Origin of the sequence: Exiguobacterium sp. UBA3491, assembly GCF_002377745.1 — a bacterium.
In the GTDB taxonomy this organism is placed as follows: Bacteria; Bacillota; Bacilli; order Exiguobacteriales; family Exiguobacteriaceae; genus Exiguobacterium_A.
Genome location: NZ_DFQK01000032.1, coordinates 308,859 through 366,529 on the forward strand (window position 1 = coordinate 308,859; position 57,671 = coordinate 366,529).

The following is a 57,671-nucleotide window of genomic DNA, read 5'->3' on the forward strand; positions in this document are numbered from 1 at the left end:
CATGCAAATAAATGGCTTCGTCATGTAACAACGTCATTGCACTAAAGGTATCCATCTCGCCGATGACTCGATTCGGTACCTCGGTCTGATCGACAATGATGACATTCTCTTGATCACTCGACCGTAGCGATATCCCGTGTGCTGGAAACGCGTCATTCATCCAATAAAAACGATCGCCTCGCTCATGCAGGACACGCTCTTCGACTAAGTACTCGAGGATGTCTTCCGTATCAAGCGTTCCAAATGATTCGCCTTTCGTAAAAGGCAGTTCAAACGCCGCACATTTGACGTGATCGACGGCAATGATCAAATTATCTGGATCAAGTCGCGCTGCTTCCGGGGATTGATTCAAGAATAACTCTGGTCGTTCCGCAACATATTGATCGAGCATACCAGATGAGGCGACAAGAATGATTAGTGCATCATCTTGCCGACGCCCCGCTCGTCCTGCTTGTTGCCAAAGTGAAGCAATCGTACCTGGATAGCCGTTCATGATACACACTTGCAGTTGACCGATGTCGACACCGAGTTCAAGAGCATTTGTCGAGACGATACCTGTGATTTCTCCTTGGCGTAACCGTCGTTCGATATCGCGACGTTCACTTGGTAAATAACCACCCCGATACCCTTCGATGGATCGAGGACCAAGCTCGTGCGGATAGATACTTCTCAGATACGTCAGTAAGACTTCGACGCGGACGCGAGACCGTGCAAAGACGATTGTCTGAAATTTGTTCTTGATGAAGCGCATCGCTAATTGTTTTGTCTCAAGTGTCGCCGAGCGTCGAATACCGAGTTGTGCGTTGACGATCGGTGGTTGATAGACGAGAAAATGTTTACGTCCTGTCGGCGCACCATTCTCATCAATTAGTCCGACTGTTTTCTCCGTTAATCGTTCGGCTAGTTCCTTTGGATTTGCAATCGTTGCACTTGTCATGATGAAGACGGGATTACTGCCATAATACCGACAAATCCGTCGTAAGCGACGAATGACATTCGCGACATGACTGCCAAAGACACCGCGATACGTATGAAGCTCATCGATAACGATATATTTTAAGTTCTCAAATAGTTCGATCCATTTTGTATGATGTGGTAAGATTCCGGAATGTAGCATATCTGGATTCGTAATGACGATGTTCCCGGCTTTTCGTACTTTTGTTCGAATCGTCGGTGACGTATCTCCGTCATATGTGAAACAACGGATTGGAGCCTCTAATTGATCGATCAGTTCGAGTAACTCACTATTTTGATCTTGTGCCAGCGCTTTTGTCGGGTACAGATACAACGCTCGTGCGTTTGGATGTTCGAGCAAGTGTGATAAGACCGGTAAATTAAAACAATAAGTCTTTCCCGAGGCGGTTGGTGTGACGATGACCGTCGACTCGCCTGCTTGTACGCGTTCATACGCCAATCCTTGGTGACGGTATAACTGAGTGATGCCACGTGTCCGGAGAGCTTGGCGCAAGCGTTCCGGTAACTGTTCTGGAAAATCGACATAGCGTCCGGCTGTCGCTTCCATCGTTTTCATATACGTAATCCGCTCCATGAATGAACGGTCCTGTTTCAATTCTTCAAGAAATGCAACGAGCGTTTGTTTCGCTTGCATGCCTTCACTTCCTTCCACTTTTCATTATACAAAAAAAGAAGCAAGACCAAAGAACGATCTACTCGTCTTTGGTCTTGTCTTTCTTTACAAGTCGTGCTTATGGTGTTGTAGAATTCGTAGCGTCGTTTCCACGACCATTATTTCCATTATCATTCGAGTTGTTTCGTTCCGTTGAACCGTTCGAATTGTTTTGTGCATTCGCACCATCATTTGAATTCGGTGTATCTGTTGACGGTTCATCCGTCGTTGGTTCGTCTGTCGTTGGCTCGTCCGTTGACGGTTCGTCCGTTGACGGTTCATCCGTCGTTGGCTCGTCCGTTGTTGTCTCGTCCGTCGTTGGCTCGTCCGTTGACGGTTCATCCGTCGTTGGCTCGTCCGTTGACGGTTCATCCGTCGTTGGTTCATCCGTCGTTGGCTCGTCCGTTGACGGTTTTTCTTCTTCAGGATCGGTGACCGTTACCGTCGTCGAGACTGGTCCCGATTTTTCTCCTGACGCTTTCGCTACGACTTGGAATATCGAGCGACCTGGCTTTAACCCACTGATACTGATTCGATTCGTCGTACTCGTTCCGACTGTCGATGATTTACCATCAGCATCTGTCATCTTCACTTCAAACGATACATTATCATACCCATTGGCACGAAGCGCAGCGTCATTGTAGTTCCAAGTCAGTTCACCGCTCTTTTCGTCTTCATCGTAAGATGCTTGTAATCCAGTCGGAGCGGGTACCGTCTTTTTTTCAACGACAGGTTCCTTCGTCCCTTTCACGTATAATTCGTTTCCGATACTGAGGACAGAACTTGGTTGTTCAAATGGCGCTGGCGTTCGATCGCGTGTTTTTGTAATGAAATCTTTCCAGATTTGCTGTGCCATCGTACTGTTATATGGACCACTGAGTCCGGATCCATTGTTGTTTCCTGATTTCGTTGTTCCTGTCCAGACACTGATCGAGACATCAGATGTATATCCTGCAAACCAGACATCTTTATAAGCATTGGTTGTCCCTGTCTTACCGGCTGCATCAAACGACAACCCAGCACTTGGGAACGTACCACCTGGTTTCAAGACATCACGAAGCATATCCGTCAACATATAAGCTGTGTAGTCTTCCATCGCCTTTTTCGATTTGATTGGTGACTTGATTTTAGATCCGTCACTGTACTCAATCGATTTAATGACGTGTGGTTTGATGTAATCGCCCCCATTACCCAGTGTTGCATAAGCTCCTGCCATCTGAGTCGTATTAAAACCATGCTTCATCCCACCAATTGCATAAGCTGGTGAAATCGACTCATCGTCTTTCATTTTCAAGCCAGACTTTTCAGCGAATGCTTCGACTGCATCCCCACCAATTTCTTGGAACGTTTGAATGGCAGGTGTGTTAGCCGAGATTTTCAACCAATGACGAATCGTATTCGTACCACGATATCCATCATAATAGTTTCCAATCTCTTTTCCGTTGACTTCTGTCGGCTTATCCGTCAATTGTTTCGCAGTCGACCATTTGTCATTTTCGATGGCCGGACCGTATGCGAAGAATGGTTTTGCGGATGATCCCGGTTGATGGGGTTCATTTGCATAGTTTCGTCGCGCTGTTCCTTTACCTGGATTTTTACCATCGACGACTGCAAGAATTTCTCCGGTTTGCGTATTAATTGCCGTAGCAGCCGTTTCAGCATATTCCGGTAATTGAACGATTTGATCTTTTTTGATCGCTTCGTTCATATAGTCATGCATCGGCTTATCAATCGACGTATAGATCTTTAACCCTTGACCATAGATATCTTTTCCTTCTAGACCAAAATCATCTTCTAACTCTTTTGATACCATGTCGAAGATGACACTATCATATGATTCATCTTTCGTTGACTTCGGCGCCGGATTGATTAATTTCGAAATTGGTTGTTTGACCGCTTTATCTCGTTGCGCTTTTGTAATGACGCCTGTCGTTTGCATCGCATTGAGGACTTGTGTCTGACGCCATTTCGTTAGCTTCGGATCTCCTTTGATGGGATCATAAGCTGTCGGACGTTGCGGTAATCCCGCGAGCATTGCAGCTTCCGCATAATTCAACTTATCAACTGATTTATTGAAATAGGCTTTTGAAGCGGTCTGGATGCCAAATGAGTTTTGACCATAGTAGTTTTTATTCAAGTACATCTCTAAAATCTGATCTTTCGTATAATCCTGCTCTAAGCGGATCGCAAGCCATTGCTCTTGGACTTTCCGTGTGATTGTTTTATCAAAGCTGAGGAATGATTGTTTGACGACCTGTTGTGTGATCGTCGAAGCGCCTTCAGAACCAAATCCATCGGTGACGTTTGCGATGATGGCACCTCCGAGACGGCGGAAATCAATCCCGTTATGCTGATAAAAGCGACGGTCCTCGATCGAGATGAATGCGTCCTTGACGACTTCTGGTACTTCATCGATCGACACATATTCTCGGCTCGTTCCGCCTTTTGTGATTTCCTCTTTATTACTTGCATAAATCTTTAACGGTAAGGCATCACGAAGCTCTGCTTCATCAAGCTCAGGTGCCGTAGCAATCGCATAAGCCGCAAATCCGCCTCCGATCAACATCATCAAGATGAATAATCCGGTAGCAATCAACAATAACTTTTTCCAGAGTGGACCTTTCCCACCGGATCCTCCACCTGATTTTTTCTTTTGGGGACGTTTCGTCCGTTTCATCTTTTTCTCAGATGACTTCGTCTCTTCACGACGTGCGACACGACTTCTTTCCATATGCTATCCTTCTCCTTCAATCAAAAAGTGTCTGAATTGAAATATAGTTCGTCCACTGCCTTTAAATAATCGATAGCAGGGTACGCGCCAGTCTCGACTTTGATACCGTCTTGTTCGATGATCGTCAGCGGAATGGATTTCCGTCCGCTTTCGAGTTGATCCCACCAGGGGAACACGTGCTCGACTGAAAGCACATATTGCACATTATACAGACTGAATCGAATGATGACAAAACAAATTCCTCCATGTTCGACACATTGACGCATGTGTGCGATTTGATGGGGGTGAAAATTTTTTATCGGGAAGGACGTTTTATTTGTCGTCTCCTTCGCTTCGAAATCAATATATTTTCCGCGGTAGACACCATTATAATCGGTCGTCGATGGTTGCTTAAAATAAGCTTCTTTGACGACAGCTGCAGACCGCTTTGGATAATCCACTTGAACGATTTGTAACGGAGTGGGTTTCTTGTGAATGATTGCCCGATTATGAGTCAGATAAAACGTATTACTTTCATTCAATAATTTTTCGAGCGTCATCCCACGATTTGAAAAGGTTGAATCGGTTGATCGTGCCTTCTTGATTCGGGTTCCGTGCGACTCGAGTGGCTTTTGAAATTTTTTCCCATTCGGGTAGTTCAAAACGATTCCCCTCCTATCGTGTTTATTGTACCATGATATGTGATTGTACCGTATCGGCCGAGAGGAGTAGTTAAAAACCAATGACAATTGAACCGTTATTACAAGAGATTGAACGTATATATCAAGAAGGACGTGCCGGAACCGAATATGACTTCAATCGAGACGTCGTACCGTTCGTCGAACGAGCAGATCAACTGATTGCGCAGTGGCAAACGAATGCCCAAGATAGTCCTTACTTACGTCCGAGCATGGTCGAAAGTGCTGTGGATCAACTGAAGCAGATTTCTGTCCAAGCCTTTCAGCCGAAGACGAGTCTGAAACGTTTCAATGAAACGATTAAATCCGTCCGCTATATCGATCGATTGATGAATGGCGAAGAATAATAATTAAAAACAGGAGTTATCTTCCTTGAGTCGAACACCTAATCTATAAGGGAATGTTTCACCGGTTTCACTTGCCAGGCTATAGCTTTTCAGTCGCCTAGCGTGTAAAGTGGCATCAAGAGCATTTCTTTCTTAAGACTGTGTAATTATCGTGCAATTGGAGGAGATTCATTTGAACAAACGGGTACAATCGAACGTCAAAGGCGTTGATGTCAAAGGATTTCCTAAGAACTCAACCCCTGCCCCGAAGAAATACATCATGTTCGTTGACGAGACGGGAACACCTAAGGGGAATACACAATTCAATCTAACAGGTGTCTTGATGGAATATAAATATGCCATCGATTCGGATGAGACGGGCGAACCGAGTCCGCTTCGTCAACGTTTGATGGACTTCAAGGCAAAAGTCTTTGAGGATCCACATATTCCGCTTCATCTCAAAGAAATTTTAAAAGCCGAACATCCATATGGAAAAGAAGACGGGATCACGATCGATATGTTGCGTCACTTCTGGATTGCCTTACCGGAATTTTTAGTCGATATCGATTGTACGATCGTCAGTGTCGAAGTCGATAAACAGAAGCTGCAAGACTTCTTCTCGACACCGAAGGATCCGTATGTCGTTGCCTTCGCTCATCTAATGAAATCGTTCTATTCCTTCCTTGATGAGACAGAAGCGACGAGTGCACGTGTTGTGCTTGAAAGTCGTGATGATTATCAGAACTTGCTGATTCAAAAGGCATTCTTCGATATCTTCAATTCAGGAACGGTCCATCTCGACGTTGAAAAAAGCCGTCAAAAAATCAAGGGCTTCATCTTTGCTGAAAAAGACAGCGACCTCTACCAATCTGGTCTTGAGATTGCGGATTTGGTCTGCTTACCTTTGTCCCGCGTCCGTCGTGGTGTCATCGAGGTAAAACCACGGTTTGTCCATTATGGGGACGAAAACCGGATTTTTAAAGCCATCAAAGATAAAATTTACATTCGCCGCGATAGCCCGGACCAAGATTTCCGAAACTGGGGTTTCAAAAAAGTACCGATCACGAAAAAGCGTCGTGAATGGTCCGATACCCCTTGGAATGGTTGATGACTCAAAAAAAGTGGATCCGATAGGGATCCACTTTTTTATGGTGTCGCTAATCCTTTTGTCCGCTTTTTACCTTCTCGACACATGTCGAGTAACGGGCAAGCTTCACAGTTCGGACGTTGTGCCTTACAGTGATAACGTCCAAAGAAGATGAATTGATGATGGAGTTTTGACCAACGTTCTCGTTTGAAACGGCGCATGAGTGTCGCTTCAACCTGTGTGACATTATCCTTCCACCGACAGATTCCGAGACGTTTCGAGACGCGCTCGACATGTGTATCAACCGCAAATGCCGGGACATCGAAGGCGACAGACAAGACGACATTTGCCGTTTTACGCCCGACACCAGGTAATGCTTCAAGTTCGGCTCGTTCCGTCGGGACTTCACCGTCGTGTTGCGCAAGGAGTTGTGCTGCCAGTGCCTTGATGTTTTTGGCTTTATTCCGGTATAATCCAAGTCGTTTGATCTTGTCCTCGATTTCCTCGACCGGTGCCGCAGCAAGTGAAGCAGGATCCGGATAAGCAGCAAATAATCCAGGTGTCACCTGATTGACGAGTACGTCGGTCGCTTGCGCACTCAGTGCGACCGCAACGACCAGTTCAAACGGATTGCGGTGAATCAACTCGCAAAATGCATCCGGAAACATCTCTTCTAACGTCGCTTCAATCCGATCGATTTCTGCTTTCCGTAACATCTACTCAGCCTCCTCGCCCGGCAAGATCCTCAAGTGTCTTGATGCCTTCGCGTTCCCATGTTCGTAAAATTTGATTGATATAAGTCATCTTGCGAACGTTATGATAGACCGCTTCTCGAAGTGCAGCGAGCACGAGCTCTTCCGAAATATTTTCGATCGTCAACCACTGAATGATTTGCTCCATCTGAAATGGGGACATCATGCCCAGTTCCCGTTCGAACTGTTGGAAGACAGACGGGTTGATTGTATCAAAGTTTGGTGCTTCCTGTTCCGGTGGTGCCATCAGTTTTTCGTAAAGTGGCACAAGCGAATAACGTTCTGATCCGTTAACATTCTCCATCGCTAGTAATCCTTTTTGCAATAGACCGAGAGTCGTCTCGATCGTTTCCGTCTCTGATAATCCAAGTCGATTACTTAACTCTTCCGGAGACGGCATCTCCATGCCTTCCGCCCGACAGGCAAACAGTTGACCAATTAACGTGAACTCGACAAAACTGATACCTAATCGTTTCGCCTCTGTGAACAATCGTTTCGGTAAGACGACCGTCCCTTCCTCGAATAATTGCACTAAATTATGATTCATCGTAATTCCTCGATTCTCTAGTCTAAACAAGAAATCGACCCGTCGAGACGATGGGTCGATGTTTTTCCTTACTCTGCTTAAGGATAGAGACGATTCAGCAGACGTGGGAACGGAATCGTTTCCCGAACGTGCTCGACGCCTGTAATCCAAGCAACTGTCCGCTCTAAACCAAGACCGAAGCCACTGTGTGGAACAGAACCGTATTGACGTGTTTCAAGATACCATTTATAGGCACCCGTCTCATCAAGACCATGTTTCTTCATCTCCGCGAGAAGTTTGTCATGATCTTCTTCACGTTGTGAACCACCGACGATTTCCCCGTATCCTTCAGGGGCAATCAAATCATCACATAAAACGAAATCTGGGTTTTCCGGATCTTCTTTCATGTAGAACGGTTTGATCGCTTTTGGCCAGTGCGTGATGAAGACAGGGCGCGCAAAGCTGTTGGCGATCGCTGTCTCGTGTGGTGCACCAAAGTCATCGCCGAATTCGATATCGTCGAATCCTTGATCCTTGAGCATGTCGATTGCTTCTGTATACTTGACGCGTGGGAACGGTGCGTTAATGTTTTCAAGGACCGTCAAATCACGACCAAGCAATTCGAGTTCAGCACGGCAGTTTTTGAGTGCCGATTGCACGAGGTGCGAGACGTAGTTTTCTTGGACTTCGAGGTTCATCTCGTGATCGTGGAATGCCATCTCCGGCTCCATCATCCAGAATTCGATCAAGTGTCGACGTGTTTTTGATTTTTCAGCACGGAACGTCGGACCGAACGAGAAGACCTTTCCAAGTGCCATCGCTGCCGCTTCCATATAAAGCTGGCCAGATTGTGAAAGATAAGCATCTTCATCGAAATATTTCGTGTGGAACAATTCTGTCGTTCCTTCTGGCGCACTACCTGTTAAGATTGGCGGATCCACTTTGATGAATCCTTCTTGGTTGAAGAATTCGTACGTCGCACGAATCAATTCATTCCGAACGACCATGACCGCATGCTGACGCTTTGAACGTAACCAGAGGTGACGGTTATCCATCAAGAAATCCGTTCCGTGTGCTTTGGGTGTAATCGGATAATCGATCGCTTCATGGATGACTTCGATTTTTGAAATTTCCATTTCATGACCGATCGCTGTCCGACCGCCATCTGATTTGATGACACCTGTCACCCAAAGTGATGATTCCTGTGTTAAGCCTTTTGCTTGTTTAAATAAGTCTTCGCCGACCACTTCTTTGACGACGACACCCTGCATGAATCCCGAGCCATCCCGAAGTTGGAGGAAGGCGATTTTACCACTCGAGCGTTTGTTTGCTAACCAACACCCAATCGTCACTTCTTCTCCTACATATTTATTTACATCCCGAATCATTGTTTTCAACAGTCAACATCCTCTCTCTATTAAACGGCTGTATGGGCCGTGATGAATCCTTCAATCCGGTCGAGTGCCTCTAAGACACGTGCCGGGTCCGTCGCATAAGATAGGCGGACATAGTCCGGTGCACCAAATCCTGAACCTGGAATCAAGGCAACCTTCGCTTCAGATAAAACAGCTGTACACCAGTCATCGACATTATCGAATCCACACATCTCAGCAGCTTGCTTTGCATGTGGGAACAAGTAGAATGCCCCTTCCGGCTTCAGACACGTTAATCCTTCAATCTCGATGAGTCGTGCATAGATTTTTTCAAGTCGTTCTTCAAAGATGACACGCATCGCTTCGACCGGTGCATCACCTTCAGCATACGCAGCAACCGATGCCGCTTGCGCAATCGATGTCGGGTTCGACGTCGAATGGCTCGCTAAGTTCGTCATCGCAGAGATGATCTCCTTCGGTCCGATTGCATACCCGATCCGCCAGCCTGTCATCGCATGGGACTTCGAGACACCATTGATGATGACCGTCCGTTCGCGCATTTCTGGTAAGGACGCGATCGAAATATGTGTCGCACCGTTATAGAGCAACTTTTCATAAATCTCGTCACTGATGACGAGTAGATCGTGCTTGATTGCAACATCTGCTACCATCTCGAGCTCTTCTTTCGAATAGACCATTCCTGTCGGATTCGATGGTGAGTTCAAGACGAGTGCTTTCGTTTTTGGGGTAATATGTTGCTCGAGCAATTCCCGTGTCACTTTGAAGCGAGACGATTCGTCCGTCTCTAAAATGACCGGTACGCCGTCACTGAGTTTAATTTGCTCTGGATAACTGACCCAGTATGGTGCTGGGACGATGACTTCATCTCCTGGGTCGAGAATCGCTTGGAACAATGTCGAGAGTGCATGCTTTGCTCCTGAAGCGACCATGACTTCTGAGCGTTCGTATGGCATCCATAAGTCACGGCGTGTCTTTTCAATGATTGCATCCTTCAAGGCAACCGTTCCGCCAGACGGCGTATACTTCGTATCGCCCGCTTCTGCTGCCTCGAATGCTGCTTGAATGATGAATTCCGGTGTATTGAAGTCGGGCTCTCCCGCACCTAAACCGATGATGTCTTGACCTTCTTCACGTAGTGCCTTAGCTTTCGCAGTGATGGCTAGAGTCGTAGATGGTGTCAATTGTCGTACGCGTTTCGATAACATGTCGCCCACTCCCTTTACTTGATTCGTAATCGTTTGATGAAAGAACCTTCTTGGTACGTATAATACGAATAATCATAGCCTGTCTTCGTCTTTGAAACGATCTCGATGACAGCCCGGTCCTCAAAACCGTACTTAGCAGACACGATATCTCCGAGTTCCGGATGATCCGCGATAACGGTCTTGATGGCAAAACCATCGGCAACCGGTCGTGTCTCAATAGCTCCTTTTTTCGGAACGAACGCCCGTACCGCCTGTCCACTCTGCTTCATCGTAAAAACGACATATTGGCGTTTCCCGTTAAAGATAGATTCGAACCGGACGTCCGTTGGCTTGAGTTCTTTTTTCAGACGTGCCTCTGCTTGCTCGGCGACGCTCTGTTCCCGGTCTTTTGCCTCAGCGATCGTCACCTGATAAACGGCTGTTCCAAGAACAGCCAAGATGATGAGTGCGCTCAGCAGACCAAGCGTGACTTTCCACTTCATGTGCGGTAGATGGTGAAGACCATCTGCTCCTTATCTTTTTCATCGAGAGCAAGACCGAACATTAAATCTTCCGTTTTCAGCGTCCGGTTCAATAAGTCGACGATTTTATACGTATCGTCATGGCGATTCACTTTGACGGTCGCAAGTGTTTCAATTTTTGAATCCATCTGTATGTCCTCCCTCATTTTTCTCTATCTATTATAATGCGATAGGGTTTATCTGAATAGACTCAATCGCCATCATTCAAGAACAATTCTAGTTCTGCCGTCAGTTCGTCGAGTGGTTTTGATAAAACAGGCACTTTCGGCAGACTCGTGACAAATCGTTTTCCATAACGCGTCGTCTCGATCCGGCGATCGAGCACGAAGACGACACCACGATCGTTCGTCGTCCGGATCAAGCGACCAAACCCTTGTTTAAAGCGAATGATTGCTTGCGGTAGGCTGTATTCGAAAAATGATGATTTTCCGAGTTTTTCAATCCGTTCCGAGCGTGCTTGGACGATTGGTTGATCCGGTGGCGCGAATGGTAGGCGGACGATGACGAGACAACTGAGATCATCTCCCGGGATATCGACCCCTTCCCAAAAACTAGCCGTCCCGAACAAGATACAGGCATCGAGTTGCTTGAACTGTTTCATCAGTCGTTGCCGTGAACCTTGCGTGACCCCTTGCGAGAGTAATGTAAACCGGTCTGGCAGCAACGGCTTCGTCGCCTCATGCGTCAGTCGTAGCAAGTCGTTCGAGGTAAATAAGACAAGCATCCGTCCCTCCGTCACCTCTGCGATTTGTAAGATGGCTTCCGCAATCGTCTCCGCGAATTCCGGCAGTGGCACATCCTGTAGAAGCGGAAGGTCCGTCGGAATCATCAGTCGAACGTTTTCGGCATATCCGAACGGTGACGGAACGACGAAACGACGTGTCTCGAACGCATCGAGCCCTAAACGGTTCTCAATGAACTGGAACTTGTTCGAGACAGTCAACGTCGCCGACGTCAGGATACACGTCCGTTTCGAAAAGACCTCGCGACGCAGTCGCTCTGAAATGTCGATTGGTTGTGTGTAGACGCGTGTTAGCTTCCGGTTCTTAACGGACGTCTCGATCCAAGATACCGTGTCATCGTGCGGAGCAAGCATCGTCTCGAAGATCGCGAGCTCTGCTTCTTCGATTTGTGCCGTGATCGCTTTTAAATCCGCGACGAGCGAACGCTCCCGATAACTCATTTGCTCCCGATGTTCATGGAACAGTTTATGAATCGCACGAATTGCTTGACGCAAACGCCGCAACACCAACTCAACCCGCTTGGCACTTTCCTGGACGGCACGCATCGAACGATCGAGTCGCTTAAAGCGAATGCTGACCATTCCTTCCCGTCGTGCTTTGCGGGAAGCCAGTTCGAGCCCATATGCTTGAACGATCATCAGTAGGCCGTCTGCTTCTTCGAGCAAAGTCGTCAGTGCTTCATCGACCGTCTCACTATGGGCTTCAACCATCTCGGCGATATCCCATTCTTCCGACAGATCAAGCAAACGGTGCAATAATTTTTTGTCAGATGAATACCCGAGTTGGCGGAACAGACGATCAAACGTATGACCATCAAAAACGAGACCAAAATGATGGCTCGCGACTTCTTCGATTTGGTGTGCCTCGTCGAGAATCAACGGGCTTCCTTTCGGTAAGACCCCTGCTTCGAACTGCAGATCACTAAACAACAACGCATGGTTCGTGACGATAATCGTCGCATCTTTCGCTTGGCGAATTGCATGCTGGAAGAAGTCCCGACTGTACCAGGGATCAAACCGTCCAAGCTGCGATTGACTATCGGATTGAATCAATTGCTTGATTCCGATATTGCCTTGCGCTGCACCACCCGGTAAGCTGACTTCCTCTAAATCTCCTGTTTCCGTCTCCGTCAACCAGACGAGAAGAATCGCTTTTGCGAGCGTGAAGTTATAGACATCCTCTTGATCATTCAAGAAAAACTCGAATTTCCGTAAATCGATATAGTTACTTCGTCCTTTAAGCAATGCAATCTGGACCGGCGTATCGAACAATTGACGCAGTAGCGGTAAATCACGCGCGAACAGTTGCTCCTGTAATTGAATCGTGTGTGTACTGACGACAATTGGCACTTCATGTTCGAGCGCGTAGTGCGCTGCCGGGACTAAGTAACCGAGCGATTTCCCGGTTCCCGTTCCCGCTTCGACAAGTAACGGCGTTTCTTGATCGAGCGATTGATAGACATGACGCATCATCTCGAGCTGCCCACGTCGCTCTTCATATCCTTCGAATAGACGAGGGAACGTCACGGCATTCAATTCATCAACGAATGGTCCGAACGGTTCAAGAACGGGTGGATGTGCCAACCGCTCCATCGTCTGGCGCTTTTTCAAAGCGATTTTACGGAAACGATCAAACTGTGAATCCTCCTCGATGCCGACTAAACGAATCGCATGGTCGATTTCCTCTTCGATGGCACTGAACAGGCGTGGTGATAAACGTCTTAAGTGCTTCAATGTCTCAAGCGGCAACGTATGTAGTCGTTTGAGTAGTTCAAGCAACAATTCAGCCGTCGCCGAAGCGTCACTCCCTGCCCGGTGCGCCTCTTGATGGGCAAGTTGTAATGACTCTGACAGATGTGACAGCGCGTGGCTTTCTGCTGTCGGAAGTAAGATTCGTGCGAGTTCGACCGTATCGATGACAGGACCTGTGTACGGCAAGTATCCTTCCTCTTCTAACGCATCGTTTAAGAAGTTTAAATCGAACTGCACATTATGTGCGACGAAGACACCACCATCGAGCAATGATAAGACACGTGGTGCAATGACATCGAATGTCTCGGCCTCTTTGACATCCTCATCCGTGATGCCCGTCAACTGGGAAATGAACGGAGGAATCGGTTGGGTCGGACGCACGAAGGCAGACAATTGTTCTGTCAACTGACCATCTTCAATGACCGCCATGCCGATCTCAATCATTTCATCGCCAGCCTTTATGGAATGACCTGTCGTTTCCAGGTCGACTACGACGTACTTTTTCTTCAACACTGATCCTCCACCTTTTATCCATCCTCTCCATGACCGGATGGCATTTCATTCTTCATCTTAACAAAAAAAGAGACCCGCTGACATGATCGGGTCTCTAAAATTTCATAAGATCGTGTGGGCGATTTCTTGAGACAACATTTGTTTGATGTCGTTCTGTTCATTTAGAACAGCCACTTTTGGAACATGTGTCGCGATTTCTTCCGTGGATAGTTGCGCGTACGCCATGATGATGACCTCATCTCCGACTTGGAAATGGCGAGCTGCCGCACCGTTCAAACAGATGACACCTGAACCACGAGCACCTTTAATCGCATACGTTTCAATCCGTGCACCGTTCTGATTGTTCGTCACTTGGACTTTTTCATTTTCAAGAATCCCGACAGCATCGAGTAAATCTTCATCGATCGTAATCGAACCAACATAGTGTAAGTTTGCCTCGGTGACCCGGGCCTTGTGTAGTTTAGCGTGCATGAATGTGCGTAACATCGTCATGCTCCTCTCGTATATAGTAAATTATCGATCAAGCGTGCCGATGCAAACTGCACGGCGACAGCTAAGAGAATCGTCGTCGTTTGTTCCGTAACGGGTCTTAGTGAGGGATAGTCGACGGCTTCGACGTAATCGATCGTCGTCCCTTCGAATTGAAGTGCTTCGCGCGTCCGATCGAGAACCGTTTCAACAGGCACCCCTTGATCGAGTGCTTGTTTCGCTTGTTGCAACGCCTGCTGGATGCCCGGTGCTTGCGTCCGCTCTGTTTCCGATAGATAGACATTGCGTGATGATTTCGCTAGACCATCCGCTTCGCGAATGATCGGACAACGGACGATCTCAACCGGAACAAAATAATCAGCGACATACGCTTCAATCAATGCGAGCTGTTGTGCATCCTTTAAACCGAAATATGCACGGGTTGGACGGACGACGTTCAATAGTTTGCTGACGACCGTCAACACACCATCAAAATGTCCTGGTCGTGATGCGCCGCATAAGACATCATCACCGGAGCGGACCGTAACACGGGCCATATCCAGCGGATACATCGTCTCGTTCGTCGGATAGAACAGATAATCGACCCCTTCTGCCTCCGCGATCTTCTGATCGCGTTCCGCGTCTCGTGGATAACGATCCAAATCTTCGTTTGGTCCGAATTGTGTCGGGTTGACGAAAATACTCAAGACGACGACATCGTTCTCTTGTCGTGCTTGTTTGAGCAAAGAGGCATGCCCTTCATGCAAGAATCCCATCGTCGGTACAAAACCGATTGAACCGGCTCCCGCTAAACGTTCGCGTAACGTCTGGACGTCCTGGATGATTTTCATTCTTTGGTCCCTCCATAAAGCGCACCAATCAGTTCTTCGTCCATCTGGAATGAGTGTGCTAGTTCAGGGAAAGCACCGGCTTTGACGTCTTTGACGTAAGCAGCGATTGCTTCCGTTCCTGAAGTATTCCAGTCCGTGTACGCTTTAACGAACTTCGGTAAACGACCGACACCATACGTCAAGATGTCATGATAAACAAGTACTTGACCGGCGACGTCTGCGCCAGCACCGATGCCGATGACCGGAATCGAGAGGAGCTCTTGAATGCGTTTCGCGAGCGGATGCGGTACACATTCGAGGACGAGCATCTTCGCTCCGGCACGCTCTGCTTCCAAACTGTCTGCAATCAGTTGTTCGGCTGCTTCTAGTGATTTCCCCTGGACTTTAAATCCTTCAAGGACACCGACGGATTGTGGTGTTAATCCGAGATGCGCGACACAAGGCATCCCAGCGTCCGTCAAACGACGAATCGTTTTTAAAATCTCCCCTGCCCCTTCCAGTTTCAAGGCATCTGCCTGCGATTCTTGGAAGATACGCGCTGCTGATTCAAGCGTGCGATCAAATGAACCGTGATAGCTTGCGAACGGCATATCGACGATCATGAACGTCTGTGGTGCGCCGCGGCGTACCGCGCGCGCATGATGAATCATGTCGTCGACCGTGACAGCAATCGTTGAGTCATAGCCGAGGATGACGTTCCCGAGGGAATCGCCGACGAGCAACATATCAACTCCTGCTGCCTCTGATAGTTTTGCTGAAGGATAATCATACGCCGTCAACATGACGAGCTTCTCTCCAGCTTGTTGTTTTTTGAGTAATGGACTCATTGTGTGCATCGTGTTCTCTCCTTACGTGTGTAGGGAGGACAAAAGGAAAACGCCTTCTTCTCCAAAATAAATGCATGCGGAAAAGAAGGCGGAATAATTGAATATCGTCCTTCTGTCCCTGTCCGTTAAGATCAAGGCAGTTGAAACAGCTAAAACTGGCACCTGTCAATTCGGTATGGTTCCGGCAAGCGGATACCATCCGTGGCTTTATTATACATGACGGGAAAAGCTCTCTGCAAACCGTCTGAATCAAACCCTCATTCTTTTTCCCAGTAAATCAGCTCTGCCGAATGGAAACGGGTCTCCCCCGTTTCCGTCTCAATCCGAATCGTGCCCGTCTCGTCAATACCAAGCAATGTTCCGGAAGCGGTCATCTGACGTGTCCGTAACGTCACTCGTTCATGTAAGCGATCTGCGAGTGTTTCCCACTCGGAGACGAAAGATCCGAACCCTAGCTCGAGCCACTGTGTGTATAGTCGTTCAAATCGATTCAAAAAAGTCGCGACGACCTCCGCACGTCGGAAAGTTCTTCCTGATTCTCGGACGAGCGAGGTAGCACGATCTTTGATCCCTTCCGGAAACTGCTCGTGATGCACATTGATCCCGATGCCAATGATGACTGAACTGATTCGGTCCGCCTCGGTCTGCATTTCCGTCAAAATGCCTGCCACCTTACGACCGTTGATCAAGATATCGTTCGGCCATTTAATCGTAACCGGAACATTGAATGTTTGGAGAGACTGGGCAAGTGCAATACCTGCTACGAGCGTTAATTGACCTGCTTGGTGCATCGGTACATCCGGTCGGACGAGTAGACTCATTGCGATGCCTTCATTTTTCGCTTCATGCCACGTTCTCCCTAGCTGTCCGCGTCCATTCGTCTGGTGATCGCATACGACGAGTGTTCCTTCCTGCGCTTGCTGTTGCGCTTGCTCATGTGCAATCCGCTGCGTCGTGTCCAGTTCTTCGAAATGAAGGATGTGGCGACCAAGACGCGCTGTCGTTAACCATTGTTCAATGGCAATCGGCGTCAGCAAATCGCCTTCATCGACTAATTGATAGCCTAGTTTTTTATTCGAGATGATCTGGTATCCTTCTTCCTTTAAGGTTTGCATATGTTTCCAAATGGCGGTACGTGAAATATTTAACGTCTCTGCTAATTCCTGTCCGGAGTACCACGTCCGCTGACGAAGTGCGATCAAGATTTGTTCTCGGACTGAGTGCGCCATCGCTCTACCTCCTTCAGTAATGTCACGCGGTCGTTTGGGCAAGCACGCGTGACGACACTGTATTCCAAATGCAAAAGTGCTTCCTTGATCTGTTGTTTTTGAAGACCGAGGCCGATCATGTCTTTTCCGTCGACAGAGAGCTCTTTACGACTGCGAATCGGTAAGTCTGATCGCTCTGGATAATCCGTTCCGGTCATTTCCTGAAGGATCATCAGTTCCTCGTCCGACAACTGATAACGATCCCAGTCTTGTAACGGTCGGTGTAACAGAGGTGTTAAACGCACAGCGAGCTGCACTTGATGTTTCGATCGTTTCCAGCGCGTCAATTGATCTTTCGCAAGACCGGCATCGAGCACGAGTGTCCAGACGGCATCTTTTGAGACACCCTGAAACGACTGCTGCGCTAGTCCTTTGACGATTTCTGAAGTCATACCGGGGAGGTAGCGTTCGATTCCTGTCCGGAGCATCGCCTGTAACGCCTGCTGTTTTCCAGGACCAAGTAAGAGTTTCTCGAACTCGATTGCGATCCGCTCAATCGCAACGGCCTCTAGATGCGGAGCGAGTTTAACGATTGCTCGTTCAGTTGCCTTGTCAAGCGAGAAATCCAGTTGGCTCATGAAGCGGAACGCCCGCATCATCCGAAGCGCATCTTCATTAAAACGTTCAGCTGGTTCGCCGACCGTCCGGATAATTCGCTCTTCGATGTCGCGCGCTCCGCCGAACAAATCCACACGTCCGGATGGTCTGAGTGCCATCGCGTTGATCGTAAAATCACGCCGGGTCAAATCCTCTTCCAAACTAACGCCAAGCGTCACCGCATCCGGTCGCCTACGATCGCTATACGTTGCTTCCGAGCGGAACGTCGTGATTTCGTACGGTATGTGGTTGAGAACGACCGTCACGGTTCCATGCTCGAGCCCAGTCGGAATGACGACAGGGAATAAGTCGATGATCTGTTCCGGTAACATCGAACTCGCTAAATCATAGTCTCCTGGTGTCCGGTCGAGTAACATGTCGCGAACGGCACCACCAACGATATAAGCCTCACCACCCGCTTGTTCGATCGTCTGAATGATATGATGCGCCCCTTCAAGCAAGTTCATGACGCGCACACACCCGTTCATAGACTTGTTCATAACGACGGACGATCTCATTCGAATCAAAACGACGACGAGTATCGCGAATACCCTCTTCTGCCATCCGTTCTCGTAACAACGGATCATCCGCAAGTTCACCGATGCGCGCCGCAGCGACCTTAACGTCGTAAGTCGGAACGATATATCCGGTGACGCCGTCCTGTATGACTTCCGGTAAGCCACCTGCTGTCGAGACGACACTCGGGACCCCAATTGCCATCGCCTCAAGGACGACGAGCCCGAACGCTTCTTTTTCTGACAACAGGACATGAATATCACTAATGGCGAGCAATTGCGCGACGTGTTCCTGTTTACCGGCAAAGATCACTTTGTCGTAAATGCCGAGTTCCTTTGCGCGACGTCTCGTTTGTCCCATCTCTGGACCATCCCCGACGAGCAACAGACGCATCTTCCGGTCTTTCGCTGCAATGGCGAACGCCGCAAGCGTATCATCGATTCGTTTGACCGGTCGGAAGTTCGAGATATGAATGACGACGACTTCGTCCGCTTCGATGCCGTAATGCCGCTTCAAGCGTTCATCCCGCATCGGATAATAGACACTCTCGTCAATCGAGTTCGCAATGACATCGATGTCGTAGTGTGCATTGAGCGTCGCATTCGTCTCAAGTGCTAGACTCTCGGAGACGGCCGTGACCGCGTCTGATCGTTCGATGCCGTATCGAATAGCCGGTTGCATCTCTAAATCTTGCCCGATGACGGTGATGTCCGTTCCGTGTAACGTCGTCACGACGGCGACGCCTTTTTTCTTAGCCATGTTTCGTCCGAGATCTGCACAGACCGCGTGCGGAACGGCGTAATGGGCATGGATGACATCAAGATCGAATAAATCAATGATTTCTGCGACTTTTGATGCTAACGTAATGTCGTATGGTGGATATTTAAAAACGGAATACTGGTTGACTTCAACCAAGTGGACCGTGATGTTTGGTCGATATTCCGTCAGGCGAAACGGCATGCTCGACGTAATGAAGTGGACGTCATGTCCACGGTCCGCAAGTTTCATACCGAGCTCCGTCGCGACGACCCCACTCCCGCCGACGGATGGATAACAAAGAATCCCAATTGCTTTTTTCATGATAAAACCACACTCTCTTTATGTCTTCTATTCGTCTCTATTCTAAGCAATATCAATCGGAATGACCATACTGATCACTTTTCGAATGATTTTCATAGGAAAAGCTAGTCTTTTTCCGACCGTGCCGTTACCCTAGAGAAAGAGTCTTGATTTGAAAGGAGCATACGGAAATGGCACCTCCATTCCAATTCCCGATTCGGATCCAGAACATCCTCTGGATTTTAGTCGGATCGTTCATCTTTGCTTTTGGTATTTATCATTTTAACGTTCAAAATGAGTTAGCAGAAGGCGGTTTCACCGGAATCACGCTGATTCTAAAAGGTCTGTTCGGATTATCACCATCGATCACGAACTTAGTATTGAATGTCCCACTTTTTTTCGTCAGTTTTAAAATTCTTGGTCGGACGACCTTCGTCTACACGTTGATCGGTACATTCAGTTTTTCCTTCTGGTATGGATTGATTGCCAAATATTCACCACTCGTCATCGACCTGCGTGACGATATGGTGCTTGCTGCGCTCTTTGCCGGTGTATTCATCGGCGTTGGTCTTGGTATCATCTTCAACAATGGTGGTACGACTGGTGGTGTCGATATCATCGCGCGTTTGACGAAACGCTACTTCGGTTGGTCGATCGGTCGAACATTCTTGATCTTCGATTTCTTTGTCATCGTCGCATCCTTGACGTATCTCGACTACAAGCAAGCGATGTATACGTTACTTGCCGTCTACGTCGGTGCCCGCGTCATCGATTGGATGCAAGAGGGCACGTATGCCGGTAAAGCAGCGATGATCATCAGTGATCACCGGACGGAGATTGCCGACGGTATTCATGCGACGATGAATCGTGGCACGACCCGTCTAATCGCAAAAGGCGGTTACTCTGGACGGGATCTCGAAGTATTGTACGTCGTCGTCGCTCGCAATGAAATCAATCGCTTGAAGACGCTCGTTAAAAGTGTCGACCAGCACGCCTTCATCACGTTGCATGATGTCTATGAAGTAACGGGAGAAGGATTCACGTTCGACGAAAATCGAGTCCCAATCAAAGAAACGTAAAAAAAACACGGATCGCTCAAACGAGCAATCCGTGTTTTTCATTTTAGTCATCACTTGACGGGTTGAAGACGAGCAGTGCGAGACGAAGAAACTCGGCGACGGCGACAAGTGTTGCTGCGACGTACGTCCAAGCGGCTGCGTTCAAGACACGGCGTGAACCACGTTCTTCTTCCGCGTCGATGATTCCGTGATCTGTCAATTGCGCCATTGCTCGGTTCGAAGCATCGAACTCGACCGGTAACGTGACGAGTTGGAAGATGACCGCTCCAAGCATCAGGACGACACCTAGCATCGCAAGACCAGTGAACCCAGCGAATAGACCAATCAACAACAGAGGGAACGATAAGTTCGACGTGATTGAGGCGACAGGTGCAATGCGGTGCCGGACACGCATCATGTTATAATCCGTCGCATCTTGGATGACGTGACCAATTTCGTGTGCCGCAATCGAAACGGCTGAGACCGTCGAACCGTAATAGACGTCTTCTGAAAGCCGGACGACTTTATTTGTCGGATCATAATGATCGGACATCGTTCCACCAATCGGCTCGAGCCGGACGTTCGTAATCCCGTTCTGCTTCATGATGAAGTCAGCGACCTGTGCTCCTGTCACCCCACTCTGAATCGGAACATCTTGATATTTTTTATAGGTGCTCCGCACCCGCATCTGAGCCCAAATCGGGACGATCATGATGATCGCGAGATAAATCAAATAGTTTGCCACGAGACATCGTTCCTTTCTTTTTTGTTTATAGGTCCATTTTATGTTCAAGCGACCTTATTGTCAATTGAATCGCGTGCGACAAACAGATATCCCATCAAAAGACATAATCCAGTCAACCAGAAAGAACCGTATCCGATCCATTTGATGTGCTCTGCAAGCGCCGGGTACCGGGGCCATTGCCCAAGGACATAATCGACGACATCGTTATGAACGACCCAAATCGCAACGAGAACAAGTTCCTTGATGCGAAATGTCATCAAAGGACTGAATAACAACGCCTGAAACGCCATCGCTCCGTGCGACACCATCAGCATCAGTGCCATCGTTGTTAAGTAGGCGTTTGATGTGCCGAGTTCGTTCAACATCAAGGCATTCATGACGACCGCCCAGACACCATATTTGATCAATGTCACGAATGCGAACGCTTCAAACAAGCGGGAACGTCGTCCGAAAATCCATAGAAAAACGATGATCGTAAAGAACAGCGATGCGGTTGGGCTATCCGGAATGAACGGATAGAAGTACCACTTCGATGTCGCGAGTTGTGGTTCATACCAGTAGTAGCCGTATAGGGTGCCTGCTAAGTTGATCAATCCGACGATCCAAAGCACGGCTTTATGACGGAGTAAAGTAAATATTCCTTGCAATCGTTTCACCTCATCATCGACAAAAGCCGGAGGATTGCTCCCCCGGCTTTTGGCTTATTTATTGTTTTCGCCGCCTTCACCGTATGAAGCGATGAATTTCGCAAGTTCTTTATGATCGGCATCTGAGCCTTTGAACTGACCAGCCGGCATCGAACCGACACCTTTGACTGCGATATCATAAATCTCTTTTTCAGTCTTTTTCGTTCCGACGAGCGCTGGAGCTGCTGCTCCACCTTCGAGATTCTTACCATGACAGTTGACACATGACTGGTTCGAATAAATTTCGTATCCTTTTGCCGATGTATCAATTTTTGGTCCTTCGTTCATCGTCAACTCACCTTGCTTGTGGATGGTATCCCAGTGTGTCGTTTGAACAGATTCCCATGTCAAGAAGACGATCGAGACGACTGCGAGGAGCATCATGCTGACGGCGACTGGCCGTTTCGCAGGACGGCGTTCAAGACCTTGGTCGAGCCATGGCGCGACGAGAAGTGCTGTGAACGCAAGACCTGGAAGGATGACTGTTCCCATCAAGATGTATGGACCTGCAGCGAATTGGTATTTCAAGAGCTGATAGAGGAATAGGAAGTACCAGTCCGGAAGTGGAATGTACGACGTATTCGTCGGATCGGCAATGTTTTGAAGTGGTGCTGCTTCTACGATTGTCAGAGTCATGAAGCCGATCAAGAAGACCGCTCCAACCATCCATTCGCGAAGTAAGAAGTTCGGCCAGAACGCTTCCGTTCGACCTGGATATTCCGAATAGTCTTTTGACTTGTTCGGCATCCGGTTATTGATCGACACCCGTGAATCGGTGACGAATTTCATTCCTTTACCACGATGCATCGTGTTCTCCCCCTTTTTTGTTGTCTAGATGATAGTCGGTTTAAAGTGGTCCAGAGATCCCTTGTTTACGGATCATCAAGAAGTGGGCCCCGAGCAAGACGAACAATGCTGCAGGAAGGAAGAAGACGTGAATCGCAAAGAATCGAGCGATTGTACTTGCGCCGACGATTTCTCCACCCGCAAGGAGGGTCTTCGCGATACCACCGATGACCGGGATACTTTCAGCAATCTGAATCGTAACTTTTGTCGCGAACAACGCTTTCATGTCCCAAGGCAATAGGTATCCTGTCAGACCGAGAGCTAAGACGACGAAGAACAAGAGAACTCCGACGACCCAGTTCAATTCACGTGGTTTTTTGTATGAACCAGTGAAGAAGACACGTAATGTATGTAGGAACAACATTACGATAACGACAGACGCACCCCAGTGGTGCATACCACGAACGATTTGTCCGTGTGCGACTTCGTTTTGTAGATAGTAGACGGACGCGTGTGCGTTGATGATGTCCGGTACATAATACATCGTCAAGAACATCCCCGAAAGAATCTGGATGACGATCGTAAAGAACGTCAATCCGCCAAAACAATAAACGAAAGCTGAAAAGTTATGTGCCGGGTTGACGTGCTCCGGTACTTCATGATCGGCGATGTCTCGCCAGAGCGGCGTAATATCAACGCGCTCATCAATCCAATCATAGATTTTTTGCATCATCGCTTACGCACCTCTTTCGACTGGTTTACCAAGGTAGAGGTAACCATCTTTCTGTTGCATTTCATACTCATCGAGTGGTTTCGTTGGAGGCGTACCAGGTACGTTCGTGCCATCCTTCGTATACCGTCCGAAGTGACATGGGCAATAGAATTGCTCCGGGTGCGTTGGATCTGCGCCGAAGCTGACTTGGCAACCTAAGTGTTTACAAATCGGTGAAAGGGCCAAAATTTCTCCCTTATCATCTTTGAACACCCAAGCCGACAACGTTTCTTCGAACTCATACCACGCATCTTGCGTTTGTTTCTTGAAGTCGACCCGTTTTGGTTCTGTCGTGATATCCGACAACTTCATTACTTTTACTTTATCGCCTGCTCCTGATTTCTTCAGGACTGGATCAACTGCGAAGTTGACCATCGGCATGACCATTGTCGCAGCCATGAAACCGCCGACGCCTGTCAATGTATACGTCAAGAATTGACGACGTGTTACGTTAGACCCGTTTTGAGCCATCTCGATCCCCCCTTGTGATGTACGCTGTGCCCCAAGACGACAGTACTTCACACAAATTTCTCACATGGTAATAGTATCTTAATAAAATCATTGCGTCAACCGCTTCATAGCGCGGTCCAACGGTTTCCTAACTGTTCGAGAACTTGTCCAACAAAATTCCCGACCATCTGACCTTGTTGGTCACGACTCATCGTCTCAAGAGCTAGACGTGGCACGTAGATAATCTCTTCTGCGGCAGTCTCCTTCCACCTTAAATCAGCGGTGATGAAGGTGATGAAACGGAATTGCCCGGAAGCAGCCGCTTGACGCCATCCTTCCAACTGTTCGATCGACGGTACATCGATGTAGGTCATGGCAGGTAAGAGCAACGCCCGTCCAGATAGCTGGCGTTCGACTTCGGACGCCACCGTCAATGTCATGTCTGCGCATTCCGCATAAGCATGCATCGCCTCATCGAAACCGATCGGAAGCAAAGGCACGATTAGCGTGTCGATATACGCTTGCTCGCTTCGTGTCCGCTGTACGTCGGATGGTTTGAAACGCAAGTCATTTCCCCCTTTCTTTCTTACTTACAATTCGTCACATTTAATGTATCATATCCACATTTCCTCCTGCTCTCTTAATGTGAACGTTTTATGAAATTCCACCCTATTTTTCTTCATATTTTGCACAAATCTTCACATACGAAAAAGACTCTATCGCCTGTTATAAGCAATAGAGTTCTTTGATTAAGGGAGTTGATTTCGAACGAGACGTAACTGTTCGGAAAGGGAGTGGAATCGATGTTGATCGCGTGCATCAAGTGCTTCATCGATCAATCGGACCAACCGTTCTTCTTCTTGTCGATTGACCGTGACAGCGATGAAATGAGTCGCTTCATCTGCTAAACGCGGTTCAACAGCGACTTCCGGACGAAATGGATTTTCTTCCAGTAAAGACAAGTATTCATCGTCCATCATCATGCCTTGGAAGTTTAGCTCGATGTAGATATCTTCCGATGTCAAACGAATGTCATGATACGCTTTTTCTGGATCTAGCGTCGTGACGTCCCCTTTTTTAAAAAGAAACGGTTCCGCATCGAATCCATATGTCGTCATGATAATGGCTTTCGGAGCGAAAGTCGCATTTTGAACGAAGTGTACCTGCTCGAGTTTTGCCTCGTTACGCAACCAGTAATCGATGATCCATTTTGCTTCCCGTCGCTTTAACGTGTAATAGGTCAAGATGCGGCGTAAGAATCGCTGCTTTCTCTCTATCATCTCAATCCTACTCCCTTCTCCCGTGAAGTCATCCATCCATTCGTTCAACATAGTCGACGAGTTCGTTATCCTCTGGTGTCAACTGTGCAGCGCGTCGTAAGAGACGTTGTCCCTCTTCACGCCGTCCTTCCTCGACGAGTGCAAAACCATACTCTTTCAAGAAAAGCGCGTCTTCCGTGAATGCGCCTTCGACTATCGCATAGTTCTCCATCGCTTGCGTGTATTCCTCTAACGCATATAAAGCGCGCGCCCGGTACCATGTCAGAATTGGAGCCGTGACATGTTCTTCAATGGCTGAGATCGTCTCAATCATTGCTTCATGATCCTCGTCTTCTGCCAGTAACGAAAGCAAACGTTCCGCTGCGACGATTGATTCCGGGTTTAAAGCGAGTGCTTCACGTAACGCTTGAACACTTCCTGCGCGATCGCCGAGTTTGAGAAGGAATAAGGCTTCCATCGTCCGTAACTCGTCATTATAATCATCGCGCTCCATCCCTTGCTTGATGACGTTCAGTGCTTCTTTCGTCAGCCCAAGTTCGGCTTGGCTTTCCGCGTACGGTACATACGCTGATGTATAATCCGGATCCTGCGCAATCAATTGTTGGAATGTCTCGACTGCTTTTTGGTGTTGACCGACACGGTGAGCCGTCATCGCAAGACCAAACAGCGTATGCAAGTCGGAACGTTCTGCGACAGCACGTTCATACAGTGGAATCGCATCCTCAAATTGTCCTGTCATCGCGAGTGATTCCGCGTACAGGGCATCGAGCGGCAATTCAGCACGTAACTCTGGACGCTCTGCGATTTCAGCGAATAGTGGTACCGCTTGATCAAACGCACCGAGCGTCATGTAGAGCTCGGCTAATCCGTATGCCAGTAATGGTTCTTCAGGAGCGAGATTACGTGCTTCCTTCAGCTTCGCTAATGCCACTTCGTCAAGACCTTGTGACTGATAGAGGTCAGCGAGTAATACGAGAGAACGGGGACCATATTCCATGTCCGTTGTGTCGACCTGCTCAAGGACAGAAATCGCTTCCTCTTCCCGGTCCAAATCGATATAACATTCTGCCAGTAACAAGGCGACTCCGGCGTTACCTGCGTATTCGACGTAAAGCGGTGCCAATAGATTAACTGCTCGGTCTGATAATCCAAGTTCGATATAGAGATCGGCAACCGCGAGGCGATCCTCATCCGTCCCTGTCTTTTCGAGTTGTTCTAGTGTCGCTAAGGCTTCCGAGGTATGGCCGTGTTCTAGTTCTTCGATGATGCCATTCAATACTTGTTCATTCAAGGCAAACGCCCCACTTTCTGTCATCCGCCTATTTCTTACTCAGATCGGTCGGATTGAAGTTTATTTAAATCATCATAGAACGTTGGGTAGCTGACTTCAACTACTTCGCGTCCATGCACTATAATTTCCGGGTTGATTGTCGCCGCGATCGTCAACATCATCGCGAGTCGGTGATCACCTGCACTGTCAACTTCCGCTGCTTGCAAAGGTGTCGGTCCTTCGATAATCATACCGTCATCCGTCGCCTCGATATTCGCCCCGAGACGCCGTAACGCCGTCACGACCGTCTCGATCCGGTCCGTCTCCTTGACACGGAGCTCTTCCGCATCGCGAATGATCGTTCGTCCCTCTGCTTGCGTCGCAAGCAATGCAAGTAACGGGATCTCATCGATCAAGGAAGGGATTTGTTCACCTTCGACCGTGGTCGCTTGCAACGATGTCGTCTCGACGGTCACATCTGCCGTCTCCTCTCCACCATCTTCTGAGCGATGATCGATTTCGACACTTGCCCCCATCTGGCGCAACGTCTGTAAAAAACCGATCCGTGTCGGATTCATCAAGACGTGCGTCGTCGTGATCCGACTATCCTGCCCGATCGCTGCTGCCGTCCACCAAAACGCTGCTGACGATGGATCCCCCGGGATGTCGAGTGACGTCGCTTGTAAATGTACAGGACCTTGAACACGAATATGTCGACCATCTTCGTAGTCATCGATCGATACGTCAACGCCAAACTGCGGCAGCATCCGTTCCGTATGGTCCCGTGATAGAATCGGCTCGATGACCGTCGTCTCGCCCGTCGCATGTAAACCTGCGAGTAAGACGGCACTTTTCACTTGCGCGCTTGCGACCGGTAACGTATACGTCGTTCCGACAAGTGGCGTTCCCGTAATGTGAAGCGGCGCCGTCTCACCTGTTATGTTCGCTCCGAACAAGGCAAGTGGTTCCGTGATCCGTTTCATCGGACGTCTGCGCAAGGAAGCATCTCCATCGAGTACATACGTTGCTTGACCGCCTGCTAGAATCCCACTTAAAAGACGGATCGTCGTTCCCGAGTTTCCACAATCGATCGTTGCTTCATGAAATGTTTCCGTACCGGTGATGCGAATTTCTCCTGCTGTTCGCTCGACGTGTGCCCCAAGCGCTCGCATCGCTTCTAATGAAGCGAGACAGTCCGCTCCTTCGAGTGCATTTCTGACATGTGTCGTTCCTTTAGCGATTCCACCGAACAGAAAAGCACGGTGTGTCATTGATTTATCGCCCGGTACTTGTACTGTTCCTCTTAATCCCATTCTAAACACCTCATTGTTTGATTGAACGCTTGTTGCAATCGTTCTTCACTGATTGCCTCTAAGTCAAAACGTCCTTCTTTCTCAAGGACGAATCGGATCGTAGTTTGGTGATTCTTTTTGTCACGACGCATCAGTTCCAGATATGTCTCGAACGATTGTCGGTCCGGCAATCCGGTTCCGAGACGGTGGAGCAATCGTCCGAGTTGTTCCGCCTGTTCCTCATTTCCTTCCAAAAACTTGACGAAGACGAGTCCGATCCCTACTGCCTCGCCATGCGACAGACCCGGGCTCGCATATTCAACGGCATGCCCGAATGTATGCCCATAATTCAAGAAGGCACGCATCCCTTGCTCCGTCTCATCTTGTTCGACGATATCCCGTTTAACGTTAATCCCTCGTGCGAGCCAGTCTTCAAGATCAAGCTCTTTGATAGTATCCAACGAGACATCGAGTAACGTATCTGCAAACGATGGTTGTGCGAGGAATCCATGTTTGACCAATTCAAAGAAGCCGCTCCGCCATTCCCGATCTGGTAATGTCTGAAGAAGCGTTAAATCATACACGACACCGCTCGGTTGATAAAATGCCCCGACCAAGTTTTTTCCAAGTGATAAATTCACACCGACCTTTCCACCTACACTCGAATCATGTGCTAAGAGTGTCGTCGGAATTTGAATGAACGGGATGCCGCGCAAAAAAGTCGCTGCAACGAATCCCGCTAAATCACCTATCATGCCACCACCAAACGCAAGGATGATACTATGTCGTGTCATTCCATGACGTATTCCCTCTTCCAATAAAGAACCGTAGACCGCAAGCGATTTACTCTGCTCCCCAGCTGGCACAGTGCTGACATGAATGTTTGTTGATTGAGATATAGACCCTAATGCCTCTTGCAACGTGTGCAAGTGCAAGTCGCGAACTGTCTCATCCGTAAAGATCCAGATGCGATCCGCCTCGTTCAGCGCCGAAAGATGCGACAAACGTGCTAATGCCCCATTTCCGACAAATACTGGATATGACGTTTTTAACCGGATATCAAGCTCGATCAAAACGTTCGAACCTCCTCTGTATAAGCGGCAACGGCAGCCTGAAGACGATCAATCGTTGATGTTCCGAACATTTCAAGGATAGCGACCGCAATCTCAAACGCAACGACGGCTTCTAAGACAACAGATGCGGCAGGAACGGCACAGGCATCACTTCGCTCGATTTGTGCCGTGAAGGCTTCCTTCGTCTCAATATCGACTGATTGCAGGGGACGATAGAGAGTCGGAATCGGCTTCATCGCTACTTGGACGCGGATCGGCATCCCTGTCGACATTCCGCCTTCGATTCCACCTAGATGGTTCGTCCGTCGATGATATCCAGCGTCATCATGAATGATTTCATCTTGGACGGTACTACCCTTGCGACGACCGAGTTCGTACCCGTCACCAAAACCGACGGATTTCATCGCATTGACGCTGATGACAGCTTGCGCGATTCGGCTGTCGAGCTTCAAATCGTTTTGAGTGAAGGATCCAATGCCTGGCATCATGCCCGTCACGACGACTTCGATCTCACCGCCGAGTGTATCGCCTTCTTTTTTGGCAGCATCAATTTCCTCCATCATTCGTTGACCTGCAAGTTCGTCGGCACAGCGAACAGGTGAAGCATCAATCGTTTCCTGATATTCCACAGGATCTTTCCAAGGAGCATCAATCCCACCGATTGATCGTACATGCGAGAACACTTCAATTCCGAGTTCATTCAGTAATTGTTTAGCGAAGGCACCGACGGCAACACGTGCTGCTGTCTCACGTGCTGAAGAACGTTCCAGCACATCGCGTAAATCACGATGACCGTACTTCAATCCGCCAACGAGATCCGCATGTCCGGGACGTGGACGCGTTAATGTCCGTGGGCGCTCCAACTCTTCTTCGAGCGGTTCCGCCTGCATGACTTGTGTCCAGTGCGTATGATCCTTATTCTCGATGAACAAACTGATCGGTGATCCCGTCGTATATCCGTGGCGAATCCCACCACGTGCATCAATCTGATCTTGTTCGATTTGCATCCGTCGACCTCGTCCATATCCCCCTTGACGACGCGTCATTTCACGCTGAATGGCTTCGAAATCAATCGTGAGTCCTGCCGGCATCCCGTCAATGATGACGGTCAATCCTTTTCCGTGTGATTCTCCTGCTGTCATATAACGCATTCGCTTCATCCCTTCCTGTTCAACCGATTTTTTCGTAAAAGAAGCTTTGTTTCATCTTTAATCCAAATCGTTCTGGTTGGAAAATTTGTTCCGTTCCTCCAACGAACAGAATACCGCCTGGTTTTAATGCCTCGACGAACGAACGATAGACATGTGCTTTCGCTTCTTCCGTAAAATAAATCAGTACATTACGGCAGATGATTAAATCAAAACCGGTATCGTACCGGTCGCCTAACAAATTATGTTTACTGAAACGAACAAGTCGTTTGATTTCTGGAACAACTTCGAATGTCTGCTCCTGCTCGATGAAATATTGCTTTTTCCGCGCTTCTACGACCTCATTCAATGCGGAAGCTCCGTATCGACCAAGCTTCGCTTTTTCAAGGACAAGCTCATCCAAATCCGTTGCTTGAATCGTAAAAGCCGACGAATCGAGTCGTTCACTTAAGATCATCGCTAGGGAATACGGTTCCTCTCCCGTCGAACAGGCAGCACTCCACGTTCGAATTCGTCCATGTGCACGTGATTCCAAGACCGGTAAGATGTCTTGCTCCAATTGTTGCCAACGTATCGGATTACGGAAGAATTCACTGACATTAATCGTCATCCGATCTAGAAATTCTTCGTATAACGAGGTACTTTTGTCCATTGCCTGCATATAGGATGCAAACGTACTGTACCCTTTTTTGTCACGTAACGCCGTCAACCGTCGTTTCATCTGTGCTTCTTTATACTGACCGAGATCAATCCCTGATTTGATCTTGAATCTTTGAATGAAAAGTTCGTAATCTTCCAAATGGCACACCTCGCTCACTCTCGATATCAAATGGTCATCTCTTTGACCGGTTCAACTTATTTTCTATAGTAGCATAAAGCTATAGGCATTCCAAAAAGCAATTAACCAATCCGGTCAGTCCGTTTTACAAGAATACGACAAAAGGGATTCGATTGAATCGAATCCCTCCCCGCTTGTCCTACTATTCATGTATTAGACATTAACTGGCTGTCCTTGAAACCAAAGACCCAGCTCACGCTCCGCACTTTCGATACTGTCTGAACCATGAATGACGTTCTCACTCATCGTGTTCGCAAAATCACCACGGATCGTTCCAGGTGCTGCTTCAAGTGGTTTTGTTTTTCCGATCATCAAACGAGAAACGGCAACGACGTCTGCCCCTTCAACACGCAGAGCGACGACAGGACCTGACGTCAGGAAAGTGACCAACTCTCCAAAGAATGGTTTCTCCGCATGTTCCTCGTAGTGTGCTTTTGCGAGTTCTTCTGTAACGTTCATCATTTTCATTTCACGAATGATGAATCCTTTGCGTTCGATCCGTCCGATGATTTCCCCAATCAATCCACGTTTTACGCCATCCGGTTTGACCATTAAAAATGTCTGTTCCATCTCTAGTTCCCCCTATGAAATGCTTTTAGAAAAGCGCTTACATAGTCAGTTTACCGGCTTTTTAGAAGAACAGCAAGAAATTTTTGACAATCTTTATCCTTTTCGTTTACCAACGTAGCGCGCCACTTCTTCGAGCGATCGTTTAGCGGAAGATTTGGGTAAGGGTTCGAGCCGGTTGATGGCACGACGAATGTAAAGATCGACCGTTCGTTGTGTTCGTTCGAGGGCACCTGAAGTTTGAAGAAATGCTAGCAATGGTGCAACTTCTTCATGGGTAGGCATCGTCTCGATTTTCGAAAGACTTTCGTAAAAGGCAGCATCTTCCGCTCCATAAAAGACGGGTAACGTCTTATGTCCATGACGTAGATCCTCTGCCACTGGCTTACCAAGTTGCGTTCGATTCGCTGTGAAGTCAAGCAAATCATCAGCAATCTGAAAAGCGAGTCCGATATCTCGTCCAAACAGTCGTAACGCTTTCGTATCGGCCGCTGAACAATTCGCAACGATTGCACCTAGATGGCAACTTGCTTCAATGAGAATGGCTGTTTTTCGTTCAATTCGTTTGATATAACGTTTAATCGACTGTTCCCAATCATATTGATCATAGATCTGTTCAATCTCACCCTCGCAAATTTCACGCATTGTATGGACCATGACTTGGACCAGCTCTGGTTTTCCGACTTCTCCAATCAACCGAATCGCTTCCCCAAACAAATAATTGCCTGAATAAAGCGCCACTTCTTCATCGAAGTATTGCATAACGGTCGGTTTTCCTCGTCGTAGTTCAGCGTCATCAATGACATCATCGTGTACAAGCGATGCCATATGGACGAGCTCAAGACTTGCTGCTACACGGATCAGTTCATCGCGATCTGCCTCACCGAATTTAGAGGCTAACAATACGAACGCTGGTCGAATCCGTTTTCCACCAGCTTTCAGCAGTTGTTTTCCTGCTGCATCAATCGTTGGTTCCTCCGAAGCGATATGACTGATCAGAAAACGATCGACTAAATTAACTTCCTTCGTGACATCACGGTAGATGGAATGCAGTGACATCTCACCACTTCTTCCCAAGGTGCATCGCAGCAGCCCCACCCGCGAATGCTTTGACTTCCACTTGCATGAAGCCTGCCTGTTCGAAGAGTTGTTTCAGTTCGACACGGTCGAGGAACACTTCCGTTGATTCTTGTAACCAGTTGTATTGATCATACGATTTAGCAAGCAAACGACCTACTTGTGGCATGATTTTTCCAAAGTATAGCGAATATGCTTCTCGGAAAATCGGTGCCGTCGGTTGACTCGTTTCCAGACAGACGACCGTTCCACCTGGTTTTAAGACGCGATGCATCTCTTTAATGACCTGAAGGTAATCAGGAACGTTCCGTAAACCGAAACCAATTGTCACGAAATCAAATGAGTTGTCACCAAACGGTAAATCCATCGCATTTCCGTGAATCAATTCGATGTTTTTCATATCGAGCGCTTCTACTTTCTCCACGCCGACTTTTAACATATTTTCTGAAAAATCAAGTCCCTTGATGACACCAGTCGGACCGGCTGCTTTTGCCAGTTGAATCGTCCAGTCTGCCGTTCCACAACAAAGATCAAGACATTTAGCACCTGGGAAGACTTGCATCCGGCGCATCGTTTCGCGTCTCCACAATTTATGCAGTCGGAAGCTGATGACTGAATTCATTTGATCATAGTTCGTTGATATCGATTGGAACACTTCATACACTTTTTTTTCTTTATCTTTTGTCTGCACACTGCTCACCCTTTCCAAGATCTCATGCTACCGCCATCTGTTCGAGATGCGATAACAGTAATTTCTGTGCGACCAGATCTAGCTGCTCTGCCTGTTGTTGAATGATCTGCCGTCCTTGTCGTGTCAGCCATTCTCGTTTGGTGATTGCCGCGAGTCCTTGCATTAATCCGAACTCTGCTGTTAACCATAAGAGAACCCGTTCTTCCGTTGATTCATAGTTCATTTCGTGTAAGGCACACTTCGCTTCATTGACACGTTGAATGGTCCGTCCGAGTGAGACAAGAACCTCTTTCGGCAAACCCGCTAATTGTTCGAAGAAGTAGCTCGAGAAAAGATCTCCAGCTAATACAAGAAGCTGTCTTTCCTTCGAACCGCGTAATGTTTTATTGACGCGTTCATGCAGACGTAAGGCGACTTGTGCGAAATGAATCGCTTTGACGAGTGCTTCTGAATCTAGCTTGTCATGTTGAGCGACATCAATCAACCAACGGATCTGTTCACGATCGATGGAAGGGAAATCCACATGTCGAGCCAATCGTGTCGTTTGTTTAGTGGTGAGTGCAGTGATGATTTCATCCACGCGCAGCTCATATTGTTCCATGCTTTTACCCCCCGATCTCCAGTGCCATCTCGTTGATGGACGTTCTTCTTTTTTAATATACCATAATCGGCGGGCTTTCACGCTTCTGAATGTCCACAAAAAAGCCGCCCGAGAAAATCTCGGGCGACTATGTAGCCGGATTACTTCACAGCATCTTTCAATGCTTTACCTGGTTTGAAGGCAGGTACTTTGCTTGCTGGAATCTCGATATCTTCTTTCGTACGTGGGTTGCGACCTTTACGGGCTGCACGCTCACGGACTTCGAAGTTACCAAATCCAATCAATTGGACTTTCTCTCCAGACTGAAGTGTCTCAGTGATCGATTCGAATGTTGATTCAACAACTTTCGTCACGTCTTTTTTTGTAAGACCTGATTTTTCGACGACTGCTTGAATGAGTTCAGTTTTGTTCATTACTTTCACCCCCTCCCAATCACTTCTTCGAGGGTAATCATACCCTATAAACGTTGCTATTACAACATTTTCGTGTAAATAACGTTCAATTTTCAGATTCTTCGCTCGATTTCTCTGAAAACACAGGTTCGCCTTTTTCGTTTATCGTGTAGCTTTGAGAATAGGCAGGAACAAAAGGTTGATCTTCATAAAGCAAATACCGAATATCCTGACCGACTTTCGGCTTTTTCTTCGCAGTTTGTACAGCTTTCTTCAACTCTGGCAAATAGTTGATGAAAAGACGACCTTGACCATCGACATAGATCGATAGCTTTTCATCTGAGTACGGACTTGGGACAGTCGGTTCTTTTTTGATGAATAACTTTTTATAGTCGAGGGTAAACTGATTTTTTCCGATGGAGCCTTTAAATGGGTACTTATCATTCTTCTTGCGATACGCATCAATTCGGACTTGAAGCTTCTGTAGTTCTTCCGCGACAAGCAAATCCATCAATTTGACAGTCGGCTTCGTCTCAACGTCGACCAACAAATAGATGAATGTTCCCCCGCCTTCAAAACTGTTCGTTGGTGGATCACTCATATAACGAGGTATCAGACGGCCCAGTTCGATTTGATAACGTTCCATGAGTGGCGTATCTGCCTCCATCGTTTTGATCGGCAAAACACCTGTGTCTTTCTGGTATGCATCGACGGCATCCTGAACGGTACGTAATTGTTGCGGATACGGCACGCGGTTCGACGGTTTCTGGCTGTCCGGAAAGAGACAACCTGATAATAACGTCACCGGAATGAGCATGAGTAGTACGAACCACTTTTTCATGCGCTCGGTCCCGCCATGACGATGAATACCATGATGATCGACGCAACGATGAAACAAACGAATGCCAAGGTTGACACGAGAATCTGCCAAATCCCTTTCAACTTCGTCCGACTGACCGTGACCAGCAAGACACTGATCGCAAAGAGTCCGATGCCAGCGAACGAAATCCACATTTTTAATAATCCTGGACTCAAGGTTTCCACCCCACTCCGTTAATCTTTCGTCGTGAAGAGATGCTCGATCTCATTTTTTTGTGGTCGTTGCATCAACTTTTTGACTTCTTCTTCCGGTGTATGACCGTCAAAGAGAACATGGTATAAAGCAGAAGTAATTGGGAGTTCACATTGTTTCGACTCTGCTAGATCATATGCAGCTTGTGTCGCACGAACACCTTCTACGACCATTCCCATGTTTTCAAGCACTGTCTCTAGTTTTTCTCCTCGACCGATGGCATTTCCCGCACGCCAATTTCGGCTATGGACAGAAGTACAAGTGACGATTAAGTCACCCATTCCTGTCAAGCCGGTGAACGTCATTGGGTTTGCCCCAAGCATCGTTCCAAGACGAGCCATCTCGACCATTCCACGCGTAATCAAGGCTGCCTTGGCATTGTCCCCGTAACCGAGACCATCTGTCATACCCGCAGCAAGTGCAATGATATTCTTCAGTGCTCCACCGAGTTCTGCCCCGATGATGTCCGCATTAAGGTAGACACGGAAGTTTTCATTCGTAAACAATTCCTGCACACGACCAGCCTCTTCTAAATCATCCGATGCAACGGTCACCGTCGTCGGTTTACGTAACGCAACCTCTTCAGCATGTGAAGGACCTGTCAAGACACAAACCGCTTTACGTTTCGCCGGGTCGACCTCTGCTTCGATCAACTCAGACAATCGAAGATGTGTCTTCGGTTCGATTCCTTTTGATGCATGAATCAGGACGACTGGTTCTGTCAATAGTTCATTTAATTGACGAGAAACCGCACGAATCGCAGATGACGGTGTCACGATCAAAATATGTGTCGCGCCTTCGACCGCCACTTTGAGATCCGTCGTCGCCTTCAAGGATTGTGGCAACACGACGCCCGGCAAGAATTGCGCATTTTCATGATGCTCATTGATGCGGTCGACATTTGTTTGTTCACGACCGTAAAGAATGACTTCCTGATCATTATCGGCTAAGACGAGCGAGAGCGCCGTTCCCCAGCTTCCCGCTCCGATGACAGCGATTTTGGTCATACTGACTCACCTCATTATTGTTTTTGACGAGCTAAAATCCGGATTGGTGTACCTGTGAAATCAAATGCCTCCCGAATCCGGTTCTCGAGATATCGTTTATAAGAGAAGTGAAGCAACTCTGGATCATTGACGAACAAGACGAACGTTGGCGGACGCGACGCGACTTGAGTCGCATAGTTAATCCGTAGACGAACCCCTTTATCTGTCGGCGCAGGGTTCATAGCGACGGCATCGACGATGACATCGTTCAAGACACTTGTCTGAATCCGTTGCGCATGACTGTGCGCTGCTTGCTGAATGACTGGTAATAACGTTTGTAAACGACGTTTTGTTTTAGCTGAGACGAAGACGATTGGTGCATAGTCAAGGAAACGGAATTCTTCCCGAATCTCTTCTTGCATCTTTTTCATCGTCTTATCATCTTTTTCAACAGCATCCCATTTATTGACGACAATGATGACCGCGCGACCTGCTTCATGGGCATATCCTGCTACTTTTTTATCTTGTTCGATGATACCTTCTTCACCATCAAGAACAACACAGACGACATCTGCTCGTTCGATTGCTTTTTGAGCACGCATGACACTAAAGCGTTCTGTCGATTCATAGACTTTCCCGCGTTTTCGCATCCCTGCCGTATCGATGATGACGTATTCTTGTTCATCCCGCGTAAACGGTGTATCGATCGCATCACGTGTCGTACCAGCGATATTCGAGACGATGACACGCTCTTCACCAAGAATCGAGTTCGTCATACTTGATTTCCCGACGTTTGGACGACCAATCAAGGCAAACTTAATCGTACTTTCGTCATATTCCAACTCTTCTTTATCTGGCGCGAGTTCAAGGACACGGTCGAGTAAATCACCAAGTCCAAGACCATGTGTACCAGAAATCGGGAATAAGTCCCCGAATCCAAGAGAGTAGAATTCATACATTAAATCACGCATTTCAAAGTTATCGACTTTATTGACAGCTACGACGACTGGTTTGTTCGAACGGAACAACATGTTCGCGACTTCCTCATCCGCTGCTGTGATTCCTTCGCGTCCGTTCACCATGAAAATGATGACGTCCGCTTCATCAATGGCGAGCTCCGCCTGATGACGCATCATTTGAAGTAGGGGCTCATCCCCAACTTCGATTCCACCTGTATCAATCAAATGAAAATGACGATTCAGCCATTCTCCAGTTCCGTAAATACGGTCGCGGGTAACGCCTGGCTTGTCTTCTACGATTGAAACCCGATCTCCAATCACCCGGTTAAAAATCGTCGACTTTCCGATATTTGGGCGACCTACGATCGCCACGACTGGAATTGCCATCCCAACACCTTCTTTCTCTTCTCTCGCTTCATAGCCGTTCTATTGTATCAAATCAAACTCTCATATACCATAACAAACCGCATATAAAAAGCGGACACGCTTGTGTCCGCTTTGTGTCATCCTTTATTCTTTCGTCTCTGAATCGTCTTCTGTCAAGTCAGCGACAGAAAATCCTTCTGATTGATTCGAGTAATCCGAATAGTCCTCGGAAGACCCTTCTTCCTCTTCGAGAACACGTGTCGAGAGCGAGATCTTGTGCTCATCAAGACGCACTTCGAGTACCTTCGCTTCAATTTCTTGTCCTTCTTCAAGTACTTCTGAAGGCGATCCGATATGACGGTTCGCGATTTGTGAAATATGCAAAAGTCCTTCTACCTGCGGTGCAAGCTCAATGAAGGCACCGAACTGGACAAGACGACGTACGCGTCCTTTGACAATATCCCCAGCTTCGATTTTCCCTTCCATCTGTTGCCATGGACCCGGTTGTGTTTCCTTGATCGACAATTTAACCTTTTCTGTATCACGGTCGACGCCAAGTACTTTGACTTCGACTTTCTGACCTTCCGTGACGATGTCCGAAGGACGTTCGACACGATGGTGTGCCATTTCCGAGATATGAACGAGACCATCGACGCCACCGATATCAACGAAAGCACCGAAATCTGTCAATCGTTGGACTGTTCCTTCTAGAACTTGCCCCACTTCTAGATTTTCGAGTGTCTCTTTTTTCTTCGCGTTCAATTCACCTTCAACGACGGCTTTGTGCGAGAGAATGACACGGTTCTTCTCTTGATCGAGTTCAACGACCTTGACGTCAATCGAACGACCGATGTAATCCGAGAAGTCCTCGACGTAATGCCGCTCGACAAGCGACGCTGGGATGAATCCACGGACACCGATATCAACGACGAGACCACCTTTAACGATGTCTTTCACGACAACTTCAAAGATCTCACCTGATTTATACTTCTCTTCAACTTGCTCCCAAGCTTTAAGTGCATCAATTTCTCGTTTTGAGACGACGACCTCTTCATCCGTGATTTTCTTGACCTTCACTTGTAGTTCATCTCCGACGTTCAACACACCACGAATATCATCGAGATGAAGACTCGATACTTCGCTGATCGGTAAGATGGCTTCTGTTTTATATCCGATATCAATGAGTGCTTGCTTGTCTTCAATTTTCACGACCATTCCGGTAACTACCTGGTCCCGATGAATTTCAAAATCAGGCATATCTTTCATTTCTTCGACCATTCCAAAACAACCTCCTCACGATGAGTACAAGAAACGCCTGACACGTGTCAATGCGTTTATCCTGCTTCTAACTTCTTACAATTCTGACTATTTGTCAAGGTATTAAGCGTGATTGAAGTAGACGGATTTGATTTCGTCCATGATTCGATCAGAAATCGCTTTCGCAGCACCACGTTGATCACGTAAATCCGAAATATCGACCGGTTTTCCGATCGCGACGCGCATTCGTTTGAAAGGGCGATACGATCCAATGATGGCAATCGGTAAAATCTGAGCATTCGATCGTAAGGCGAAGAACCCTACACCGGGTTGTGCTGATGTGAATTCTCCTGGAGCAGAACGCGTTCCTTCTGGGAAAATGCCAACAGTCTCATCCGTATTTAACAGCTCGATCGTCCGTTTCAAGGCTTGACGGTCCCCTTGACCACGACCGACAGGATAGGTTCCTGCCGCAATCATCAGCTGCTTTAAGGCAGGGACTTTAAACAACTCCTCCTTCGCCATATAACGAACCGAACGTTTCGGTGGAATCGCACTGACGAGGAAGACGGGATCCCAATTTGAACTGTGGTTGGCACAGATGAGTAAGGAACCGTCTTTCGGAATATTCTCTTGCCCCGTCACCTTCAATCGGAAGACTGTTTTGGCTATGACCCAGACGACAAACCGCGCAATCCGATAAACGGTATCTTGACGTTTCATTTTAGAACACCTTCCGCTAGTTCCATCAGGCGATCAACGACTTGATCAATCGTCATCTCTGTCGTATCTAGATATAATGCGTCGTCTGCTTGGCGTAGAGGAGAGACTTCACGTTCACTGTCCCGTTTGTCCCGCAGCGCGATTTCTTCTTGAAGAACTGTGATATCGCTATCGATCCCACGCGCGATGTTCTCCCGGTGCCTTCTAGCTGCACGCTCTTCCACAGTTGCCGTCAAGAAAACTTTTAATTCAGCATCAGGTAATACGACTGTACCGATGTCACGACCGTCCATGACGATGCCACCCTGATCTGCTAATTTTCGTTGCGCCGTGACGAGTGCTGCTCGAACTTCTTTTTGACGAGCGACGAACGATACATTATTCGTGATTTCGATGGAACGGATCGCATCCGTCACTTCGCGATCACCAATAAAGACACGTTGCCCGTTTTCGCCTGGTGTTAAACGAATATCAAGCGATTTCATCAATTCGCCAAGCACTTCTCCGTTGTTCAGATCAAGCGATTGTTCGAGTGCTGCGAGCGTAACGGCACGATACATCGCCCCTGTATCGATATATACATAGTCAAGGCGTGCCGCCAGTTGTTTTGCGATCGTACTTTTCCCAGCACCTGCTGGTCCATCTAATGCAATTTGAATCTTCTTCATCATCCATCCAATCCTTCCATCTTCCCCATATTTGATGGGGATTCATTCTTCCGAACGTTATCATAGCAAAAAAATGCGGTCAGGTGAATGGATTCATGCCCCTTCTTGAACTTTTCATTTGCATTTGATAACAGTGACGCAATACTAGCTCACGACTTCTGTCAGGAATCATTGTAAATTGGAATGCGAGTTCATACCGTTCTTCCCGTCGATCGATACGGACGAGCTCAGCAATAACATCTAACGTACTCGAAATGCCGTCACCAGTAGGTAGAATGAATGTCATCTCCACCTCTTCCTCTTTTTGAATCGGTAACTGATCCGACAAAATCATCATGCCACCAGCCGATAAGTCAAGCGTCACCGTCGTAAACGGATCAAATTGCGTTTTATGCGGATGAACGGCGACATCAAGCATTTGTGGTACTCGAACGAATTGACGTCGTTGGATGCGCTCGATTTGATCATCACTTGGTCGCTTTAAGGCGTACCGCTGACCACGAAGTGGATCATTTTGTCGTTCCACGACGACCGTATCAAATCCAAATAATTTACCTTTTTCTTTAAAGAAGTAAAACGAAACTTCTTCGTGGTCTGACAAGATGAACGTTTTCAATGTCGCGACCTCACTTGGTGCCTCGATCCAAATCAATCGATTCGTTACGGCTGTTACTTTTGACCGTCCTTGTCGATCTTCACTATTCGAAAGCATTACTAAATCCCCGATTTCCATCATCCTACTTCGCTCCTACTTTCTATTCGATGCCATCTGAATGTTGTTTTTTTCGTTTGAATCGACGATTCAAACGGTTGGCACCTCGTACTTGAAATAATCCGATCGTCCATAAAATGATCATGAAGACGATTGGCAAAACAGATATACCACCATTTTCCAATATTAACAAATTAAATAAGATATGTGCAAATACCGGAATCGTTATCGATAAGGACAACCACCGATACGGGTGAGGCGAGAATTTCGCCATTCCCATGAAGAAACCCATGATGACAGCAAACAAAGCATGACCGGATACCGGTAGTAAAGCTCGGAATAGCATGTGTTCGACCGTTCCATTCACCATCAGATATAAGATGTTCTCAAGGGTAGCAAATCCAAGCGAGCACGCTACGGCATAGATGATCCCATCATAATAATCATTAAACCGTTGATGGATATACACGGTATAAAAGACGACGAACCATTTTGCAAACTCTTCTGTGACTGCTGTTCGAACCAATTGCACCTCTTCACGCCCACCAAACTCCGTTTGAACGATGTAGTCGATGAACATCAAGGGAAAAACGAGTAAAATTCCAAAAATGAAGCTTCGAAGGATATATCCAACGGGCTCTGATTCATGTTCGTGACGTAGATAAAAATAAGTTAGGAGTGCGATGCCTGGGGCAACTCCGGAGAAAACGATTTGAATCACGCTTCCTCTCCCCCTTTCTTCCTCTCCATAAGAATAAAGGTTTCTTGGAAAAAAGAAAACGTCCTCGTTGTTTCGGGAGGGAAAAAGGTTACAATATGGAAGAACTAATTGAATATGCTATAGAAAGTAGGTGAAGGTCTTTTGTCTTTTGACACAGACCATTTAGTATGAAATCATTATTATTAATTCATACGGGTGGAACGATTGCGATGGCGCAAGATCACTCCGGTCACGTCTTACCGAATGACATCAATCCACTGGATGCTTCACTACCTCGAGCGACGGATATCGCAAACATCACAACGCGTCATTTTTCAAATTTACCTTCTCCACATATGACGCCCGACATCATGCTACGTTTGGCACACTTCATCGACAGTGAACTTGCTAAGGAACACTACGATGGAGTCGTCATCACCCATGGGACGGATACACTTGAAGAGACCGCTTATTTCTTACATTTGACAATTGGTGCACCTGTTCCGATTGTTTTGACTGGAGCCATGCGTTCATCGAACGAAGTCGGATCAGATGGCGAGTTTAATTTGATCACGGCACTCCGTGTCGCCGTCAGTGAAGCAGCGCGTGAAAAAGGTGTTCTTGTCGTCTTTAATGGTGAGATTCATTCGGCATTCAACGTCACGAAAACGCATACGTCATCCGTCGATACGTTTAAATCGGTTCACTTCGGAAATCTTGGAATGGTGACGAAAGATCACGTTTACCTATTCAACACGCCACTTCTGAAGCAAATACATATGGTAACCTCGCTCTCTAAACGTGTTGCTGTTTTGAAAGTATATGCCGGAATGGAACCAGATTTATTACTAGCCGTGAAACAACTCGGTTACGATGGACTCGTACTTGAAGTTCTCGGTCAAGGAAACGTCCCACCGAGTATCGTCGATGCCATTGCCGAATTGATCGCAGTCATGCCGATCGTCATCGTTAGTCGATGCTTCAATGGAATCGTGCAAGATGTTTATGGATATACAGGTGGCGGTCAACAGTTAAAAGAGATCGGTGTCATTTTCTCAAATGGACTGAACTCACAAAAAGCACGACTTAAATTAATGATTGAACTCGAAATCAATGCGACCCAATCAGAACTCGAAGAGTCATTCCGGGTCGAATAAATGAAAAAACCTCTTGACTCGGAACTCATCAGTCCGAATCAAGAGGTTTTTTTAGACGTGAATTGATAGACCACGTAATCGTTCGACGAGATGATTCGCGATGTTCGCGCCATGAAAACGTCCGTTTTCAATGAATATCTTATTGGCATCGTATCCTGCTGCAACGACGCCGGCAATATAAATTCCAGGAACATTCGACTCCATCGTCTCTTCATCATGACTCGGAACACCTGTCTTGCGATCGATCGCGATACCAGCATCAGCGAACAAGCCGACGTCTGGTGTATAACCCGTCATCGCAAATACGAAATCTGCTCGGACAGTCCGCTTGTCTCCCTCCACTCGGTAAACGACTTCTTGGTCCGTGATTTCCTCGATCATCGCGTCAAACACCATCTTGACCTTTTCCGAACGAACGAGTGATTCGAAGTTCGGCAAGACCCAAGGTTTGATCGACGGACTATACTCGGGTCCACGATAAAGTACGGTTACGCGTGCTCCTGCTTTTTCAAGCTCGATTGCTGCATCAACACTTGAATTCTTCCCACCGATGACGACGACATCCTGATCAAAGTATGGATGCCCTTCCGTAAAATAGTGCGATACGTGGGGTAACGTTTCTCCTGGGACGTCCATTCGGTTCGGTAACCCATAATAACCTGTCGCAAGCACAACAGATCGTGCTTCTCGCTGTTTCTTCACTCCAGAGCGTTCTGAATGGATGATGAAGCGATCCGCTTGACGTTCAATGTGCTCGACCGTCTCAAATGGACGAATCGTCAACCGCTTTCGTTTGACGACTTCTCGATAATAGACGAGTGCATCGAGACGACGTGGTTTTAATTCCTTATTGATGAACGGCACGCCACCGATTTCTAATTTTTCACTACTTGAAAAGAACGTTTGATGCGTCGGATAACGATAGATCGCTTCAACGATATTTCCTTTTTCGAGTACTTCGACGTCTAGTCCTCGATCTTGCATTTCGATCGCTGCCGATAAACCACATGGTCCTGCACCGATTACGATACAATCTAACATTCGAATATCTCCTCTTCCGGTTGCTTTTTTTATATCTTAGCAAATCTCATCAAGAGACGAAAGAAATTGCAATAGGAAAACACCCGCTCCTCATCTAGAGGAACGGGTGGTACGTATTTTTAACGTTTAATTAGACCCAACCACGGAAACGGGATGCTTCTGCCATTTTCCGCACACCTACCATATAAGCGGCGAGACGCATATCGACATTTCGCGTCTGTGCTGTCTGATAGACTTGGTTGAATGAGTTCACGAGGACCTTTTCGAGTTTCTCGTGGACTTCCTCTTCCGTCCAGTAATACCCCTGATTATTCTGTACCCATTCGAAGTAAGAAACCGTTACGCCACCACTCGAAGCAAGAACATCCGGAACGATCAAAATGTCACGTTCTGCAAGAATTTTCGTCGCTTCGTTCGTCGTTGGACCGTTTGCTGCTTCTACGACGATCGCTGCGCGGATATCATGTGCATTGTCTTCTGTAATTTGATTCTCGATTGCCGCAGGAACAAGAATATCACATTCGAGTTCAAGCAATTCTTTATTCGAGATCGTATTTTTGAACAATGTCGTAACCGTTCCGAATGAGTCGCGACGGTCCAGTAGATATGGGATGTCGAGTCCGTTCGGATCATGAAGTGCACCGTAAGCATCACTGATGGCGATGACTTTTGCACCTAAGTCATACATGAACTTCGACAAGAAGCTACCTGCGTTCCCGAACCCTTGAACGACGACGCGTGCTCCTTCAAGTGTAATGCCTTTTTTTGCTGCCGCTTCTCGGATCATGATTGCGACACCTTTCGCCGTTGCTGTTTCACGACCATGTGAGCCACCAAGAACGAGCGGTTTTCCTGTGATGAAACCAGGAGAGTTAAATTCATCGATCCGGCTGTACTCATCCATCATCCAAGCCATGATTTGTGAGTTCGTGAAGACGTCAGGTGCTGGAATATCCTTTGTCGGTCCAACGATTTGACTGATGGCACGGACATATCCACGGCTGAGACGTTCGATTTCGCGGAAGCTCATCTCACGTGGATCACAAATGATCCCGCCTTTCCCGCCGCCATATGGTAAATCAACGATACCTGCCTTCAGACTCATCCAGACGGATAATGCTTTGACTTCGATTTCCGTCACGTTTGGGTGGAAACGAATTCCCCCTTTTGTCGGTCCAACAGCATCGTTATGTTGCGCACGATATCCTGTGAAGATTTTCGTCGAACCATCATCCATTCGCACCGGAATCCGGACTGTCAACATCCGGAGTGGTTCTTTAAGTAATTCATACATTTCGTCTGGATACCCTAACTTCCCTAGTGCTTCCTTGACGATTTCCTGTGTTGCTTCCAGTACGTTCTTGCGATGATTCGCATGTTGTTGGTCAGTGATCATTCCAACGTTCCTCCCCATAAGTGGCATCCCCTATGCCGTTTCCTTGTTCGGATAAAGTATACTCTTTTCTCGAACGTAATGAAAGGGGTTACGCCCATATTTGTAAGCGCTTTCTCACTTCTTTTCCTAGGATATCAATGATTGGATTACTTGATTTGGGCGTGGCGTTCAATCGCTAATTCCATGAAATACTCGACCAATTCCGGATATTCGATACCAACTGCTCGTGCTCCGTCCGGGAATAAACTTGTTGACGTCATACCTGGCAATGTATTCGTCTCTAAAATAACTGGATTTCCGGACTCAGGAACAAGGAAATCTGACCGGGAATACCCAGCACAACCCAGTACTTGATGTGCTTTGACGGCCCACTCCTGAAGTGTTGCTGTCGTCGTCTCATCTAGTTCGGCAGGGCAGATATGCTCTGAACCTCCGATTGCATATTTCGATTCGTAATCATAAAAAGCATTCTTCGGAATGATCTCGATGACCGGTAATGCTTTTTCTGCACCTTTATGACCAACGACTGGAACCGTCACTTCGCGTCCTTTAATGAATTGTTCGACGAGAACCGCATCATCGGCTTCGAACGCTTTTGCAATCCCCTCACGTAACATCGTCTCGTCTTGTGCGATTGTCAATCCATTCGATGAACCTTCTTGTGCTGGTTTAACGACACAAGGGAATTGACCATTCCATTCTGCGATTTTCGCCTCGACATCATCTTCACGTTCTAATAATACATCACGTGCAATCGTGATACCCGCTTTATCAAAGTGAACTTTTGAACGTGCCTTATCCATCGCAAGTGCTGACGCTAACACACCTGAACCTGTGTATGGAATATTCGCAAGTTCAAGTAACGCCTGCACGCGTCCATCTTCACCAATTTTCCCATGAAGAGCGATGACAGCCACATCTACATCCAGCTGGAAGAGTTCATGTGCTCGATCAGGATGGAAATCAACAGCCGTGACTTCATGTCCTTTACTGTTTAACGCTTCCATGATTGATTTTCCACTGTTTAATGAAACCTCCCGTTCACCTGAAGTCCCACCATATAACACTGCCACTTTCATCCTACTTCACTCCTTCTTCTTACGTTCAATGATTATCATACCATCCTTCTGACCACGAAAAAATACAAAATGGTGCCACTTCTGGTAGAAGATAAAAAGGTGCGACATTACCTGACGAGGGAATGTCGCACCCGATGTTCTAAATGTGGAATTGTTCCGCAATCGTGGCAATGGCTTGTTTCGATTGAATCGTTTTTCCGTACTCTGACATGACGAGCGGACTTTTCGGGCTCGGTTCCCCGTATTCTGACAAAATCGTCGTCACCGTACGCTCGAGCGCGTCATTCATTCGTTCCTGGAAGTAGAGATAATAGTTGCCTTCGAAGAAATAAAGACTACCGCCTGTCTCCGTGTACGACATATGTCGTAATAACCCATGGCTCGCTTGAATGACATCTTCGAGCGAATTCAAGGCATACAAGACATGATGGACGATGTCGACCGTCATGCGAATTTCGACTTGATCAAATTCGTCATTCATCTCTTCCGGTAAATCACCTTCACGACGCACATCAACGAGCATGCCGTCATTAGGAAAGAATGTGACGAAAAATTCGAGTGTTCCTGCTGCCTGAAAACCAAAATTCGATTCAGCTTCCTCTAACAAATTGCGCAATAGAGCTTGTCCCTTCCCAATGGCCAACGTTTCTGGTCGGACATCGTGAAGTGATAACTCTTGCTTTGTAATGAAGACACGAAGGTGTCCTTGTTTCATTTGTTCAAACCTCATATAGACTCCTCCAGTCAAGACCGGAAACATAGGTGTCTCCGTTCGCTATGAACCATACTATACACCAGATACCGGAGTGAGTCGACTTAACCAACTTTTCCACGATTGATCGTCCGCACCAAGTAAGTGTGGTCCGTATCGTTCCGGAAGCTGATCGACCGCGTATCCTCCAAGTCCAATTTCAAGATTCGGAAAATCAGCCATCAAACAGTCTAATGCTTCATCAAGCAATGGTAAATGATCGGATAACGTGCACGATAAGATGACAGCTTTCGGTTGCAATTGATGTGTCACGGCTACTAAGTCCGGCACCGGAATACCAGAACCGAGGAAAATCACATCAAAACCCGATTGCCGCAAGTAGAGTGTGAAGAAGAGTAGTCCGAGCTCATGTTCTTCTTCTGGTGCACAGACACAAACGATTCGCGGCAAGAACGGATTGATTGGCATCTGTAGTGATAACGTCGAAAGACGGGCTCTTAAGAAAGCTGTTGCAAAATGTTCATGCGCAATTGTAATCTCTCCTGACTCCCATTTCAGTCCGATTTCATGTAAGAGTGGACCAACGATATCTTGAATGACTTTATCGAAACTAAACATCGAGAACGCTTTATTCATGATGTCATGCGCGTGTCGTTCTTCGAAGTTCGTCAATGCACGGAATAACTGATCTCGTAGTTCGACTCCGTAATCATGGGGCACTTCAGCTCGATTGACAGGCATCTCATATAATTGAATTGCCTTTGAAACCGACAATCCTTCTTTTTGTTTATCGACGATCCAACGCAATTTCGCAACGTCACTATCACTATAAATGCGATGCCCGGATTCACTTCGATCCGGATCAAGCACTTGATATCTCCGCTCCCAAGCACGAATGGTCGTCGGGTTGAGTCCCACCAACGCAGCGACTGCTTTGATATTGTATTTCCCACGATCCATGCATCGTGCCTCCTTCCCCTTCCTTTTTAGTATACGCTGAAAGGAAAAAAATCTCCGTTCACAATGTGCCTTTACATCATGAAACCGATGGAGACGAAGGCGATGATGATCGTGATCATGAGTACCGTTAGCGTGATTGCTAGCGGATTTTTTCGAAATGGTTGCTTCAGTCGTTCATTTCGAACGTGTTCGATTCGCGAGGAACGTGGTGGTAAGAGTTGCTCCTCTTCGTTCTGATGTAACCGCCGTTGATCTTGTTTACTCAATGTTCATCACCTTTTCTTGAAAAAAATAAGGATATTTTCTAGTTTACACCGAATCTAGTGATGAAAAAAAGACTTGTTCTAAACGCTTTTTCCAATTTACCGGTTGAAGCACCTTACTCTTCACGGGATCCTGCCATTCGATCGTACCGCATATATCACAACAACGTGGCTGAACGATTGCCGGTTCATCAAAATGATGCAATAACATCTTACGGCGACATTCATTCCGGTGAATATAGTCCATCATCTGGCTGACTTCTCGTCCTTTGAGCTGTTTTCGTTCCACCTGCCATTGCATGATACGTTCCTTCGACCAGCCATTCTCAAGTTGTGATTTCAGTAACCGATATGCTGGATCTTCCGGATTGAGGTGTAGACGAGTCTCGATTTTCGTGTAGGACTCACCTCTTCTCACCCCTTGTTGTAACTGATCAATCCAAAGGACAGGCGCATATTGTGTCTCAATCAGAAAGGTTTGTAATTGTTCATCCTGAGGAGCATAAAGCAAGATCGCCGTCGCCTCTTTTCCGTCCCGACCGGCACGTCCGATTTCCTGCATATAAGCTTCAAGTGTCGCCGGCATCGTATGATGGATAACTGTACGAACGTTTCCTTTATCAACACCCATTCCAAATGCGCTCGTACAAACGAGACAGTCCATTTCATCATGAAGAAACTGTTGTTGAACAAGCTGACGGTCTTCCATCGTTAATCCGGCATGATAGTAGGTTGCCCCTTCAATGATTCCTGCAATCCGTTCCGCTTCTTTACGCGTTGTCGTATAGATGACACATGGACGAACGATACGTGTCATCCAACGGTCGAGTGCTGCGTCTTTTTCTTCTCGATCGACGCGATCCACGATGTATTGGATTTCCGGTCGATTGACGGAACGACGGATGACATGCGGTTCTCGCATCTGCAATTGTATTCGGATATCTCGTTCGACAGCTTGAGTCGCTGTTGCGGTTAAGGCGAGGCACTGCGGAAAACCTAGTTCCCGGCGAATTTGCCCAAGTCTTGCATACTCAGGTCGAAACTCGTGTCCCCACTGCGAGATACAGTGGGCTTCATCGACGACGAATAGCGCGATGTCGACCTGTTTCAGACGAGCCCGTATTTGTGGTAACGCAAGTTGTTCCGGTGATAAGTAGAGATACCGTAGATGTTCGAGTACGGATAAGATTTGCTCTTTTTCTTCTCGCGTCTCAACAGATGTTAATTTTGCGACAGAACGTTCTCCCCGACGTTTGATTTGCATGACTTGATCCTCAATCAAAGAGAGCAGCGGAGACAAAATCAATGTCAGTCCCTCTCCTTTTACATACGAAGGAAACTGATAACAAACAGACTTTCCTCCACCTGTCGGTAAAATTGCTAACGTATCTGTTCCATTCAGGATGGACTCGATGATTTGGCGTTGTCCAGGTCGAAACGCTTCATAACCGAAATGTCGATGCAATAACGCTTCCATTAACTTCCCTCCCATTTACTACGAGCTAAGACCAATCGAATTTGAAAATAGGATACGTCTGATTGCATCGCGCTTTTGATTCGCTTGAGCGCATAAGTTTTGAGTTGTTGTGCGATATGTCGAATTTCTTCTTGTTGAGCCGTATCAACGAAATGATCTAACGGAAAAGTGGGTGCATACATTGCAATTTCAACAAGATGGTCTTCCATCGTGCTATTTTTTAGACGTCTTCTGACCGCAACATCTTCAACAGTGAGTCCTTGTTGCAATAATTCCCAAGTCGTTTGAGCAGATTGCGTCATCTTCGGAGTATGGAGACCGGCTCCGATTTGTTGAATGAGCGGTGTACTTTTTAAGTCATTGATGCATCTTCGCCAAGCTATGATAAATTCGAACTGGACCGTCTCGACATCTACCTTCATCATTCGTGCCAATTGAGGATATGACCACCCCGTTTGCACACCTGATAATCGATGACTGATCAATGTCGCATCTCGTTCCGGTAAGCGCTCAAGGAGGAGCGTCAATTCTTGATACATCTGCGCTAACCAATCTGCTCGATTCGAGATGGTCGGAAGAACACTCTTGACCCACTCCCGAACGATCGTCTCTTGTTGCACGGGAATGAATGGTTGTTGCGCTTCTAGACAAATTACCGTTTGAACGAGAAGACTGAGCCGTTTCCACATCATTTCGGCATATCCCCGAAGTTCACCACCAAGTTGATCAATGATTACTCCATCCGTTTGTCCTACTAGTCGAGCGCCTTCGCTCGTCAGTCGAAGTGTCTCTTGCCGTTCGATCCACTTTTTCTGAGCGAGTTCCGTTAAAACCGACTCGAATCGCTGTTTACTGACTAATACGGTACCGAACGTCGACTCTAAATCATAAAAATGAGCATCTTGCAGAGAAGTTGCTGACTTCTTCCCTTGAAAAACATGATAAAGACTCCGGTCCGAGCGTTCGTCTCGAAGACGCTGAATCGATTCTAGAAAAATGCGCTCTAGTAATGAAATTTCCATCTGCCACGCTCCTTTCTGATATATAGTGTTTATCGATTTGAAGATGATACCTCATCCATTTTCTTTTCGTTACGTTTTAGACATACTGTTTGCGGGCATGTGATGATATATACATTTTCTGTTATCACTTACGCTTCGTCATTGAAATGCAACGATGAGTCCGATACAATGACATATAGATGAGAACAGCGTGTTTCAATAATGTTTTCGTATAGAGAGGAGACCGTTCAATGGCTAAATTTACGATTGTCGACAAAGATACTTGCATCGCTTGTGGTGCTTGTGGAGCAGCGGCACCAGATATCTATGATTATGATGATGAGGGTTTGGCATATGTCATTCTTGATGATAACAATGGTACTGCCGAAATTCCAGAAGCATTATTCGACGATATGATTGATGCATTTGAAGGATGCCCGACGGATTCAATCAAAGTAGCAGATGAATCGTTCGAAGGCGATGCGTTAAAATTCGAATAAGTGAATAAAAAAAGATGTTTCCTTGCGAAACATCTTTTTTTGTTGGTCTTTTATTCACGCGATATATCTATCAATCATTAAAAAAACCGGATGTCGCCATTTGGCAACATCCGGTTTCTAAGTGGTAAAAAATTTAGCGTTTTCCTTTGATATATGGTACACCAACAGCTTTTGGTGCATCCGCCCGACCAACGACACCAGCGAGTGCTAGGATCGTCAAGAGATACGGTGCAATCAATAGATACACTTGCGGAATTTGATCGAGTAACGGCAATTGCTGACCGATGATTGAAATCGCTTGAGCGAATCCGAAGAATAGTGCAGCACCCATAGCCCCGAGTGGATTCCATTTTCCGAAGATCATCGCCGCAATCGCGAGGAACCCTTGACCGAGGATCGTCGTGACACTGAAGTTCAGTGAGATCGATGTCGCATAAACAGCACCAGCAAGACCACCGAAACCACCAGAGATCATGACACCGATGAAACGCATCTTCGTGACGTTGATTCCCATTGTATCTGCCGCCATCGGATGTTCCCCGACAGAACGTAAACGAAGACCAAATGGCGTCTTGAAAATGATGTACCACGCGACGAAGGCAAGGATGATCGCGATATACGATGTGTAGTAGACGTTCGCGAAGAACATCTTCAGCACAGGAATATCGGACAAGAATGGCACGTTCTCTTTTGAGATTCGGTTTGGAATCGAATCCGTTTGTCCTTTTCCGTAAAGCGCCCGGACGAGGAAGATGGCAAGACCGACTGCAAGCAAGTTGATCGCAACTCCAAGAACCGTTTGATCAGCCCGGAAAAGGATTGCCGGAATCGCAAGGAAGAGCGAGAAAACTGCTCCGACGACAATCGCAATGAGCATCGCAAGCCAAGGACTCGCAGCACCCAAGCCCATTTTTGATAGCGTCAATGCCGTGACGACACCCGTGAAGGCACCCATGACCATTAAACCTTCTAACGCGATGTTAACGACGCCAGAACGCTCACTGAAAATGCCGCCAAGTGCTGCAATGATCAACGGAGCCGAATAGGCAAGTGCGATTGGCACGATGATATAAAGTACTTCAAGAAAGCCCATTAGTGACCGGCTCCTTTCGCTTTTTTAGATTCTTTCTTAACTGCGAACTTCTCGATGACGAGACGAATCGCGTATCCAGAAGCCACGAAGATGATGATGAACGCAATGATAATTTTGATCAGTTCCGGTGGAATACCAATCTGTTGCATCGACAGACCACCGATATTGAGTCCTGCAAATAGTAATGCAGCGAGCACGACGCCGATCGGATTATTCGCACCTAACAAGGCAACCGCGATCCCGTCGAATCCAACACCAGTGAAGGACGCATTCAGCGTCATGTTTTGGAACGTCCCAAGACCTTCCATCGCCCCAGCAAGACCAGCGAACACACCTGAGATGACGAACGATAAGATGATATTGCGGTTAACGCCCATCCCTGCATATTCAGCAGCATTCTTATTGAATCCAACAGCTCGAAGTTCATAACCGAGTGTTGTTTTCCAAAGAATAAACCAGAAGACGAGTGCAGCGATGATTGCGATGAAAATTCCGTTATGAAGACGTGAGAAATCCGTGATCTCTTGTAAGAACGGTGACGCAAGTGATGCTGATTCCTTGATTGTCTCCGTCCGCTCATTCGTAATGCCGATGACGTGACGTAAAATATCGTTCGTGACGTATAACGCGATATAGTTCATCATGATCGACGTGATGACTTCATGTACGTGGAATTTCGCTTTTAAGATACCAGGAATCGATGCCCAAAGCGCACCTGCTAAACCTGCTCCAATCAAAGCGAGTGGTAAATGAACAACTGTCGGCAAATCAAACTTGATTCCAATCCAGACTGCAACCATCCAGCCGACGAGCACTTGACCTTCGACACCGATGTTAAAAAGTCCTGTCCGAAAAGCAAACGCGACAGCAAGACCCGCGAAGATCAATGGAGCCGCCGCACGCAATGTTTCGCCGATGCTGTACGGTTCGCCAAAAATACCATAGAATAATTGATCAAACCCAGCAATCGGATCATACCCACCAATGAGCATGACGATTGCCCCGACGACCATCCCAAGCACGATGGAAAGAATCGGAATGAGGATGCCGTAAAAACGCTCTAACTTCATGAATGACCTACCTCCTCTTTCTTACCGCCGGCCATCAGGAAGCCAAGCTCAATTTCGTTCGTTTCTTTCGGATCCAAGAAGGCCACTGTTTTTCCTTCATATAACACGGCAATCCGGTCAGAGACTTGTAGAATTTCTTCGAGTTCGAATGAAATCAACAAGACAGCACGACCTTTTTCGCGCTCAAGAACCAATTGTTCATGAATGAACTCGATTGCCCCAACATCAAGACCACGAGTCGGCTGAGCCGCAATCAGCAAATCTGGTGACCGATCGACTTCACGCGCGATGATCGCCTTCTGTTGGTTACCACCAGACAAGGCACGAGCGAACGTCTCTGGACTTGGAGTTCGGACGTCGAACTTCTCGATGAGCGTTTTGGCTTTTTCCATGACTTGTTTATAGTTCATGATGCCTGCTTTTGAGTACGGTTGTTTGTAGTAGGTTTGTAAGACCATGTTATGTCCAATCGAATAATCAAGGACAAGTCCATGTTTATGTCGGTCTTGCGGGATGTGACCGACACCTGATTCCGTTACTTTCCGTGGCTTCAGGTTTTTAATCGATTTGTTGTTGAGGAAGATTTCGCCACTGTCTGCTTTACGAAGACCTGTAATGGCTTCAATCAATTCCGTTTGTCCGTTTCCGTCGATTCCTGCAATTCCAACGATTTCTCCGGCACGAATGTCGAGATTCAATCCATCGACTGCTTTGATGCCACGACCGTCCTTGACGACTAGATTCTTGATATCGAGAACGAGTTCTTGTGGAGTTGCCTTGGAATACTCCGCATTAAAGTTGACTTCACGACCTACCATCATTTCAGCAAGACGCGACTGTGTCATCGTCTCATCAATATCGACCGTGCCGATATATTTACCACGGCGAATCGTCGTACAGCGATCAGCTACTTCCATGATTTCTTTCAGTTTATGCGTAATGAGGATAATCGACTTTCCTTCCGCAATCAAGCGATTCATGATTTGAATCAATTCTTTGATCTCTTGCGGTGTCAAAACAGCAGATGGTTCATCAAAGATCAAGATGTCTGCCCCACGGTACAACGTCTTCAAAATTTCAACACGTTGTTGCATTCCGACTGAAATATCCTCGATTTTTGCATCAGGATCAACAGCAAGACCATACTGTTCAGAAATCTGGCGTACCTTTTCACGCGCCGATGCACGATCAATCTTAATCCCTGTACGTGGCTCTGCACCTAAAATGATGTTTTCAGTAACAGTGAAATTTTGAACGAGCATGAAGTGTTGGTGCACCATGCCGATTCCAAGATCATTCGCGACGTTCGGACTCGTAATATTGACTTTTTCACCACGTACACGAATTTCTCCAGCCTCAGGCTGATACAAACCAAATAAGACGTTCATCAGCGTCGATTTTCCGGCACCGTTTTCACCAAGTAAAGCGTGAATCTCACCTTTCCGAAGCTGGAGCGTGATATTATCATTTGCGACGAAATTGCCAAACTCTTTTCTGATGTTCAGCATCTCAATGACGTATTCCAAGAAAATCCACTCCCATGTTTAGTTTAAAAGGGGAGTCGCAATGCTAGCGACCCCCGCTTTCATTATTATTTAAGTGACGCTTCGTACTCTTTATACTCGTCGTCAGTCGATGGAACTTTAATGTCACCATCGATGATTTGTTTTTTGTACTCTTCGACTTTGTCGAGTGCTTCTTTTGAGACGTTGTCTTTTGAAGGAGCGATATCGACACCGCCGTCTTTTAGACCAAACTCAACGACTTTACCTGCTGGGAATTTGCCGTCCTTCGTGTCTTTCGCGACTTGCTCTACTGCTGTATCCACACGTTTGACCATTGATGTCAATGTGACGTTCTCTGGCATACCTTCTTCGACTTGGTCACGGTCTACACCGATAACCCAAACATCTTCACCGTTCTTTTTACGGTTTTTCGCTTCTGTGAATACCCCTTGTCCAGTACCACCAGCTGCGTGATAGATGACGTCGACTTTTTTACCGTACATACCTGAAGCGATTGCTTGTCCTTTTTCTGCAGCGTTGAAATCTTCTGCGTATTGAATTTCGATTTCCGCTTTCGGGTTAGCCGCTTTAACACCTGCTTTAAATCCGCTTTCGAACTTTTTGATCAAGTCCGAGTTGACACCACCGACAAATCCAACTTTATCCGTTTTAGTCGTTAGACCTGCAACGACACCAACGAGGAACGAACCTTCGTTTTCTTTGAAGACGATTGAAGCGACGTTTGGTTTATCAACGACTTGGTCAACGAGTGCGAAGTTGTTCTTTTTGAACTGATCCGCTACTTTACCGATATCTTCAGCCATCAAGAAACCAATCCCGAGAATTAAGTCGTATTTTGCACGTGCTAATTGCTGAAGGTTCGGTTGATAGTCTGATTGTTTTGCAGATTGGAGATATTTATAGCCAGTACCTTCTTTTAAGTCATTGTCTTTCCCGAACTTTTGGATACCTTCCCAAGCAGATTGGTTGAATGATTTATCATCCACGCCACCTGTATCTGTAACCATACCTACTTTAAAGCCTTCTGATTTGCTGCCGTTACCTGAATCTTTCGAATCGTCGTTGCCACCACATGCTGCAAGGACGGAACTCATTGCTAAACCTGTTGCTGCTAATGCGAGAAGTGACTTCTTTTTCATCTGGAAAAATCCCCTTTCGAATATGGTCATACAAAGTTCAAGACTACGTCTAGCACCTGAGGCTGGCGATGAGGAGCGTTACGTAGGTTTTGACGGGAAGCGCTTTCAGTATTCATCCTAAAACCATGGCTCACACACGTTTACGGATGACGTGGAAATCGAACTTATCTGCTCGGAAATAGTTCGCTGAAAAAAGAACGGAACGGTCGAGCTCATCATAATGCGTCTGACGCAAAGCGAGCAGAGGTTGGTCCGTATGTAATTGTTCAGCGATTTTCGGATCAATACGCGGCTCGATATGCGTCACAGCATGTGTGACACGTCGTCCGAGTTCTTTTTCTAAAGCATCAAACAATGATGTCGAAGAGGTGAACTGCTCTTCATTTTTAATATAATGGCTTGGAATCTTATCGATACAATAGACGACAGGAACATCTCCTGCGAGTCGGATTCGTTCGATTCGATATACCAATTCATCCGGACCAAGTTGAAAGCGTTCTCGGTCGCGCTCAGTCGGTTGGACCATCTCGGATGATAGTACTTCTGAGGTCGGAATCATGCCTGCGCGCGCGATCATCTCTGTCACGCTGTATAACTCCTCGATACCAGAAGTAAACGGTGGTCTTGCATTGATAAACGTACCGACACCGTGTTTACGGATGACAATGTTCTCATCTTCAAGAATTCGTAATGCCTCTCGAAGAGTAGCTCGACTGACGCCAAGTTGCTTTGAAAGTTCAAACTCTGAAGGGAGCTTCTCGCCTTCCTTGTAAACGCCGTCATCGATGTCTGACTTGATTTTTTCAATCACACGTAAATAAAGCAAACGATGATCTAGTTTAATCGACATGACGCATCTCCATCCTCTATCTAGTTGTAACCAGTGCTCAGACTTCTGACGTATGAGAACTCCAGCCAAGATAAGTATATGATGCTTAACACAATTCTGCAATCATTTTGTAACAGGTTAGAAGTCTGACTTCTGGCGCTTTTGTAACCCTTTTCATAACGTAATCAATAATGGAAGAAAATAGGGCATTCTACCTAAGAATGCCCTTTATCTTTTCAACGCTTATTGCTCAGGTACTTCGATTTTCCCTGAAACGACAGCCGCTTTTGCTTTCTCAAGCGCAGTCATCGTCTTTTTCGAGATTTTTTCAGATGGGACGATATCAACGCCGTCTTCTTTCAGACCATAACGAACCGTTTTACCACCTTCGAGTTTTCCATCTTTCGCTGCGTTAGCTGTATCTTCAACTGCGCGGTCGACACGTTTGATGACCGATGTTAACGTCACGTCTTCCGGCATACCTTCTTCTTTTTGATCACGGTCGACACCGATGACAGATACATCTTCTCCATTTTTCTTACGGTTCTTCGCTTCTGTGAAGACACCATTTCCTGTACCGCCTGCTGCTGGGAAGATGATATCCGCTCCTTTACCGTACATGCCGGCTGCGATGGCTTGACCTTTTTCAGGTGCTGCGAAGTCCTCTGCGTACTGAACATCGATTTTAATTTTCGGATTGACGGATTTCGCTCCAGCTTCGAAACCAGCTCGGAACCGCTCGATGACGTCCATTTTCATGCCACCGACGAAACCGATGTGATCTTTTTTCGTCTCCATAGCAGCAACGATCCCTGCAAGA

General features: G+C 47.0%; 62 protein-coding genes (1 of these 62 only partly in view). 6 read left to right on the forward strand and 56 right to left on the reverse strand.

What is annotated here, in order from left to right; translation table 11 throughout:
• The 3 genes from B4F99_RS14045 to recU form a co-directional block, all read right to left on the reverse strand.
• On the reverse strand, positions 1–1,609 hold a 1,609-nt coding region (locus B4F99_RS14045), incomplete at its 3' end, for a DEAD/DEAH box helicase (protein ID WP_290759094.1).
• A gap of 97 nt (positions 1,610–1,706) precedes the next feature.
• Complete coding sequence (locus tag B4F99_RS14050) at positions 1,707–4,358, reverse strand: PBP1A family penicillin-binding protein (protein ID WP_290759097.1); 2,652 nt, start codon at positions 4,356–4,358, stop codon at positions 1,707–1,709.
• A gap of 20 nt (positions 4,359–4,378) precedes the next feature.
• Complete coding sequence (gene recU, locus B4F99_RS14055) at positions 4,379–5,005, reverse strand: Holliday junction resolvase RecU (RefSeq protein ID WP_035409519.1); 627 nt, start codon at positions 5,003–5,005, stop codon at positions 4,379–4,381.
• Between the two features lie 74 nt (positions 5,006–5,079).
• On the opposite strand from recU, the gene B4F99_RS14060 reads away from it, so the two are divergent.
• Both B4F99_RS14060 and B4F99_RS14065 read left to right on the forward strand, forming a co-directional pair.
• Positions 5,080–5,382 (forward strand): DUF1798 family protein, encoded by a 303-nt coding sequence (locus B4F99_RS14060; RefSeq protein WP_023468613.1) that lies wholly within the window; start codon positions 5,080–5,082, stop codon positions 5,380–5,382.
• Between the two features lie 172 nt (positions 5,383–5,554).
• Positions 5,555–6,469, forward strand: a complete 915-nt coding sequence (locus B4F99_RS14065; protein ID WP_023468614.1) for a DUF3800 domain-containing protein — start codon at positions 5,555–5,557, stop codon at positions 6,467–6,469.
• 38 nt (positions 6,470–6,507) lie between these two features.
• Here the strand turns inward: B4F99_RS14065 and nth are convergent, their stop codons facing one another.
• From nth to panB, 10 genes are all read right to left on the reverse strand, one after another.
• Complete coding sequence (gene nth / locus B4F99_RS14070; protein ID WP_214854393.1) at positions 6,508–7,164, reverse strand: endonuclease III; 657 nt, start codon at positions 7,162–7,164, stop codon at positions 6,508–6,510.
• Between the two features lie 4 nt (positions 7,165–7,168).
• Positions 7,169–7,747: a DnaD domain-containing protein gene (locus B4F99_RS14075; RefSeq protein ID WP_023468616.1), complete on the reverse strand. Its 579-nt coding sequence runs from the start codon at positions 7,745–7,747 to the stop codon at positions 7,169–7,171.
• A gap of 77 nt (positions 7,748–7,824) precedes the next feature.
• Entirely contained in the window at positions 7,825–9,114 is a 1,290-nt protein-coding gene (gene asnS / locus B4F99_RS14080; RefSeq protein ID WP_396209331.1) for an asparagine--tRNA ligase, read from the reverse strand.
• Positions 9,115–9,143: 29 nt separating this feature from the next.
• Complete coding sequence (locus tag B4F99_RS14085) at positions 9,144–10,325, reverse strand: pyridoxal phosphate-dependent aminotransferase (protein WP_214854399.1); 1,182 nt, start codon at positions 10,323–10,325, stop codon at positions 9,144–9,146.
• 14 nt (positions 10,326–10,339) lie between these two features.
• Positions 10,340–10,807 carry a hypothetical protein gene (locus B4F99_RS14090; RefSeq protein ID WP_290759105.1) on the reverse strand — a complete coding sequence of 156 codons (468 nt, stop codon included), beginning with the start codon at positions 10,805–10,807 and terminating at the stop codon, positions 10,340–10,342.
• The gene (locus tag B4F99_RS14095) at positions 10,804–10,974 is read right to left on the reverse strand and encodes a YpmA family protein (protein WP_012370646.1); all 171 of its coding nucleotides are present in this window, start codon (positions 10,972–10,974) and stop codon (positions 10,804–10,806) included. The genes B4F99_RS14090 and B4F99_RS14095 overlap by 4 nt, the downstream gene beginning before the upstream one ends.
• 62 nt (positions 10,975–11,036) lie before the next feature.
• Positions 11,037–13,850 carry an ATP-dependent DNA helicase DinG gene (gene dinG / locus B4F99_RS14100; RefSeq protein ID WP_290759108.1) on the reverse strand — a complete coding sequence of 938 codons (2,814 nt, stop codon included), beginning with the start codon at positions 13,848–13,850 and terminating at the stop codon, positions 11,037–11,039.
• Positions 13,851–13,955: 105 nt separating this feature from the next.
• Complete coding sequence (gene panD / locus B4F99_RS14105) at positions 13,956–14,339, reverse strand: aspartate 1-decarboxylase (RefSeq protein WP_029341994.1); 384 nt, start codon at positions 14,337–14,339, stop codon at positions 13,956–13,958.
• 2 nt (positions 14,340–14,341) lie between these two features.
• Positions 14,342–15,172, reverse strand: a complete 831-nt coding sequence (panC, locus tag B4F99_RS14110; RefSeq protein ID WP_214854408.1) for a pantoate--beta-alanine ligase — start codon at positions 15,170–15,172, stop codon at positions 14,342–14,344.
• Positions 15,169–16,008, reverse strand: a complete 840-nt coding sequence (gene panB / locus B4F99_RS14115) for a 3-methyl-2-oxobutanoate hydroxymethyltransferase (RefSeq protein WP_290759112.1) — start codon at positions 16,006–16,008, stop codon at positions 15,169–15,171. Before panB ends, panC begins: the two co-directional genes overlap by 4 nt.
• 88 nt (positions 16,009–16,096) lie before the next feature.
• Between panB and B4F99_RS14120 the strand changes: the two genes are divergently transcribed.
• Positions 16,097–16,219: a hypothetical protein gene (locus tag B4F99_RS14120; protein ID WP_256429275.1), complete on the forward strand. Its 123-nt coding sequence runs from the start codon at positions 16,097–16,099 to the stop codon at positions 16,217–16,219.
• A gap of 37 nt (positions 16,220–16,256) precedes the next feature.
• Here the strand turns inward: B4F99_RS14120 and B4F99_RS14125 are convergent, their stop codons facing one another.
• Genes B4F99_RS14125 through bshA form a run of 3 tightly spaced genes read right to left on the reverse strand, consistent with a single transcriptional unit; the run spans position 16,257 to position 19,460 of the window.
• Complete coding sequence (locus B4F99_RS14125; RefSeq protein ID WP_214854414.1) at positions 16,257–17,228, reverse strand: biotin--[acetyl-CoA-carboxylase] ligase; 972 nt, start codon at positions 17,226–17,228, stop codon at positions 16,257–16,259.
• Positions 17,198–18,331, reverse strand: coding sequence for a CCA tRNA nucleotidyltransferase (locus tag B4F99_RS14130; protein ID WP_290759122.1), 1,134 nt, complete (start codon positions 18,329–18,331; stop codon positions 17,198–17,200). Before B4F99_RS14130 ends, B4F99_RS14125 begins: the two co-directional genes overlap by 31 nt.
• Positions 18,318–19,460, reverse strand: coding sequence for an N-acetyl-alpha-D-glucosaminyl L-malate synthase BshA (gene bshA, locus B4F99_RS14135; protein WP_214854417.1), 1,143 nt, complete (start codon positions 19,458–19,460; stop codon positions 18,318–18,320). The genes B4F99_RS14130 and bshA overlap by 14 nt, the downstream gene beginning before the upstream one ends.
• 170 nt (positions 19,461–19,630) lie before the next feature.
• Here bshA and B4F99_RS14140 point away from each other — a divergent pair, with 170 nt between their 5' ends.
• Positions 19,631–20,518 (forward strand): YitT family protein, encoded by an 888-nt coding sequence (locus B4F99_RS14140; RefSeq protein WP_290759125.1) that lies wholly within the window; start codon positions 19,631–19,633, stop codon positions 20,516–20,518.
• A gap of 43 nt (positions 20,519–20,561) precedes the next feature.
• On the opposite strand, the gene B4F99_RS14145 is transcribed toward B4F99_RS14140, so the two are convergent.
• The 26 genes from B4F99_RS14145 to prsW form a co-directional block, all read right to left on the reverse strand.
• Positions 20,562–21,242, reverse strand: a complete 681-nt coding sequence (locus tag B4F99_RS14145; protein ID WP_214854420.1) for a zinc metallopeptidase — start codon at positions 21,240–21,242, stop codon at positions 20,562–20,564.
• Between the two features lie 44 nt (positions 21,243–21,286).
• Positions 21,287–21,889, reverse strand: coding sequence for a DUF1405 domain-containing protein (locus B4F99_RS14150; RefSeq protein ID WP_290759130.1), 603 nt, complete (start codon positions 21,887–21,889; stop codon positions 21,287–21,289).
• A 54-nt stretch (positions 21,890–21,943) separates the two neighbouring features.
• A complete protein-coding gene (locus B4F99_RS14155; RefSeq protein WP_035407183.1) occupies positions 21,944–22,735 on the reverse strand; it encodes a menaquinol-cytochrome c reductase cytochrome b/c subunit in 792 nt (263 codons plus the stop codon).
• Positions 22,736–22,775: 40 nt separating this feature from the next.
• A complete protein-coding gene (gene qcrB, locus B4F99_RS14160) occupies positions 22,776–23,447 on the reverse strand; it encodes a menaquinol-cytochrome c reductase cytochrome b subunit (protein WP_214854423.1) in 672 nt (223 codons plus the stop codon).
• Positions 23,448–23,450: 3 nt separating this feature from the next.
• Complete coding sequence (locus tag B4F99_RS14165) at positions 23,451–23,957, reverse strand: ubiquinol-cytochrome c reductase iron-sulfur subunit (protein ID WP_035396830.1); 507 nt, start codon at positions 23,955–23,957, stop codon at positions 23,451–23,453.
• A gap of 104 nt (positions 23,958–24,061) precedes the next feature.
• Positions 24,062–24,502 carry a DUF2487 family protein gene (locus B4F99_RS14170; protein ID WP_035407181.1) on the reverse strand — a complete coding sequence of 147 codons (441 nt, stop codon included), beginning with the start codon at positions 24,500–24,502 and terminating at the stop codon, positions 24,062–24,064.
• Positions 24,503–24,685: 183 nt separating this feature from the next.
• The gene (locus tag B4F99_RS14175; protein WP_035407179.1) at positions 24,686–25,216 is read right to left on the reverse strand and encodes a ReoY family proteolytic degradation factor; all 531 of its coding nucleotides are present in this window, start codon (positions 25,214–25,216) and stop codon (positions 24,686–24,688) included.
• A gap of 28 nt (positions 25,217–25,244) precedes the next feature.
• Positions 25,245–26,531, reverse strand: coding sequence for a tetratricopeptide repeat protein (locus tag B4F99_RS14180; RefSeq protein ID WP_231496842.1), 1,287 nt, complete (start codon positions 26,529–26,531; stop codon positions 25,245–25,247).
• A gap of 11 nt (positions 26,532–26,542) precedes the next feature.
• Positions 26,543–27,799: a 3-phosphoshikimate 1-carboxyvinyltransferase gene (gene aroA / locus B4F99_RS14185; protein ID WP_214854426.1), complete on the reverse strand. Its 1,257-nt coding sequence runs from the start codon at positions 27,797–27,799 to the stop codon at positions 26,543–26,545.
• Positions 27,790–28,851, reverse strand: coding sequence for a 3-dehydroquinate synthase (gene aroB / locus B4F99_RS14190; protein WP_290759137.1), 1,062 nt, complete (start codon positions 28,849–28,851; stop codon positions 27,790–27,792). The genes aroA and aroB overlap by 10 nt, the downstream gene beginning before the upstream one ends.
• Positions 28,848–30,002, reverse strand: a complete 1,155-nt coding sequence (gene aroC, locus B4F99_RS14195) for a chorismate synthase (protein WP_290759139.1) — start codon at positions 30,000–30,002, stop codon at positions 28,848–28,850. The genes aroB and aroC overlap by 4 nt, the downstream gene beginning before the upstream one ends.
• 19 nt (positions 30,003–30,021) lie before the next feature.
• A complete protein-coding gene (locus B4F99_RS14200) occupies positions 30,022–30,798 on the reverse strand; it encodes a CheR family methyltransferase (RefSeq protein WP_035407169.1) in 777 nt (258 codons plus the stop codon).
• Between the two features lie 192 nt (positions 30,799–30,990).
• The gene (gene ndk / locus B4F99_RS14205; RefSeq protein ID WP_214854435.1) at positions 30,991–31,407 is read right to left on the reverse strand and encodes a nucleoside-diphosphate kinase; all 417 of its coding nucleotides are present in this window, start codon (positions 31,405–31,407) and stop codon (positions 30,991–30,993) included.
• A gap of 93 nt (positions 31,408–31,500) precedes the next feature.
• Positions 31,501–32,463: a polyprenyl synthetase family protein gene (locus B4F99_RS14210; RefSeq protein WP_035407163.1), complete on the reverse strand. Its 963-nt coding sequence runs from the start codon at positions 32,461–32,463 to the stop codon at positions 31,501–31,503.
• Between the two features lies 1 nt (position 32,464).
• Positions 32,465–33,172 carry a demethylmenaquinone methyltransferase gene (locus tag B4F99_RS14215; protein WP_035407160.1) on the reverse strand — a complete coding sequence of 236 codons (708 nt, stop codon included), beginning with the start codon at positions 33,170–33,172 and terminating at the stop codon, positions 32,465–32,467.
• Between the two features lie 22 nt (positions 33,173–33,194).
• Positions 33,195–33,773: a heptaprenyl diphosphate synthase component 1 gene (locus tag B4F99_RS14220; RefSeq protein ID WP_290759144.1), complete on the reverse strand. Its 579-nt coding sequence runs from the start codon at positions 33,771–33,773 to the stop codon at positions 33,195–33,197.
• Between the two features lie 140 nt (positions 33,774–33,913).
• A complete protein-coding gene (locus tag B4F99_RS14225; protein WP_012370671.1) occupies positions 33,914–34,186 on the reverse strand; it encodes an HU family DNA-binding protein in 273 nt (90 codons plus the stop codon).
• 85 nt (positions 34,187–34,271) lie between these two features.
• Complete coding sequence (locus B4F99_RS14230) at positions 34,272–35,006, reverse strand: hypothetical protein (RefSeq protein ID WP_035407154.1); 735 nt, start codon at positions 35,004–35,006, stop codon at positions 34,272–34,274.
• The gene (locus tag B4F99_RS14235) at positions 35,003–35,200 is read right to left on the reverse strand and encodes a DUF2768 domain-containing protein (protein WP_231496841.1); all 198 of its coding nucleotides are present in this window, start codon (positions 35,198–35,200) and stop codon (positions 35,003–35,005) included. The genes B4F99_RS14230 and B4F99_RS14235 overlap by 4 nt, the downstream gene beginning before the upstream one ends.
• Positions 35,201–35,218: 18 nt before the next feature.
• Positions 35,219–36,244 carry an NAD(P)H-dependent glycerol-3-phosphate dehydrogenase gene (locus B4F99_RS14240; RefSeq protein ID WP_035407152.1) on the reverse strand — a complete coding sequence of 342 codons (1,026 nt, stop codon included), beginning with the start codon at positions 36,242–36,244 and terminating at the stop codon, positions 35,219–35,221.
• Between the two features lie 14 nt (positions 36,245–36,258).
• Positions 36,259–37,569 (reverse strand): ribosome biogenesis GTPase Der, encoded by a 1,311-nt coding sequence (der, locus tag B4F99_RS14245; RefSeq protein WP_029342014.1) that lies wholly within the window; start codon positions 37,567–37,569, stop codon positions 36,259–36,261.
• Between the two features lie 123 nt (positions 37,570–37,692).
• Entirely contained in the window at positions 37,693–38,826 is a 1,134-nt protein-coding gene (gene rpsA, locus B4F99_RS14250) for a 30S ribosomal protein S1 (protein ID WP_056062180.1), read from the reverse strand.
• A gap of 102 nt (positions 38,827–38,928) precedes the next feature.
• Positions 38,929–39,528 carry a lysophospholipid acyltransferase family protein gene (locus tag B4F99_RS14255; protein ID WP_035407149.1) on the reverse strand — a complete coding sequence of 200 codons (600 nt, stop codon included), beginning with the start codon at positions 39,526–39,528 and terminating at the stop codon, positions 38,929–38,931.
• Positions 39,525–40,199 carry a (d)CMP kinase gene (gene cmk / locus B4F99_RS14260; RefSeq protein ID WP_290759148.1) on the reverse strand — a complete coding sequence of 225 codons (675 nt, stop codon included), beginning with the start codon at positions 40,197–40,199 and terminating at the stop codon, positions 39,525–39,527. The genes B4F99_RS14255 and cmk overlap by 4 nt, the downstream gene beginning before the upstream one ends.
• A gap of 76 nt (positions 40,200–40,275) precedes the next feature.
• Entirely contained in the window at positions 40,276–40,932 is a 657-nt protein-coding gene (locus tag B4F99_RS14265) for a flagellar brake protein (protein WP_035407143.1), read from the reverse strand.
• Positions 40,933–40,951: 19 nt separating this feature from the next.
• Positions 40,952–41,629, reverse strand: coding sequence for a glutamic-type intramembrane protease PrsW (gene prsW, locus B4F99_RS14270; protein ID WP_035407140.1), 678 nt, complete (start codon positions 41,627–41,629; stop codon positions 40,952–40,954).
• A gap of 167 nt (positions 41,630–41,796) precedes the next feature.
• Here prsW and B4F99_RS14275 point away from each other — a divergent pair, with 167 nt between their 5' ends.
• Entirely contained in the window at positions 41,797–42,765 is a 969-nt protein-coding gene (locus B4F99_RS14275; RefSeq protein ID WP_290759151.1) for an asparaginase, read from the forward strand.
• Positions 42,766–42,816: 51 nt separating this feature from the next.
• Here the strand turns inward: B4F99_RS14275 and B4F99_RS14280 are convergent, their stop codons facing one another.
• The 8 genes from B4F99_RS14280 to B4F99_RS14315 all read right to left on the reverse strand — a co-directional run bounded on the left by B4F99_RS14280 (position 42,817) and on the right by B4F99_RS14315 (position 50,715).
• The gene (locus B4F99_RS14280) at positions 42,817–43,806 is read right to left on the reverse strand and encodes a YpdA family putative bacillithiol disulfide reductase (protein WP_290759154.1); all 990 of its coding nucleotides are present in this window, start codon (positions 43,804–43,806) and stop codon (positions 42,817–42,819) included.
• 130 nt (positions 43,807–43,936) lie between these two features.
• Positions 43,937–45,202 (reverse strand): Glu/Leu/Phe/Val family dehydrogenase, encoded by a 1,266-nt coding sequence (locus tag B4F99_RS14285; protein ID WP_214854451.1) that lies wholly within the window; start codon positions 45,200–45,202, stop codon positions 43,937–43,939.
• A gap of 146 nt (positions 45,203–45,348) precedes the next feature.
• On the reverse strand, positions 45,349–46,281 hold the full coding sequence (locus tag B4F99_RS14290) for a D-alanine--D-alanine ligase (RefSeq protein WP_214854453.1): 933 nt from the start codon (positions 46,279–46,281) through the stop codon (positions 45,349–45,351).
• Between the two features lie 139 nt (positions 46,282–46,420).
• Positions 46,421–47,011, reverse strand: a complete 591-nt coding sequence (locus B4F99_RS14295; protein WP_214854455.1) for an adaptor protein MecA — start codon at positions 47,009–47,011, stop codon at positions 46,421–46,423.
• Between the two features lie 57 nt (positions 47,012–47,068).
• The gene (locus B4F99_RS14300; protein ID WP_035407123.1) at positions 47,069–47,953 is read right to left on the reverse strand and encodes a MerR family transcriptional regulator; all 885 of its coding nucleotides are present in this window, start codon (positions 47,951–47,953) and stop codon (positions 47,069–47,071) included.
• 71 nt (positions 47,954–48,024) lie between these two features.
• Positions 48,025–48,219 (reverse strand): hypothetical protein, encoded by a 195-nt coding sequence (locus B4F99_RS14305; protein ID WP_035407120.1) that lies wholly within the window; start codon positions 48,217–48,219, stop codon positions 48,025–48,027.
• Positions 48,220–48,262: 43 nt separating this feature from the next.
• Positions 48,263–49,693 carry a RecQ family ATP-dependent DNA helicase gene (locus tag B4F99_RS14310; RefSeq protein WP_290759161.1) on the reverse strand — a complete coding sequence of 477 codons (1,431 nt, stop codon included), beginning with the start codon at positions 49,691–49,693 and terminating at the stop codon, positions 48,263–48,265.
• A complete protein-coding gene (locus B4F99_RS14315) occupies positions 49,693–50,715 on the reverse strand; it encodes a helix-turn-helix domain-containing protein (protein ID WP_214854459.1) in 1,023 nt (340 codons plus the stop codon). The genes B4F99_RS14310 and B4F99_RS14315 overlap by 1 nt, the downstream gene beginning before the upstream one ends.
• Positions 50,716–50,945: 230 nt before the next feature.
• Between B4F99_RS14315 and B4F99_RS14320 the strand changes: the two genes are divergently transcribed.
• Positions 50,946–51,194: a ferredoxin gene (locus B4F99_RS14320; protein WP_029342027.1), complete on the forward strand. Its 249-nt coding sequence runs from the start codon at positions 50,946–50,948 to the stop codon at positions 51,192–51,194.
• 133 nt (positions 51,195–51,327) lie between these two features.
• Here B4F99_RS14320 and B4F99_RS14325 read toward each other — a convergent pair whose 3' ends face one another.
• From B4F99_RS14325 to B4F99_RS14350, 6 genes are all read right to left on the reverse strand, one after another.
• A complete protein-coding gene (locus B4F99_RS14325; RefSeq protein WP_035407114.1) occupies positions 51,328–52,287 on the reverse strand; it encodes an ABC transporter permease in 960 nt (319 codons plus the stop codon).
• Positions 52,287–53,357, reverse strand: a complete 1,071-nt coding sequence (locus tag B4F99_RS14330; RefSeq protein ID WP_290759166.1) for an ABC transporter permease — start codon at positions 53,355–53,357, stop codon at positions 52,287–52,289. Before B4F99_RS14330 ends, B4F99_RS14325 begins: the two co-directional genes overlap by 1 nt.
• Positions 53,354–54,883 carry an ABC transporter ATP-binding protein gene (locus tag B4F99_RS14335; RefSeq protein WP_035407107.1) on the reverse strand — a complete coding sequence of 510 codons (1,530 nt, stop codon included), beginning with the start codon at positions 54,881–54,883 and terminating at the stop codon, positions 53,354–53,356. The genes B4F99_RS14330 and B4F99_RS14335 overlap by 4 nt, the downstream gene beginning before the upstream one ends.
• A 65-nt stretch (positions 54,884–54,948) precedes the next feature.
• Positions 54,949–56,022: a BMP family lipoprotein gene (locus B4F99_RS14340; RefSeq protein WP_214854462.1), complete on the reverse strand. Its 1,074-nt coding sequence runs from the start codon at positions 56,020–56,022 to the stop codon at positions 54,949–54,951.
• Positions 56,023–56,152: 130 nt separating this feature from the next.
• Positions 56,153–56,872 (reverse strand): GntR family transcriptional regulator, encoded by a 720-nt coding sequence (locus tag B4F99_RS14345; protein WP_035407101.1) that lies wholly within the window; start codon positions 56,870–56,872, stop codon positions 56,153–56,155.
• 222 nt (positions 56,873–57,094) lie between these two features.
• On the reverse strand, positions 57,095–57,671 hold the 3' portion of the coding sequence (locus tag B4F99_RS14350) for a BMP family lipoprotein (RefSeq protein WP_290759169.1). It continues 437 nt past the right edge of the window; the window shows 577 of its 1,014 coding nt (coding positions 438–1,014); the start codon falls outside the window, past its right edge; its stop codon occupies positions 57,095–57,097.

Excerpts from the sequence above, each read along its gene's own strand:
- B4F99_RS14175 (WP_035407179.1), bottom strand. The coding sequence starts at position 25,216 with ATGATAGAGAGAAAGCAGCGATTCTTACGCCGCATCTTGACCTATTAC.
- der (WP_029342014.1), bottom strand. The coding sequence starts at position 37,569 with ATGGCAATTCCAGTCGTGGCGATCGTAGGTCGCCCAAATATCGGAAAG.
- B4F99_RS14095 (WP_012370646.1), bottom strand. The coding sequence starts at position 10,974 with ATGGATTCAAAAATTGAAACACTTGCGACCGTCAAAGTGAATCGCCAT.
- B4F99_RS14090 (WP_290759105.1), bottom strand. The coding sequence starts at position 10,807 with ATGAAGTGGAAAGTCACGCTTGGTCTGCTGAGCGCACTCATCATCTTG.
- B4F99_RS14275 (WP_290759151.1), top strand. The coding sequence starts at position 41,797 with ATGAAATCATTATTATTAATTCATACGGGTGGAACGATTGCGATGGCG.
- B4F99_RS14285 (WP_214854451.1), bottom strand. The coding sequence starts at position 45,202 with ATGATCACTGACCAACAACATGCGAATCATCGCAAGAACGTACTGGAA.
- aroC (WP_290759139.1), bottom strand. The coding sequence starts at position 30,002 with ATGCGTTATATGACAGCAGGAGAATCACACGGAAAAGGATTGACCGTC.
- B4F99_RS14050 (WP_290759097.1), bottom strand. The coding sequence starts at position 4,358 with ATGGAAAGAAGTCGTGTCGCACGTCGTGAAGAGACGAAGTCATCTGAG.
- B4F99_RS14300 (WP_035407123.1), bottom strand. The coding sequence starts at position 47,953 with ATGGATCGTGGGAAATACAATATCAAAGCAGTCGCTGCGTTGGTGGGA.
- B4F99_RS14180 (WP_231496842.1), bottom strand. The coding sequence starts at position 26,531 with ATGACAGAAAGTGGGGCGTTTGCCTTGAATGAACAAGTATTGAATGGC.
- B4F99_RS14255 (WP_035407149.1), bottom strand. The coding sequence starts at position 39,528 with ATGAAACGTCAAGATACCGTTTATCGGATTGCGCGGTTTGTCGTCTGG.
- B4F99_RS14140 (WP_290759125.1), top strand. The coding sequence starts at position 19,631 with ATGGCACCTCCATTCCAATTCCCGATTCGGATCCAGAACATCCTCTGG.
- B4F99_RS14230 (WP_035407154.1), bottom strand. The coding sequence starts at position 35,006 with ATGAAAAAGTGGTTCGTACTACTCATGCTCATTCCGGTGACGTTATTA.
- B4F99_RS14225 (WP_012370671.1), bottom strand. The coding sequence starts at position 34,186 with ATGAACAAAACTGAACTCATTCAAGCAGTCGTCGAAAAATCAGGTCTT.
- aroA (WP_214854426.1), bottom strand. The coding sequence starts at position 27,799 with ATGGGATTAAGAGGAACAGTACAAGTACCGGGCGATAAATCAATGACA.
- panD (WP_029341994.1), bottom strand. The coding sequence starts at position 14,339 with ATGTTACGCACATTCATGCACGCTAAACTACACAAGGCCCGGGTCACC.
- B4F99_RS14320 (WP_029342027.1), top strand. The coding sequence starts at position 50,946 with ATGGCTAAATTTACGATTGTCGACAAAGATACTTGCATCGCTTGTGGT.
- nth (WP_214854393.1), bottom strand. The coding sequence starts at position 7,164 with ATGTTACGGAAAGCAGAAATCGATCGGATTGAAGCGACGTTAGAAGAG.
- B4F99_RS14240 (WP_035407152.1), bottom strand. The coding sequence starts at position 36,244 with ATGACCAAAATCGCTGTCATCGGAGCGGGAAGCTGGGGAACGGCGCTC.
- rpsA (WP_056062180.1), bottom strand. The coding sequence starts at position 38,826 with ATGGTCGAAGAAATGAAAGATATGCCTGATTTTGAAATTCATCGGGAC.
- asnS (WP_396209331.1), bottom strand. The coding sequence starts at position 9,114 with ATGATTCGGGATGTAAATAAATATGTAGGAGAAGAAGTGACGATTGGG.
- B4F99_RS14280 (WP_290759154.1), bottom strand. The coding sequence starts at position 43,806 with ATGTTAGATTGTATCGTAATCGGTGCAGGACCATGTGGTTTATCGGCA.
- B4F99_RS14325 (WP_035407114.1), bottom strand. The coding sequence starts at position 52,287 with ATGGGCTTTCTTGAAGTACTTTATATCATCGTGCCAATCGCACTTGCC.
- B4F99_RS14165 (WP_035396830.1), bottom strand. The coding sequence starts at position 23,957 with ATGGCTCAAAACGGGTCTAACGTAACACGTCGTCAATTCTTGACGTAT.
- B4F99_RS14290 (WP_214854453.1), bottom strand. The coding sequence starts at position 46,281 with ATGAAAGTGGCAGTGTTATATGGTGGGACTTCAGGTGAACGGGAGGTT.
- B4F99_RS14265 (WP_035407143.1), bottom strand. The coding sequence starts at position 40,932 with ATGATGGAAATCGGGGATTTAGTAATGCTTTCGAATAGTGAAGATCGA.
- qcrB (WP_214854423.1), bottom strand. The coding sequence starts at position 23,447 with ATGATGCAAAAAATCTATGATTGGATTGATGAGCGCGTTGATATTACG.
- B4F99_RS14130 (WP_290759122.1), bottom strand. The coding sequence starts at position 18,331 with ATGAACTTGCTTGAAGGGGCGCATCATATCATTCAGACGATCGAACAA.
- B4F99_RS14310 (WP_290759161.1), bottom strand. The coding sequence starts at position 49,693 with ATGGAAGCGTTATTGCATCGACATTTCGGTTATGAAGCGTTTCGACCT.
- B4F99_RS14210 (WP_035407163.1), bottom strand. The coding sequence starts at position 32,463 with ATGTCACTGCATTCCATCTACCGTGATGTCACGAAGGAAGTTAATTTA.
- B4F99_RS14075 (WP_023468616.1), bottom strand. The coding sequence starts at position 7,747 with ATGAATCATAATTTAGTGCAATTATTCGAGGAAGGGACGGTCGTCTTA.
- B4F99_RS14220 (WP_290759144.1), bottom strand. The coding sequence starts at position 33,773 with ATGGAACAATATGAGCTGCGCGTGGATGAAATCATCACTGCACTCACC.
- B4F99_RS14155 (WP_035407183.1), bottom strand. The coding sequence starts at position 22,735 with ATGCATCGTGGTAAAGGAATGAAATTCGTCACCGATTCACGGGTGTCG.
- B4F99_RS14060 (WP_023468613.1), top strand. The coding sequence starts at position 5,080 with ATGACAATTGAACCGTTATTACAAGAGATTGAACGTATATATCAAGAA.
- B4F99_RS14125 (WP_214854414.1), bottom strand. The coding sequence starts at position 17,228 with ATGGCGCACTCAGTCCGAGAACAAATCTTGATCGCACTTCGTCAGCGG.
- B4F99_RS14330 (WP_290759166.1), bottom strand. The coding sequence starts at position 53,357 with ATGAAGTTAGAGCGTTTTTACGGCATCCTCATTCCGATTCTTTCCATC.
- B4F99_RS14295 (WP_214854455.1), bottom strand. The coding sequence starts at position 47,011 with ATGAGGTTTGAACAAATGAAACAAGGACACCTTCGTGTCTTCATTACA.
- B4F99_RS14340 (WP_214854462.1), bottom strand. The coding sequence starts at position 56,022 with ATGAAAAAGAAGTCACTTCTCGCATTAGCAGCAACAGGTTTAGCAATG.
- bshA (WP_214854417.1), bottom strand. The coding sequence starts at position 19,460 with ATGAAAAAAGCAATTGGGATTCTTTGTTATCCATCCGTCGGCGGGAGT.
- B4F99_RS14085 (WP_214854399.1), bottom strand. The coding sequence starts at position 10,325 with ATGTTATCGAAACGCGTACGACAATTGACACCATCTACGACTCTAGCC.
- B4F99_RS14315 (WP_214854459.1), bottom strand. The coding sequence starts at position 50,715 with ATGGAAATTTCATTACTAGAGCGCATTTTTCTAGAATCGATTCAGCGT.
- B4F99_RS14345 (WP_035407101.1), bottom strand. The coding sequence starts at position 56,872 with ATGTCGATTAAACTAGATCATCGTTTGCTTTATTTACGTGTGATTGAA.
- panC (WP_214854408.1), bottom strand. The coding sequence starts at position 15,172 with ATGAAAATCATCCAGGACGTCCAGACGTTACGCGAACGTTTAGCGGGA.
- cmk (WP_290759148.1), bottom strand. The coding sequence starts at position 40,199 with ATGATGAAGAAGATTCAAATTGCATTAGATGGACCAGCAGGTGCTGGG.
- panB (WP_290759112.1), bottom strand. The coding sequence starts at position 16,008 with ATGCACACAATGAGTCCATTACTCAAAAAACAACAAGCTGGAGAGAAG.
- ndk (WP_214854435.1), bottom strand. The coding sequence starts at position 31,407 with ATGGAACAGACATTTTTAATGGTCAAACCGGATGGCGTAAAACGTGGA.